Here is a 56152-nt window from a genome sequence, read left to right on the forward strand (position 1 = left end):
TTGAACGGCCCCAGCGTGCTCGAGAAGCTCATGCCGTAGAGCTTGATGCCGCCGTAGTACTTGATCTGGTAGGTCTCGGGGACGTACTGGTTGAACAGGGCGGTGGTGATGTCGACATTGGTGCCCGGCACGGTGCCGACATAGGCGAAGCCGGGGTTGAGCTGCACCGTCGGGTTGGCGTCGGCGTAGCGCAGGTGGAAGAAGCCCAGGGTGGTGCCGGGGGTGATCGCCCACTTCAGGCCGGTGCCCCACTGGCCCCAGTTGCTGGGATTGATGTCTTCCTTGCGGAACACGTAGATGTTGGGCGAGGCATTGAGCAGGAACTGCCCCAGGCCACCAAACTCGCAGAGCCCGCTGAGATCGACTGGCAGGCCGGGCACGAAGGTGCCGAGGTCGAGCAGGCCCGGGCAGCCGTCGAGGTAGGCCGGGTTGATCGAGCCGTGGGTGAAGGTGGCACCCGGGCCGATCAGGTCGGCCGGCGAGAGGAAGTCGCCGGTGGGGAAGACCTCGGTCGCCGCGAAGTCCAGCTTGTAATAGCCCAACAGGGTCAGGGTGTTGCTCAGCGACAGCTGCAAGCCGACCTGGTTGCCGGGCAGCAGCAGTTCCTTGATCTCGGCGCCGGGCACCGAGGAGCGGGTGGCGTCGGCGCGGCCCTGCGACAAGGCGATGCCGCGCATGAACAGGCTCTCGCCCCAGGCGATCACCTGCTGGCCGACGCGCAGATTCAGTGCCACCTCGTCGGTGAAGCTGTGGTCGAAGTAGGCGTAGGCATCCAGCAGCCGCGCGCGCATGCCGTCGTAGCGGCGCGTTTCGCTGGTGAACTGGTTGTTGGGGATGCCCATGGTGTTGACCGTGGCCGGCGAGTCGTTGTCGTTCTTCTGCCGGTACACCTGGTCGTAGAAGGCGTCGCCGCTGAAGATGGCGCCGTAGTTCTCGCGCTTGAACTGCAGCTCGCTGAACGCGGTGATGCGGTTGTGCACCAGCGAGTACTGCTTGAAGTTGCGGTTGCCGTCGTCGATGTTGATGGTGCTGGGCAGGCCGGTGTGGGTGAAGCCGGCGATCTGCACCGGCTGCCCCGGCGTCGGATTGAGGATCGGTGCGCCCGCCACCAGGGGATCGACCTGGCCGTTGATCAGCGACTGATCCGGGTTCTTCAGGCGCATCGCCGCCGCGTAGTTGAGCGAGGTCCGGTACTCGATATCCGTTCCCCACAGGTCCAGCGAGCCGGCCTGGGCCAGGCTGCTGGCTAGCAGTGCGGCGGCCGCCGCGATCCGCCGTAGTGTCCGCGACCCTGAATCACCCATCGTTTTCTCCTCGCACTTTCGTTGTTGTCGGGTAGTGACCCGACTTGTCGTGTTTTTTTGCAGTCCACACCCTAAGTGAGGCCGTCCCGCGACAACCTCACCCGAACTGATTAGTGGCTCAGCCAGTGGAGTGTCGCCACTGGCGGCAGGCTCTGAAGTCATGCACCGTATGGGCGAAAACCAAGAGGCGCGAGGCTACGGCAGGGCCATCGCGCCACCGGCGGAGGAGAACCTGCATGCAATACCTGAGTCCCATCGACGCGGCCTTCCTGCGCATGGAATCCAAGCGCACGCCCATGCACGTCGGCGCGCTGATGACCTTCCGGCTGCCGGACGAGGCGCCGCCCGATTTCGTGCGCGCCCTGATGCTGCGGATGCGCGAAAAGCCGTTCATGCCCGAGCCGTTCAACTGCAAGCTGGCGCGCGGCAAGCTGGCGCCGGCCTGGGTGGAGACCAAGGTCGACATGGACTACCACCTGCGTCACTCGGCGTTGCCATTCCCCGGCGGTGAGCGCGAGCTGGGCCAGCTGGTGGCGCGCCTGCACTCGCACCCGCTGGATTTTTCCCGGCCGCTTTGGGAATGCCACCTGATCGAGGGCCTGGATCCGGAGCTGGACCCGGGCAGTGGTGAACCGCGCGGACGCAGTCGGCGTTTCGCCTTGTACTTCAAGGCGCACCACTGTGCCATCGACGGCATGGGCGCCATGCGCATGGTGCAGAAGTGGCTATCCACCGACCCCGGCAACCGCGACACCCCGGGGCCCTGGATCCTCGCCGCCAAGCCGCCGCGCGAGGAGCGCGCGCGCACGCCCGCTGGCCTGCTGGAGCGCCTGCGTCAGCCGGCGGCGGCAGCGGCGGAGCAGGCGCAGGGCATCGGCGAGCTGGTGCGCACCCTCGGCAAGATGCTGCAAGGCGAGGACAGCAGCGCCCGCGTCGCGCTGCAGACGCCGCGCAGCCGCTTCAATGTGCCGGTCTCGCAGCAGCGCCGCCTCGGCACCCAGATCCTCGAACTGCCACGGATCAAGGCCATCGCCAGCGCCACCGGCACTACCGCCAACGACGTCATGCTGGCGGTGGTGGGTGGCACCATCCGCCGTTACCTACAGGAGCTGGGGGCACTGCCGGCCAAGTCGCTGCTGGCCTCGGTGCCGGTGGCGCTCAAGCGCAACGACGGCAAGATGGGCAATGCCGCCGCCGGCTTCGTGGTGCCTATGGGCACCGAACTCGACGATCCACGGCAGCGACTGGAGCGCATCCACCGGATCACCGTGCGTGGCAAGAACGAGGTCAACGGCATGCCCTACGCCGCGCAGATGCAGTTCGCGCTGCTGGGCATCGCGCCGCTGATGATGGGGCAGATGTCGGGCCTGCTGCCGAAGATGCCGCCGTTCTTCAATGTGGTGGTGTCGAACGTGGTGCTGTCGCGCGAGCGGCTGTACCTGATGGGGGCCGAGCTGGAGGCGATGTATCCGGTGTCCTTCCTGTTCGACGGCTATGCCCTGAACGTCACCCTGGTCGGCTATGCCGACCGCGTGGCGGTGGGCTTTCTCGGCTGCCGCGACGCCATCCCCAGCCTGCAGCGGCTGGCGGTGTACACCCGCGATGCCCTGGCGGAACTGGAGCAGGCGCTCGGTCTGGCCGACAGCGGCTACGGCGTGGCGGCGCCAGCGGCCGCCGATGCGCAGCCGGTGGTCCGCGCCAAAGCCAAGCCCAGGAGCAGGGACAAGACCAAGGTCAAGCCCAAGCCCAAGGTCAAGCCCAGGACGCTATCGGGCGAAGCCGTAAAGCCAGCCCGATCCGCGCCGGCGAAGCCGCGCGCGCGCGCCGCGCGGAAGGCCGTGAAATCCCGGCTAGCCGAGACGCAAAAGGGCTAGGCCGAGCAGGGCGGGCAAGGCCTGGACGTAGAGGATCTTCTTGCCGACGGTCGCCGCGCCGTAGACACCGGCGACGATCACGCAGGCGAGGAAGAAGGTCTTGATCGCCAAGCCCTCGGCGCCCAGCCACAGCCCCCAGATCAGGCCGGCGGCGAGAAAGCCGTTGTACAGCCCCTGGTTGGCGGCGAGCGTCTTGGACGCGGCGGAGAACTCGGCGGTGAGCCCGAAGGTCTTGCGTCCGTAAGGCGTGTCCCAGAGGAACATCTCCAGGATCAGGAAGTAGATGTGCAGCAGCGCGACCAGCGCGATGACGCCATTGGCGATCTGGCTCATGAAGCGACTCCCTGGAAGTGGTGCGCGGCAGTCTGCCACGCCGGCCGCCGCATCAGGACTGCGGGAAGTGCACCGGCTGCGGGCCGCGCAGCTTCGGCCGGACCACCACGGTACCGGCCAGCTTGTCGTGCCAGCCCTGCTTGCGGGCGTCGATGCCGACCCAGAGGATGCCGAGGAAGAACGGGATCATCGCCACGAAATAGCCCAGATAGCGCGCCAGCAGCTGGCGGGTGCTGGGCTTGCCGCCGGTCTGGGCGTCGACGATGCGCGCCGACAGCAGCATCTTGCCCGGTGTCGCCTGCCGGGCGATCCAGAACGCCAGCACCGCCAGCGCCGGTAGTACGTAGGAGATCAGCAGGTCGAGCACGCCGGTATCGCTGCTCGGGTCGGTCCAGTAGTCCCAGCCGTAGAACACCGTCAGCAGCGGCCAGATCAGCAGGCCGATCAGCAGGGTGTCGACCAGCGAGGCGCCGACCCTGGCCCAGAAGCCCACGTATTCCAGCTCGGTTGTGTCCACGTTCACTCCTGAAAAGAGGTGATTGCCGGCAGCGGATCGCCCGCGCCGGCGCCCGGCCGTCGGCTCAGCCGGGTGCGCCGACGGTGAGGATCTTCATCGCGTTGGTACCGCCCGAGCCATTGTTGTCGCCCTTGGTCAGCAGCACCCGGTCGCCGTCCTTGAGCAGGCCGCGCTGCTTGAGCGCGCTGATGGCTTCCTGCACCGTGCCCAGGCCGTCGGGAGAGCTGGGCCGGAACAGCACCGGGTAGACGCCGCGGCACAGGGCCATGCGCCGGCGGGTGCGGTCGTGCGGGGTCAGCGCGTAGATCGGAATGTAGCGCTCGACCCGGCTCATCATCAGCGGCGAGGAGCCGGACTCGGTCAGCGCCAGGATCGCCTGCGCGTGCATGCGCTGGGCGGTCCAGGCGGTGGCCATCGCCACCGCCTCGTCGATGCGCTTGAAGTGCGAGTCGCTGCGGCTGCCGCTGATGTCCGGCGCCGGATGCGCTTCGGCACCGAGCACCACCCGCGCCATCGCCTCCACCGCCTTCACCGGGTATTTGCCGCTGGCGGTTTCGGCGGACAGCATCACCGCATCGGTGCCGTCCATGACCGCGTTGGCGACGTCGAGCACCTCGGCGCGGGTGGGGATGGGGTTGGTGATCATCGACTCCATCATCTGGGTCGCGGTGATCACCATCTTGTTGCCCTCGCGGCCGGCGGCAATGATCTTCTTCTGCCAGCCCGGCAGTTCGGCATCGCCGATCTCCACGCCGAGATCGCCGCGCGCGACCATCACCGCATCGCTGGCCTGGACGATCTGTTCGAGATTGGTGAGCGCTTCGGCGCGCTCGATCTTCGCCACCAGCTGGGCGTGGCCGCCGGCTTCGTGCAGCAGGTTGCGGGCCTCGTGCATGTCGGCCGCCGAGCGCGGGAAGGAGACCGCGAGAAAGTCGCAGTCCCAGTTGGCGGCATGGCGGATGTTGGCCTTGTCCTCGTCGGTCAGCGCCGCTGCCGACAGGCCGCCGCCGAGTTTGTTGATGCCCTTGCGGTTGCTGAGCACGCCGCCCTGGGTCACCAGGCAGTCGATACGGGTGCCTGCGACCTGCTCCACCCGCATGGCGATGGCGCCGTCGTTGAGCAGCAGGATGTCGCCGGGGAACACGTCGTGCGGCAGCCGCCGGTAGGCGCAGCCGACCACGCTCTGGTTGCCGCCCTTGGGGTCGTGGGCGGTGTCGAGCGCGAAGGCGGCACCCTCGACCAGTTCGACCGGGCCATTGGCGAAGGACTCGATGCGGATCTTCGGCCCCTGCAGGTCGGCGAGGATGCCGATGTCGCGGCCCAGTTCGGCGGCCGCTTCGCGGACCGCGACGATGCGGCGGGCGTGATCCTCGGCGCTGCCATGGCTGAAGTTGATGCGCATGACGTCGGCACCGGCCGCCACCAGTGCGCGCAGTACGCCCGGGGCATCGGTGGCAGGGCCGAGGGTGGTGACGATCTTGGTGCGGCGGACGGTCTTGGGGCTGAAGGGCATTGGAACTCCTGTATGCCCCATAGATTAACGCTCCCGCATGACCGCTCCGTGCCGAGGGCGGATCAATGGCCGCTTATCGTCCGCCGAACAGGGGGCGCTCAGTGCCGGTCGTGCCCTTTGCCCTCGCCGTGCCGGCCGTGATCGCCGGGACCGCCGTGGTGGCGACTCCGGTAGGCGGGCACGTAGACCTGTTGATACCAGTCATCCTGGAGGAAGTACACCGGGCGGCCGCAGGCATCGTACTCGCGGCAGTGCCGTGCCCATTGGCGGGCCTGGCCCGGCGGGACCCGCAGGTAAATCGGCGCAGCGCTCACCCGGACCGGTTCAACCAGGATCGGCTTGGCATAGAGCAGGCGTGGCGGCGGGTAGTCGCCGATGTCGACGCGGCCGTAGAAGCCGGGATCGCCGAGGCTGATCGAGACCCCGATCTGGGCCAGGGCCAGTGTCGGCAGCGCCAGCAGGCTGGCGGCGAGCAGGTTTGTCTTGTTCATGAGGGCGGCTCGGTGGTGGCAAGGTGGTGGCGCCAGTGGCTCGGTTCCGGCCCGGCTCTGGCTTGCGGCAAGTTCGGCGATGCGGCTGAATTGCCGGTGAACCCGGAGCCCGCGCTGGCGGCCGGTCTTGAGCCGCTGCGCTGGAGCGCCGAGCCTGGGGACTGCTACCAGCTGGTGTCCGAACGGCGGCACACTATCGGTCTTCGCCACCTCCACCCGATCTGCCCATGACCTCCCGCTTCGGTACTCCGCTCACCGCCAACGCCACGCGTGTCCTGTTCCTCGGCTCTGGCGAACTCGGCAAGGAGGTGGTGATCGAGTTGCAGCGGCTGGGCGTGGAAGTCATCGCCTGCGACCGCTACGCCAACGCCCCGGCCATGCAGGTGGCGCATCGCAGCCATGTGTTCCCGATGCTGGACGGCGCCAAGCTGCGGCAGGTGGTGGAGCAGGAAAAGCCGCATTACATCGTCCCCGAGATCGAGGCCATCCACACCCCGACCCTGCTGGAACTGGAGGCCGAAGGCTGGACGGTGATCCCCACCGCCCGCGCGGCGCGACTGACGATGGACCGCGAGGGCATCCGCCGCCTCGCCGCCGAGACCCTCGGGCTGCCGACCTCGCCCTACCGTTTCGCCGACAACTACGCCGACTTCGAAGCGGCGGTGGCGGCGGTCGGCATCCCCTGCGTGGTCAAGCCGATCATGTCCAGCTCCGGCAAGGGCCAGAGCGTGGTGAAGACCGCTGCCGACATCCAGAAGGCCTGGGACTACGCCCAGGCCGGCGGCCGCGCCGGCGCCGGCAAGGTGATCGCCGAGGGCTTCATCGACTTCGACTACGAGATCACCCTGCTCACTGTGCGCCACAGCGACGGCCAGGGCGGCATCAAGACCAGCTTCTGCGCGCCCATCGGCCACCTTCAGATCGACGGCGATTACCGCGAGTCCTGGCAGCCGCACCCGATGTCGCCGGCCGCGCTCAAAGAGGCCGAGCGCATTGCCGAGGCCGTCACCAGCGATCTGGGCGGCCGGGGCCTGTTCGGCGTCGAGCTGTTCGTGAAGGGCGACCAGGTGATCTTCAGCGAGGTCAGCCCGCGCCCGCACGATACCGGTCTGGTCACCCTGATCTCGCAGGATCTCAGCGAATTCGCCCTGCACGCACGTGCCATCCTCGGTCTGCCGATCCCCAACATCCGCGCTCGTGGCGCGGCAGCCAGCACCGCCATCCTGCTCGAAGGCGATCGTCTGGCGCCGGAGTTCACCGGCATCGCCGAGGCGCTGGCCGAGCCCGACACCATGCTGCGCCTGTTCGGCAAGCCGGAAATCGCCGGCCGCCGCCGCATGGGTGTGGCGCTGGCGCTGGCCGAGACCCTCGAGGAAGCGCGCGCCAAGTCGCGGCGCTCGGCGGCGCAGGTGCGGGTCGCGGTCTGACTCTGACGGCCTCCGTCGTGACCTGCGCGTCGCCCGTCTGGCCGCGTCGGTTTGACCGCGCTGCTCCGACGGTGACGCGGTGGGCGCCTGGCCGGAAATCCCGGTTCAGCCAGCGAGGGTCGTGCGCCGCGACCCGCACCGTGCCCGGGCGCCACCCGCCACTCGCCGCGTCGCGCTGAACAGGGCGCGGAATCCCGAGGCCGGCCGAGTCGGGCGCTCCTCACCAAATCGGACGAAGCCTGCGCGCCGGCGGCTGCCTAAGCTCATCGGTAAGTCAGACTCACCAAGAGCCCCGTCCCATGTCCAGCAGCGAGCGTCCCAGCGTCCTCCAAGCCTTCACCGGCCTCTCCACCGACGAGATGGAGGTGCTGAATCAGGCCGACCACTTCGCCCAGAACGAGATGTACCCGCTGGCGCAGAAGATGGACGACGAGGAGTGGTGGCCGAAGGAGATCTTTCCCAAGATCGGCGCCACCGGTTACTTCGGCATCACCGCGCCCGAGCAGTACGGTGGTTCCGGGCTGGATGTGTTCACCAGCGGCCTGATCCTTCAGGCCTTCGGTCGCTGGAACCACGCACTGGCCCTGGCCTGGGTAGCGCACGAGAACCTCTGCCTGCACAACATCCTGCGCAACGCCAACGACGAGCAGAAGAAGAAGTACGTGCCGGGCCTGGTCAAGGGCACCGCCATCGGCGCGCTCGGCCTGACCGAGCCGGGTGCCGGCTCCGACGCCATCGGCTCGATGCGCACCACCGCGCGCCGCGAGGGCGACTACTACGTCCTCAACGGCAGCAAGATCTACATCACCAACGGCCCGGTTGCCGATGTGCTGCTGGTCTACGCCAAGACCGACAAGGATCGCGGCAACCAGGGCGTCTCGGCGTTCATCGTCGAGAAGGATTTCCCCGGCTTCAAGGTGGCGCAGAAGCTGGTGAAGATGGGCTTCCGTGGCAGCCAGACCGCCGAGCTGGTGTTCGAGGACTGCAAGGTGCCGGCGGCCAACCTGGTCGGCGGCGAGAACCGCGGCGTGAAGGTGGTGATGTCCGGGCTCGATCTCGAGCGCGCGATGATCTCGCCGATCTGCCTCGGCATCGCCGAGCGCGCCTTCGCGCTGGCGCTCGACTACTCCAAGCAGCGCAAGCAGTTCGGCCGCTCGATCAGCGACTTCCAGATGGTGCAGGCCAAGCTCGCCGAAATGTACACGCGTGTTGAGTCGATGCGCCTGTTCACCTACCAGGTGCTGCGCGCCGCCAACGTCATCGGCGAGGAAGACGGCGGCCGTGGCGAGATCCACAAGCTCACCGCCGCTGGTGTCCTGTATGTGGCCGAGACCATGAACCAGGTGCTCAATGACGCGGTGCAGGTGCACGGCGGCACCGGTTACATCTGGGAGAGCGAGATCAATCGCCTCTACCGCGCGATCAAGCTCCTGGAGATCGGCGCCGGCACCAGCGAGGTGCGCAAGATGATCATCAGCAAGGAATTGCTGACGGCTTAGTGAGACTGTCCCCTCTCCCCTTGTGGGAGAGGGTTAGGGAGAGGGGTGCGCGGCGCAGCCGCGTGCGGTGTCTTTCCCAAACTGAGATCCCCCCTCTCCCCTAACCCCTCCCCCACGAGGGGGGAGGGGAACTGGAACACACCATGTCCCCCGAAATCGCCGCACTGAACAATCCCGAAAACCTCTGGGCCGCCGAAACCGTCTACCGCCCCGATCTCTTCCAGGGCAAGGTCGCCCTGGTGTCCGGTGCCGGCAGCGGCATCGGCCGGGCAGTGGCGCTGCTGTTCGCGCGTCTGGGCGCCAAGCTGGTGATCTGCGGCCGCACGCCGGAAAAGCTGGAAGTCATCGCCGAGTTCGTGCGCAGCAAGGGTGGCGAGGTGCTGGTGGTGCCGACCAATGTCCGCGAGCCGGAACAGGTCGACGCGCTGTTCAAGAAGGCGCAGGCGCACTACGGCCGCATCGACTACACGGTGAACAACGCCGGCGGACAGTTTCCGCAGAACGCCATCGACTACGCGCCCAAGGGCTGGAACGCGGTCATCAACAACAACCTCAACGGCACCTGGCTGATGATGCAGCGCGCCGCCCAGCACTGGCGCGAGCACGGCGGGCCGGGCTCCATCGTCAACATTGTGGTGGTGATCGAGCGCGGCATGCCCGGGGTCGCGCATACCGTCGCGGCGCGTGCCGGCATCATCGGCGCGACGCGCACCGTGGCGGTCGAATGGGCGCCGCTGGGCGTGCGGGTGAACTGCGTCGCGCCGGGCCTGACCGCTACCGAAGGGCTCGACGTGTATCCGCCCGAGGCGCAGAAGGAATTCCCGCTGGCGAACCCGCTCAAGCGGCCGGGGACGCCGATGGAGATTGCCGAATCGGTGATCTATCTGAGCGCCGGCTCCGGCAGCTTCATCACCGGCGAGGTCGTCACCGTTGACGGTGGCGGCAAGCTCTGGGGCGAGCTGTGGACCGCCGGGCGGCCGGACTATTACCGGCACTAGCCCCTAGGTGTTTGGACGGGCCGCCTGCGCCACGCAGTCGCCGCAGAGATCGGGGAACAGCTCGCGGCTGACGCGCTCGATCAGGCGGTCCAGCGCGGCGTCGTCGGCGATGTCCACCAGCGGCTTCCAGCCGTAGCCGTTGAGCAGGGTCTGCAAGTGCCGGCAGAACAGCCGGTAGGGATCGCGGACGTTGAAGTCGTCCATCACGCCCTCGGCGTGCACCAGGTTGTGGGTGCCGATGGTCAGCGCCCAGACGCCCACCGAGACCTGCTCGGCGGTGAGGCCGCGCAGTTCCAGATCGCCGGCGTCCACGGCCTCGTTGATCAGGCCTACCACCAGCGCGCCGATCGGGTCGTTGGCCTCCAGCAGTTCGGCGCGGCGCTCGGCGGAGGCGGCGTTCCAGACCACTTCGGTGAACACGTACTGGCCGATCCGGAAGTGCTCGGGGTTGCGGCGCACGAACAGCATGTCGGCGACACCGAAGGCGAACATCCGCTCGCGCGAGGAGGCCTCCCAGCGCGCCACCCGCAAGAACAGCTCGACGTGCTCGCGCACCTGCTCGATGGTCAGCGCCAGTAGCAGGTCTTCCTTGGAGGCGAAGTGCAGGTAGAGGGTGCCAACCGCGTATTCGGCGCGCTCGGCGATGCGGCTCATCTGCAATTTCAGCAGGCCGTCCTCGCGGATCAGCTCGCGCGCGGCGGCCAGGAAGCGCTGTTCGCGCTCCTCAAGCTGCCGTTGCCTGCGTTCCTTGGTGCCCAAGTGGGTTCGGTCCGGTGGGTTGGAAAAGAATCTGGTTTCAATCTTGAATCAGGTTCGCGAATCGGTCAATAATGCACTCAGCCCCTTAATTTCGGCCGTTGCTGGCCGTCCCGTTGCCGAGAATCCCGATGCGTCCGGTCTCCCCGCATTTCCCGCCTGCAAGCCTGTTGTTGCTGGCGATGAGTCTCTCCGGTTGCGTGCTGGGACCGGACTACAAGAGCCCCGAAGCGCCCGCCAGCGGTCGCTACGGCGTCGACGCCCTGCCGGCGCAGACGGTGGCGACGCCGGTGATCGGTGGCGAGGCGCAGCGCTTCCTGGCCGGCAAGGACTTGCCCGACCGCTGGTGGACCCTGTTCGGCTCCGACAAGCTCAATGCCCTGGTCGACGAAGCCCTCGCCAACAGCCCGAGCGCAGCCTCGGCGAAGGCGGCGCTGGTTCAGGCGCAGGCGCTGGCGACGGCGCGCGGCGCCGATCTCTACCCGAGCGTTGGCATCGGTGTCGGCGGCACCCGTCAGAAGGTGGATACCAGCAGTTTCGGCAACCCCGGCGGCGGCGGCAGCATTTACAACCTGTTCAATGCCTCGGTGGATGTCTCCTACGGCGTGGACCTGTTCGGTGGTACCCGGCGCGGCATCGAGGCGGTGCTCGCGCAGTCCGAGCTGGCGCGCTTCCAGAGCGAGGCGGCGTACCAGACGCTGATCGCCAATGTCGTCACCACCGCCATCCAGGAAGCGCAGCTGCGCGCCCAGGTGGCGGCGCAGGAAGCCATCGTCGCCGACCAGGAAAAGTCGCTGAAGGTGAGCGATAGCCAGTTCGAGCTGGGCGCCATCGGCAAGAGCGAGCTGCTCAGCGCCCAGTCCCAGCTGGCCAGCCAGCGCGCGGCACTGGCACCGCTGCGCCTGCAACTCTCGCAGACCCGCAACCAGCTGGCGGTCTACCTCGGCAAGCTGCCGGGCGACTACACACCCAGCAACTTCGAGCTGTCGGAATTGAAGCTGCCGGAAGACTTGCCGGTGTCGCTGCCTTCGACCCTGGTACAGCGCCGCCCGGACGTGCTCGCCGCCGACGCCGCGCTGCGCAGCGCCTCGGCCAATGTCGGCATCGCCGCCGCCAACCGGCTGCCGAAGCTGGCCTTGTCGGCCAGCTATGGCAGCCAGGCCAGCAAGACCGAGAACCTGTTCAAGGGCGATGTCTGGAGTCTGGGCGCCAATCTGAGCGCGCCGCTGTTCGACTTCGGCGCGCTGAAGGCGCTCTACGGCGCCTCGCGGGCGGCGTATCAGCAATCCGAGGCCGACTACAAGCTGACGGTGCTCAACGCCTTCCGCAACGTGGCTGACGCGCTGCGCCAGATCGAGACCGATGCCGAGCGCCTGCAGGCGCAGCACGAGTCCGCCAGCGCTGCCGCCGAAGGCCTGAAGCTGGCGCAGCTGCAGTACCAACTCGGCGCCGGCAGCTATTTGCAGCTGCTCAATGCCCAGCAGCAGCACGCCCAGGCGCAGGCCGCCTACGTACAGGCGCTGGCGGCCCGCTACCAGGACACCGCCGCGCTGTTCCAGGCGCTGGGGGGTGGCTGGACCGCCCGCGAGACCAACACTCAGACCGCCGCCGGCGCGCCCTGATTTCCTTTGACGAATCCCATTTCTGAACCAAGGCGAAACGCCATGCACAACTTCAAGAACAACAACAGCGGCATCGCGGTCTGGGCGGTGCTGGTCGCCATCGTGGTGGCTCTGGTGCTGGTCATCGGCGGCTACAAGGCCTATAGCGTGAAGCGGATGATCGACGGCTTCGCCGCGATGGGCGAGCCGAAATCGACGGTATCGACCGCCAAGGTCGCCTATGAAGACTGGCAGCCGACGCTGAGCGCGGTCGGCTCGCTGCGCGCCGCGCGCGGTGTCGATCTCGCCGCCGAAGTCTCCGGTCTGGTCGAGACCGTGCAGGTGCGCTCCGGCGAAGACGTCAAGGAAGGCGAACTGCTGGTGCAGATGGTGATGGATTCCGACTACGCCCGCCTGCGCGCCCTGCAAGCCGACGCCGAGCTGGCGCGCAGCGTCGAGCAGCGTGCCCGCAAGCAGCTGGCAGCGCAGGCGATCAGCCAGGCGCAGGCCGATGCCGAGGCCGCCAAGCTGAAGGCGGCCGAAGCCGCCGTGGCCGAGCAGAACGCGCTGATCCGCAAGAAGGCGATCAAGGCGCCGTTCCCCGGCCGCCTGGGCATCACCACCGTCAACCCGGGCCAGTATCTGAATCCGGGCGACAAGCTGGTGACCCTGCAGCAGCTGGATCCGGTCCACGTCGATTTCACCGTGCCGCAGTCGGCGCTGGCGCAGCTGCGTAATGGCCTGACGGTCACCGCCACCACCGATAGCTTCCCCGGCGTCCAGTTCAACGGTACGGTCACCGCCATCAACCCGGTGGTCGATGCCAGCACCCGCAACGTCAAGGTGCAGGCGACGCTGAAGAACCCCGAGCGCAAGCTGCTGCCGGGGATGTTCACCAACGTCGTGGTCGCCACCGGGGCGCCGCAGCGCTACCTGACCCTGCCCGCCAACGCGGTCGCCTTCAACCCCTATGGCGAGACGGTGTTCGTCATCGTCAAGCGCGGCGAGGAGAGCACGGTTGCGGACAACAAGCCGGAAGACCTCTTGCAGTCGGAGGCGCTGAAGAAGGCCGACGCCGACCTGAAGGCGGCCGCCGAGGCCGCTGCCAAGCCGGCCGAGGAAGCCAAGCCGGCCGCGCCGGCCGCTCCCGCAGAGCCGGTGCTGGTGGCGCGCCAGGTATTCATCAAGACCGGCCCCAGCCGTGGTGACCAGGTGGCGGTGATCAGCGGCCTCAAGGAGGGCGACGAGGTGGTGACCAGCGGCCAGATCAAGCTCAAGAACGACACCGCCGTCGTCATCAACAACGAGCTGCAGCCGTCCAGCAATCCGGACCCGCGTCCGGTGGACGAATAAGGAACGCCGCGAGCGCCGCTCATGAACTTCACCGATATCTTCATCAAGAAGCCGGTCCTGGCCCTGGTGGTCAGCGCCATGATCCTGGTGCTGGGCCTGCGTGCCGTGGCCCAGCTGCCGGTACGCGAGTACCCGGAATCGCAGATCGCGGCGGTCACCGTCACCACCACCTACTTCGGCGCCGACGCCGACGTGATCGCCGGCTTCATCACCGCGCCGCTGGAAGCCGCCATCGCCCAGGCGCAGGGCATCGACTACATCTTCTCGACCTCGCTCAACGGCGCCAGCGTCATTACCGTCAACCTGCGGCTCAACTACGACGCCACCAAGGCGCTGTCGGAAATCAGCGCCCAGGTGAACTCGGTGCTGAACCAGCTGCCCGAGGGCGCGCAGCAGCCGAGCCTGAAGATCTCCACCGGCGAGAGCACCGCCTCGATGTATCTGGGCTTCACCAGCGACACCCTGGCGGCCAATCAGATCACCGATTACCTGTTGCGCGTGGTGCAGCCCAAGTTGCAGGGCATCGCCGGCGTGCAGAACGCGGAAATCTTCGGCGCCCGCCAGTTCGCACTGCGCGTCTGGATGGACCCGCAGCGGCTCGCCGCCTACGGCCTGACCGCCGCAGACGTCTACAGCGCGCTGGGCAGCAACAACTACATCTCGGCGATCGGCTCGACCAAGGGCGAGATGGTCACCGTTGACCTCACCGCGCGCACCGATCTGCACTCGCTGGAGGAGTTCCGCAAGCTGGTGGTGAAGTCCAGCGAGGGCGGCATCGTCCGCCTGGAAGACGTGGCCAACGTCACCCTCGGCGCCGAGCAGTACGACTTCAATGCCCGGTCCGACGGCCGTCGCGCGCTGTTCATCGGCGTCCGCGTTGCGCCCGATGCCAATGTGCTGACCGTGATCGGCAATGTCCGCGAGGCCTTCCCGGGCATCGTCGCGCAGCTGCCCAAGGGGCTCTCCGGAGAGATCGACTACGACGCCACCGACTACATCCGCAGCGCCATCAGCGAGGTGCAGACCACCCTGATCGAGGCGCTGCTGATCGTTTCGGCGGTGATCTTCCTGTTCCTCGGCTCGCCGCGCTCGGTGCTGATCCCGGCGGTGGCGATCCCGCTGTCGCTGGTCGGCGGCTTCATCTTCATGCTGGTGCTGGGCTACTCGATCAACCTGCTGACCCTGCTGGCATTGGTGCTGGCGATTGGTCTGGTGGTCGACGACGCGATCATCGTGGTCGAGAACGTCGACCGCCACATGAAGGACGGCATGACGCCGTTCAGGGCCGCCCTGCAGGGTGCGCGTGAGCTGGCCGGGCCGATCATCGCCATGACCGTGGTGCTGATCGCGGTCTACGTGCCGATCGGCTTCCAGGGCGGCCTCACCGGCACCCTGTTCTCGGAGTTCGCGTTCACGCTGGTCGGTGCCGTGGTGGTTTCTGCCATCGTCGCGCTGACGCTGTCGCCGATGATGGCGGCCTACTTCCTGAAGCCGGGCGAGCATGAAGGCAACCGCTTCATGCAGATGATCGACCGCAACTTCGAGTGGACGCGGAGCAAGTACGAAGGCTTGCTCGGCAGCGCGCTGGGCAGCTGGAAGTCGGTGGTCGCCTTCGGCTTCGTGATCATCCTGCTGATCGGCGGCATGCTGTCGCTGCCCTCCGCCATCGGCTTCAAGAAGGAGCTGGCGCCGCAGGAGGATCAGGGCTTCGTGATCGGCTTCGGCTACGCCATGCCGAACGCCACCGTCGAGCAGATGGGAGCCTACTCGCGCAAGATGTACGAGTACGTGAAGGCGACCCCGGAAGTCGAGCAGGCCTTCACCCTGGACGGCGTCAGCACCGCCAACACCACCCTCACCGGCATGATCCTCAAGCCCTGGGATCAGCGCACGCGCAGCAGCTTCGAGGTGCAGAAGGATCTGCAGGAGAAGTTCAACAGCATCTCCGGTGCCACCATCTATGCCTCGCAGCCGCCACCGCTGCCGACCAGCAGCGGCGGCGCCAACACCTCCGTGGTGTTCGTGATCGGCACCACCGACTCGTTCGTGAATCTCGACGAGGTGGCCAGCGACATGCTCGCGGAGGCGCAGAAGAGCGGCAAGTTCTACTACATCGACACCGACCTGAAGCTCAACAAGCCGCAGGTCTCGGTGCATGTCGACCGCGACAAGGCGGCGGCGCTGGGTCTGTCGATGCGCGACATCGGCTCCTCGCTGGGCGCGATGCTGGGCGGTGGCTACGTCAACTACTTCAGCATCGCCGGCCGCTCCTACAAGGTGATTCCGCAGGCGCAGCAGGTGAGTCGCCTGACCGGCGATCAGCTCAACAACTACTACATCCGCACCGCCAGCGGTGAAGTGGTGCCGGCTTCGACGGTGGTGACCCTGAAGACCGAGGCGATTCCGACCCGCATCAGCCGCTTCCAGCAGCTGAACTCGGCGACTTTCAGCGGCGTGCCCTCCGGCACGCTCGGCGACGCCCTCGACTATCTGAAGAAGCTGGCCGACCAGAAGATGCCGGCCGGCTACACCGTCGACTACGGCGGTGAGTCGCGGCAGTTCGTGCAGGAGACCTCGGCCTTCGCGCTGACCATGGGCCTGGCGCTGATCATCATCTTCCTGACCCTGGCCGCGCAGTTCGAGAGCTTCCGCGACCCGCTGATCGTGCTCACCTCGGTGCCGATGGCGATCTTCGGCGCGCTGGTCTGCATCTTCCTGGGCGTGATGGACTCCACCATCAACATCTACACCCAGGTGGGTCTGGTGACACTGGTCGGCCTGATCGCCAAGCACGGCATCCTCATCGTGCAGTTCGCCAACGACGAGCAGAAGGCCGGCAAGAGCAAGCTGGACGCGGTGATGGCTGCCGCCGGCGTGCGTCTGCGGCCGATCCTGATGACCACGGCGGCGATGGTGCTGGGCGTGATGCCGCTGGTGCTCGCCGAAGGCGCCGGCGCCGTCGGCCGCAACCAGATGGGCCTGGTGATCGCCTCGGGCATCTTCGTCGGCACGGTGTTCACCCTGTTCGTGGTGCCGGCGGTCTACCTGCTGATGGCCGCCGATCATCAGGCGGGGCGGGCGACCGACGAGGACGATGCCGGCACCAGCGCCGCGCACTGAAGCTGCCTTCGGCCTTTGCCATGAGCCCGGGGAGTGATCCCCGGGCTTCTTGGTTTCTGGAGCCGGCGCGGCAGCTTGCGCGAAAGGAGCCCCGCCGGACCTAGTCGTGCCGGTGGTTCGGGGTGAGGCGGGCCGACTCGCGGCAACCGCCGCCGGGTCCTGGGCCAGGACCCCGGTGGACGCTGCCGGGGGGGCGCGATCAGCCCAGCGAGATCACACTGTTGAGCAGCAGACGCACCAGCATGGTCTGCCGGGTCACGCCGGTCTTGCAGAAGATCGAGCGCAGGTGGGTGCGGGCGGTATTGCGCCGCACATTCATCTTCTCGGCGGCTTCGTCGAGGGTCAGGCCTTCGGTCAGCAGCAGCGCCAGTTGCGCTTCCATGCGGGTCAGGCCGAACAGGCGGCGCACCAGCTCCTGCGAAGGCTGCGCGGCATTGGATTCCGGGTCGCGCAGAAACACCACCACTGCCGGGCGCTGCTTGCTCTCGGAGAACTGGCCCATCGGCACCGCTTTCACCAGCACGCCCAGTTTGGCGCGGCCGGACGGGCGGGTGACCGCCATCGCCTCGACCATGCCGGGGCCTTCGTCGTTGATGCTGGCGCCGCTCAGGGCCTGACGCAGCAGGCGTTGCAGATCGCGGCTTTCCTGACTGTTGTCGAGGCAGAGGTTGTTGCCGGCGAGCCAGATGCCGTCCTTCTCGCCGAGGATGCGCCGCGCCTCGGGATTGGTTTCGATGATCGCGCCGTTCTGGTCGAAGCTGACCATGCCCAGCAGCAGGCGATTGACCGCGCCAGCGAACAGCGCGCGCTCGCATTCGAGGAAGTCGAGCTGGGCATGGATCTGGATCGAGCGCTTGAGGTGCGGCAGCAGGCGCTTGACCAGGCTCTTGTCGGCCTCCGAGAACGGCGCGGCATCGTGGCCGCGGGTGATGCGCAGGCGGCACTCGATGCCGTCCTTGGTGTAGATGTCGGCCCCGAGCAGATGGCGCACGTCCAGCGGCTTCAGGTATTCCTGGTACACCGTGCTCTGCAACCACTGCTTGCCGATCAGTTCCTCGGCGGTGACCACCTGGCCTTCCGACAGCCGTACGAAAGGATCGAGCGCAAAAAAGTGGGTCTCGTAGGACTCGACGCCCTGCTGGGTAACGGCGCCGGTATTGATCATCACGCCGGTGCTCTCCGACGAGGGCGGGCGCAGCATCAGGGTGACATGCGCGGACCGTAGCTGGTCGCGCAGCAATTGCAGCGCACCCTGCCAGGGCGGCGACTCCAGCGAGCCCTGATACAGCGCGCCCAGTAGACGGTCGTAGTCTTCGAGGCTCACGGCGGGCTCCGTTGCAAGGCTGACAGGGGCCATCTTCCGGGCCGCGACCTGGATGTTGGTGACTTTTGCTGGCGACGGCATAGCCTGACTCTCCTCCTGCTATTGCCTCTGGCTGGGCATACACGTCCTGGCGAACGCATCCGCCGGGATCAATTTTGAGAACGGCTTATCAATATGCTCTGAGCCCCCTCCGCGTCAAGAAAAACATCACCCCAATCACCCGTCCGGACGATTCTGAGCGCAGGTTCAGGGCGGAACATCGCCGGGCTAACAGCCGCAATCCGGTGGCTGGCGGGAGGAGACCCGTAATGCCCAGCGAACAAGTGATGAAGGCGGCCATGCAGGCCTATATCGACTGCTTCAACCGCGCCGATCCCGAGGCCATTGCCGCCCTCTATGCCGATGACGCCACGGTGGAAGATCCGGTCGGCAGTCCGCTGAAGAGCGGCAAGGCCGAGGTTGCTGCCTTCTACAAGATGGCGGTCGCCACCGGCGCCAAGCTCAAGCTGGCGGCGCCGATCCGCGCCTCGCACGGCAACTCGGCGGCGATGGCCTTCGACGTGCAGCTGAACATGCCCACCGGCGAGGCGATCATCCAGGTGATCGACGTGATGACCTTCAACGAAGACGGCAAATTCACCTCCATGCGCGCCTTCTGGGGCAAGAGCGACATGGTGCTGCTGAAGCCGCCGGCATGAACCTGCAGGAACTCTCGGACCAGGCCGAGCTGCTGCGCCTGGTGACGGTCTACGCCTACGCCATCGACGAACGCGAGTTCCACAAGCTGGACGCCGTGTTCACCCCGGACGCGCACATCGACTACACGGCGATGGGCGGCATCCAGGGCGACTACCCTACGGTCAAGGCCTGGCTGCCGCAGGCGCTGCAGCATTTTCCCGGCTACATGCACTTCATCGGCAACACCCTGTTCGAGGTGGACGGCGACGAGGCCAGCGGCAAGGTCGCCTGCTTCAATCCGATGGTGGTGCCGACGCCGGAAGGCGGTACCGAAACCATGTTCCTTGGGCTCTGGTACCTCGACCGCTACCGCCGCACCGCGCAGGGCTGGCGGATCAGCGAGCGCGTCGAGCGCAAGAGCTACGAGCACAACATGCCGGAGTGGATGCGGAAAGCGCTCAAGCGCTGAGCGATCCGGCGCCGGCCGCCTGGCGGTCCACTGGCATACAAGCAGGAGTCACGGCATGAGCATCGTCCCTCAAGCGGCAACGGGTCTCTATTACGGCTGGTGGCTGGTGCTGGCGGTGTTCGTCGGCGAGATGTTCGCCATCGGCAGCACCACCTACGCCTTCGGGCTGTTCGTGAAGCCGCTGGAGCAGGAGTTCGGTATCTCCCGTGGCGATGCCAACAAGGGGCTGGCGCTGTTCATCGTCGGCATGGGCCTGTCGGCGCCGCTGATCGGCCGTCTGCTCGACCGCCGCTCGGCGCGCGGCGTGATGTTGTTCGGCGCGGCCTGGATGGCGCTGGGTCTGGTCGCCGTCGCCCTCGCACCCACACTCGGCTGGATGGCCCTGGCCACGCTGCTGGTGCTGGCCTCGGGCGCGGCGATGATCGGCCCGCTCACCGCCAACACCCTGGCCTCACGCTGGTTCGAGCGGCGGCGCGGCCGCGCTCTCGGCGTGGTGGCGGTCGGCACCTCGGTGGGCGGCACCCTGCTGGTGCCGCTGATCGCCTACAACATCGAGACCTTTGGCTGGCGGCAGGCGCTGATGATCCAGGCCGGCCTGATCGTGCTGATCGTCGGGGCCCTGGCCCTGTGGGTAGTGCGCGACCGTCCGCAGGATCTCGGCCTGTTGCCGGACGGCGCCGCGCCTCGGCCGGAGGATGCCGCCACGCCAGCGGCCAGCCCGAGCGGTCCGGAGTGGACCCTGGGCCGGCTGCTGCGGCAGCGCGACTTCTGGTGCATCGGCCTGTCCGTCGGGCTCACCTTTGCGGTGACCCAGTCGGTGCTGGCTTCGCTGGTGCCCTACGCCACCGATGCCGGCATCGACGCCAAGAAGGCGGCGCTGCTGGTGTCCAGCCTCTCGGTCTGTTCCATTCTCGGCAAGCTGCTGTTCGGCGCTCTGGCCGAGCGCATCGACAAGCGCTGGCTGCTGCTCACGGTGGTGGCCTTCACCCTGCTGCAGTTGGTAACCCTGATCGCGCAGCCGGACTTTGCCTGGTTGCTGGTGATCTGCGGCCTCGCCGGCTTCGCTCTGGGCGGCGAGTTGCCGGTGTGGGCGGCGATCATCGCTGAGCGCTTCGGGCCGCGCTCCTTCGGCACGGTGATGGGGCTGATGAACCCGATCAACATGATCTGCAGCCTGACCGCGATCAGCTATGTCGGCATCGCCTATGACCGCAGCGGCGGATACAGCCAGCCGTTCACGGTGTTCCTCGGGGTCGCTGTCCTGGCGGCGGTGATGACCGTGCTGATCCGCCGTCCCTCGGCTCCGGCTGCCGGCCGCTGAGGGCGCGCTGGCCTCGTCTGGCCATCGTCGCTACCGGCGGCGGCGGAGCCCGCCGCCACAAAAAAGCCCGCAATCTGCGGGCTTTTTTGTGAAGCGCTGCCGGGCTCAGGCCGCTTGCTGCTCGGGCATGCCCGGCATGCCATTGGCGAGCCACACGCCCTCGACATTCTTGAGCAGCTCCTCGCGCTGGGCACGCGGGTTGTAGAACTGCTTGTACCAGGCGCGCTGCTTCAGGAAGGCGCCATCGCCCTGTACGAACAGGCCCTTGAGGCAGGGCTTCTTGTGCTTCCAGACCTCGAAGTCCTGGGCGAAGGCGGCCAGCGCCATCGCCTGGTACTGGCGGGCAATCTCGACATCCTGCTCGCTGTAGTTGGCCTGGCCGGTCGGGCTCTCCACCATCAGGCCGTGCCAGACGTAGGCGCTGCCGTCATCGACCGGGGTGTGGGCGATGTAGATGTAGGAATTGTGGGTGCCGAACATCTTTGTGATCAGCACACTCGGGCCGGTGTAGACCGCCTCGGTTTCCAGCAGCGGGCCGTCGGCGGTGGTCAGGGTGCGGTGGCCGCCGCCCATGCGCTGGGTGGCGACATGGCCCTGGAACTCGTTCTCGAAGTACTTGGTCAGCGAGCCGTGCACCGGGCCGAAGTGGGCGACGTCGGTGATGTTGTCGACGATCTCCTGAGTGTGGCAGCCGACGATGCCGAGATCGTCGAAGGCCAGCGGCACCCAGTTGGGCTGTCCCTGCACCGGAATCGTCGGCACCTCGTAGTCGGGTTCCAGACCTTCCGGGTCGTGCCAGACGAACACTGCGCCCATGCGCTCCTCCACCCGCCAGGACTTCACCCGCGCCTGCGGCGGGATCGGGCCCTTGGAGTAGGGGATGTGGTTGCACTTGCCGTCCGGACCAAAGCGCCAGGCGTGGTAGGGGCAGCGGATGGAGTCGCCTTCCACCGCGCCATCCTGCGCCACGTAGGAGGTGCTGTTCTTCGCCAGGTGCGTGCCCATGTGCGGGCAGTAGGCATCGAGCAGGTAGACCTTGCCGCTCTGCTTGCCGCGGTAGAGCGCGAAGTCCTGACCGAAGAAGCGCACGCCTTGCGGGGTGCTGGTGATCTTTGCCGATTCGCCGATCATGAACCAGCCGCGCGGGAAGGTGAATTCGCCGAGGCCGTAGTCTTTTGTCGTTGCCATGCCTTGCTCCCGCAATGCCTTAAGTTTTCGCGGCAGTCTTGGCAGCGGCGGGGGCTGCCGCATCACCCGTTTGAGTGAACATGGGATGACAGCCTTCAGCCGGTTGTCGGCGCGCTCGTCTGTCCGGGGGAGGCATGTCGGCGGGGGCTGGCCCAGGGTGCGGGCACAACTACAAGACCCTGCTCTGGAGGAGAGGATCATGACCCACGTCCGCCGCGCCCTGTGGGTGCTGTTGCCGCTGCTGTGGCTGCCCGCCTGCTCGCGGGAGAGCAGCACGCCGGTACTGCCGTCGGTTCCGGAACAAGCCGCCTGCGCGGCGCCCGTGCCGGCGGCCACGCCGCGCTTGCAGCGGCGCGGTCGCTGGCTGGTCGACCAGCACGACCGTGTGGTGCTGCTGCACGGCGTCAACGCGGTGTGGAAGCTCGACCCCTATGTGCCGCCGGACAGCCCGGAAGGCTTCATGGCTGCCGATGCCGCATGGCTCGCCGAGCACGGCTTCAACAGCGCCCGCATCGGCACGCTCTGGGTCGGTGTCTCGCCGGATGCACCCGGCCAGATCAAGGCCGACTACCTGGCTGCCTGGGATCGCATCGTGCAACTGCTGGCGGCGCGCAAGATCTGGATGCTGTTCGACTTCCACCAGGACATGCTGAACCACGAGTACCAGGGCGAGGGTGTTCCGGATTGGGCGGTGGAACGGGTCCGGGGCAGCTTCACCAGCTTGCTCGGGGCGCCGGTCTTCGGCTTTCCCTTCAACTACTTCACACCGCAGCTCTCGCAGGCCTACGACAATCTGTGGAGCGAGCAGGGCCCGGTGCGCGATGGCTTCCGCGATGCCTGGGTCGCGGTGGCCGACCGCTGGAAGAACCAGCCGTACTCGATGGGCTACAACCTGTTCAACGAGCCCTGGTCGGGACTCGAATTCGCGAGCTGTCTGATTCCCGGCCTGGGCTGTCCGACGCACGACAGCCAGGAGCTGCAGCCGTTCTACGAGTACGCGCTGGCCGGCATCCGCACGGTCGATGCGAACAACATGGTCTGGTTCGAGTCGGAGCCGCAGGGCAGCAGCATCGGCACGCCCAAGGGTTTCGGGCCGGTCGCCGGCGAGTCGCAGCTCGGCTACTCGTTCCACTACTACTGCCCGCTGGGGGCGCTGGCGCAGGCGGCGCAACTCGGCCTGCTGGACGCGGTCATTCCTGCCACCTGCGATCCGTTCGCCTCGTCCTCGATCACCAATGCCCACGACCAGGCCACGCGCATGGAAGCCGTCGCGCTGATGACCGAGTTCGGCGCCAGCGACGATCTGGACGTGCTCCGTCAATCCGTCGCGGCGGCTGATACCAAGCTCATCGGCTGGCAGTACTGGCAGTACAAGAACTTCGCCGATCCGACGACGACCTCGCAGGGCAGCAGCGCGCAGAGTCTGTTCACCGACGACACCGACCTGAGCACCGTCAAGCTCGACAAGCTGAAGATTCTCGAACGCGCCTATCCGCAGGCCACGGCCGGCACGCCGCTGGAGCTGAGCTTCGATCCCGACACCGGCGCGTTTCTGTACCGCTACCGGTCGGCGCCGGCCTCGGCGCCAACCGAGATCCATGTGCCCAAGCTGCACTACCCGAATGGCTATCGCATCGAGTTGAGCGGCGCCCGCGTAGTGTCGGACGCGGGTGCCAGTTCGCTGCGGTTGCAGAACCTGAGCTGCGACGGCGAGGTGGTCCTGCGCCTGAGTCCGCTGTAGCCGCGCATGGGTCGTCACTTCGGACGATGACGGCCCAGGCCCGATCAGCGAAAACGTCGTCCGATGAAATAAGCCTGACCGGTTCTATCCCGACACCGGTCAAATCTGGAGGAGTTTCCCGTGTCCCAAGCCGCCGCCAAACTTGCCACCGTGACGCCCGAGCTGCTGGTCCAGCGCGCCCGCGACCTGATCCCCAAACTCAAGGAACGCGCGGTCCAGACCGAGACCGCCCGCAAGGTTCCGGAGGAGACCATCGCCGAGATGCAGGCGGCCGGGCTGTTCGACGTGCTCAAGCCGAAGATGTACGGCGGCTACGAGATGGACCCGCAGGTGTTCTACGACGTGCAGATGGCGCTGGCCGAAGGCTGCATGTCCACCGCCTGGATCTACGGCGTGATCGGCGTCCACAACTGGCAGATCGCGCTGTTCGACCCGCGCGCCGCGCAGGACGTGTTCGGCAAGGATCCCTCCACCCTGATCGCCTCCACCTACATGCCCAAGGGCCAGGTGACGCCGGTCGAGGGCGGCTTCAAGTTCAGCGGTCGCTGGGGTTTCTCCAGCGGCATCGACCATTGCGACTGGGTGTTCCTGGGCGGCCTGATCTTCAACCCCGGCCAGCCGCCGGAGTACCGCACCTTCCTGTTGCCGAAGTCCGACTACGAGGTGATCGACACCTGGCATGTGATGGGCCTCAAGGGCACCGGCTCCAAGGACATCGTGGTCAAGGACGTGTTCGTGCCCGAGTACCGCACCCACAAGGCCAGCGATGGCTTCATGGGCACCAATCCCGGCCGCGATACCTTCACCGCCGATCTCTACAAGCTGCCGTTCGGCCAGATTTTCGTGCGCGCGGTGTCGACCGCCGCCATCGGCGGCTTGCAGGGCGCGCTCGACACCTTCCTGGACTTCGCCAAGGTGCGGGTCGGTGACATGGGCAACAAGACTTCCGAGCAGGCGCCGGCGCAGCTGGCCGCCGCCGAGACCGCCACCGCCATCGACGAGATGAAGCTGGTGCTCAACCGCAACTTCAGCGTCTTGCAGACCAAGATCCGCAACAAGCAGCCGCTCGATGACATCCAGCAGCGCCTGCTGTTCCGCCACCAGGCCTCGCAGACGGTGGAGCGCTGCGCCAAGCACGCCTACCAGTTGTTCTCGGTCTGCGGTGGTCGCGGCATCTTCACCGACTTCCCGCTCTACCGTTACATGACCGACATCATGGCGGCGCGCGGCCACTACGCGAACAACCCCGAGCAGTTCGGCCGCAACTTCGGCGGCTTCCTGCTTGGCCGCGAAAACACTGACTTCTTCATCTAACTCGGAACCGTTCCTCCCCCTGCTTGCGGGGGGAGGCTAGGAGGGGGGCATCCACCGCCCCCACCCAACCCTCCCCCGCCTGCGGGGGAGGGCCAGATATTGGCGAGGGCATCTCATGGACGGCAGCAAAGGCGGCGGCAACTGGGACCAGCAGTTCGATGTCATCGTGGTGGGTTCCGGCGCCGGCGGCATGACCGCCGCGCTGTGCGCCAAGGGCGAGGGCCTGTCGGCGGTGGTGCTGGAGAAGGAGTCCGTCTACGGCGGCACCACGGCGGTTTCCGGTGGCGGTATCTGGATCCCCTGCAATGACGACATCGCCAAGAACGGCGGCAGCGATTCCTACGCCGAGGCTCTGGGCTATGTGAAGCTGCTGACCGAAGGCGAGGTGCCGGTGCCGCGCATCGAGGCCTACCTGCAAAACGCGCCGGAGATGGTGCGCCATCTGGCCCGCAAGTTCGGCGTGGTCTTCCGTGGCGTCAAGCGCTACCCCGACTACTACCCGAACAAGCCGGGCGGCAAGGACGGCTACCGCTCGATGGAGCCGGTGGAGTTCAACGCCGCCCTGCTCGGCGGCGAGTTCGACCGCCTGCGCCCGGCCTTCGCCGGCACCCAGGTGATGGGCCGCATGGCGATGAACCAGGTCGAGGCCCACGTGCTGTTCACCAAGGGCAAGGGCTGGTTCGGCATCGTGTTGAAGATGATGCTGCGCTACTGGCTGGATCTCGGCTGGCGTCTGAAGACCAAGCGCGACCGCCGGCTGACGCTGGGCCAGGCCCTGGTCGCGCATCTGCGCCATGCCTTGCTCAAGCAGGGCGTGCCGGTCTGGCTGGAGTCGGGTATGGACAGCCTGATCGAGGAGAACGGCCGCGTGGTCGGCGTGGTGGTGAAGCAGGCCGGCAAGAGCCTGCGCCTGCGCGCCAAGCGCGGCGTGGTGCTGGCCTCGGGCGGCTTCGAGAACAACCAGCAGATGCGCGAGCAGTATCTGCCCAAGCCGACCCAGGCCAACTGGACCGGTGCCCCACGCATCAACAACGGCGACGGCATCCGCGCCGGGCTGACCTTGGGCGCCAAGCTCGGTTTCATGGATCTTGTTTGGGGCTCGCCTACCGTCCACGTCCCTGGTGCCAGCTCGCAGACCACGCTGTTCGTCGAGCGCTGTGCGCCCGGCTGCGTGATCGTCAATAAGAAGGGCCAGCGTTTCGTCAACGAAGCCGCCGCCTACCCGGACGTGGTCACCGCCATGTACCGGGACGACGCCCAGGGCAATGGCTGCGTGCCGGCCTGGTTCGTGTTCGACGCCAACTTCCGCAAGAAGTATCCGGCCGGCCTGTTCCTGCCCAGCCAGATCCAGCCCGACTCGGCGCTGCCCAAGGACTGGCTGGACAAGGTCTACTTCCGCGCCGACAGCCTCGAGGCGCTGGCGGCCAAGATCGGCGTCGATGCCACTGGCCTCAAGGAGACCGCGCGCAAGATCGGCGAGTACGCCAAGACCGGCAAGGATCCCGAGTTCGGCAAGGGCGACACCAGCATCGACCGCTACTACAGCGACCCGACCGTCGGTCCCAACTCCTGCCTGGGGCCGGTCGATACCGGCCCGTTCTACGCCATCGCGCTCTACCCGGGCGAGATCGGCACCAAGGGCGGTCTCTGGTGCGACGAGCGCGCGCGGGTGCTGCGCGAGGACGGCAGCGTCATCGCCGGCCTCTACGCCATCGGCAACTGCTCGGCAGCGGTGATGGGCAAGACCTACGCCGGTGCCGGCTCCACGCTCGGCCCGGCGATGACCTTCGGCTACATCGCCGCGCGCGATCTGGCGGCGACCACCGCCGCAGCCTGAGCGCGACGGCGCGGCCGTCGCGCCGCGCCGCCGGGCCTCGGCCTGGCGGCGCTGGCCTGGCGACCGGCCTGCGCCAGGCTATCCCGGCCCGGGGGCAGTACCCGCAGGCCTGCCGCGTCCTACTTAAACTAGGCGCATGAGCCCTCTGCGCATTGCCACCCGCGAATCCCCCCTGGCCCTCTGGCAGGCCGAGCACGTCCAGGCGCGGCTGCGTGCCGCGCACCCCGGCCTGGAGGTGAGCCTGGTGCCGATGACCACCACCGGCGATCAGCTGCTCTCCGGGCCGCTGTCGCAGTCCGGCGGCAAGGGCCTGTTCGTGAAGGAGCTGGAGGCGGCGCTGCTGGAAGGCCGCGCCGATCTCGCCGTGCATTCCATGAAGGATGTGCCGGCCCAGCAGCCGCCCGGTCTGGCGGTAGTCAGCTTTCTGGAAGGCGAGGACCCGCGCGATGCCTTCGTCTCCAACCACCACGCCAGTCTCGCCAGCCTGCCGCTGGGCGCGCGCCTGGGCACCGCCAGCCTGCGCCGCCAGGTGCAGGCGCGGCGATTGCGGCCGGACCTCCAGATCGAGGTACTGCGCGGCAATGTCGGCACCCGCCTGCGCAAGCTCGACGAGGGCCGTCACGACGCCATCCTGCTCGCCTGCGCCGGCTTGATGCGCCTGGGCCTGGAAGCGCGCATCCGCGAGCGCCTCGACCCCGAGCAGTTCGTGCCCGCCATCGGCCAGGGCATCGTCGGCATCGAGTGTCGCGCCGACGACGACCGCACCCGCGCGCTGCTGGCACCGCTGCACGACAGCGCCTCGGCGCTGCGCCTGGCCGCCGAGCGCAGTTTCAACGCCCGGCTGGGCGGCGCCTGCCAGGCGCCGATCGCCGGCCACGCCACACCCCTCGCCGACGGCCGCCTGCGTCTGGTCGGCCTGGTCGGCACGCCGGACGGCAGCCGCCTGCTGCGCGAAGAGATCGTCGGCGACCCGGCGCAGGCCAGCGCCTTGGGCGAGAGCCTCGCCGACCGCCTGCTGGCGGCGGGTGCGCGGGAAATCCTCCAGGATCTCGGCGGATGAGCACCGCCGGTCCGCTGGCCGGCCTGCGGGTGCTGGTGACCCGGCCCGCAGCCCAGGCGGCGGGCCTCCGTGAACGCCTGCTGGCGGCCGGTGCCGAGCCCCGGCTGCTGCCGCTGCTGCGCATCGCCCCGCCGGCCGACCCGGAAGCGGCGGCGCAGCAGCTGCGCGTGGCGCGCGACGCGGCGTTCTGGCTGTTCACGAGTGCGAATGCCGTGCAGGCCGCCGCCCGCCTGGGCCCGCAGGGCTGGCCGCCGACCCTGATCGCCATCGGTGGCGGCACCGCCGCCGCCCTGGCCAAGCTGGGCTATTCCGCGCTGGCGCCGGAGGGCGCCGACAGCGAAACCCTGCTGGCCTGGCCCCGGCTACAGGCCGTCGCGGGCGAGGAGCTGCTGATCGTCACCGGCGAGGGTGGACGTGGCCTGCTGGCCCAGACCCTTGCCGAACGCGGCGCCCGGGTCCGCGTTGCCCGCTGCTACCGCCGCGAGCCGGTCCCGCACGATCCGCAGACGGTGGCGGCGGCGCTGGCGGCAGTGGACATCGCCCTGCTCACCAGCGGCGAAGCCCTGGAGCAATTGCTGGCGCTGACCCCTGAAGCCGAGCGCCCGCGCCTGTGGTCGCTGCCGCTGGTTGTGCCCTCCGCGCGTGTGGTAGAACTCGCCCGCCGTCTCGGCTTCCGGGCGGCGCTGCGGGTGCCCGACGCCGTCTCCGACGCCGCCTATCTCGCGTGCCTGCTGCGCTGGCGCCAAGAATCGACTCTATGACCGACCTAGCCCCCACTCCGCTGACCGTTCCGCCGACCCGTGCCGGCCGTAGCCGTCGCTATTTCCTCGGCTTGTTGCTGCTGGCGCTGCTGGCCGGGCTCGGCGCCGGTGGCTGGAAGCTCTGGACCCAGCTGCGCAGCACCACCGAAACCCTGGAAGCCGAGGACGCGCTGATCCGCCGGCTCAGCTACCAGATGCGCGAGCTGGAGGCACAGACCGACAGCCTGGCGCGCCGTCAGGACGATGCCGACAGCAGCAGCCGCCGCAACGGTCTGCAGATCGCTGCCTTGCAGAATCAGCAGGAGGCCAGCCAGCTGGCGCTGGCGCGCATCGACGAGACCCTGCGCGGTGGCCGCGCGCGCTTCCAGCTGGCGGCGGTGGAGGAACTGCTGCTGCTGGCCAATGACCGCATCCGCCTGGCGCGCGACGCCGCCGGCGCGATCCAGGCGCTGGAACTGGCCGACGCCCGCCTGGCCGGGCTCAGCGACCCGCGCCTGACCGGCGTGCGCGAGGCACTGGCGCAGGAGCGCCTGGCCCTGCTCGCCGCGCCCCGGGTGGATCTCGCCGGTGCTGCCCTGAGCCTCGCCAGCCTGATCGACCGTGTCCCGCAGCTGCCGCTGCGCGCGCGCGCGCCGGACCACTTCGAGCCGCGCGCCGACAGCCGCGAGGATCAGTCGCACCTGCCCGCCGACGCCGAGTGGCCGGCGCGGGTCTGGGCCGGTATGAAATCGGCGCTGGCCTCGGTGTTCCGCATCCAGCGCGAGACCCGTCCGGTGGATCGCCTGTTGCCGCCCGCGCAGGAGGCGCTGGTCACGCAGCTGCTGCTGATCAAGCTGGAAGGCGCGCGGTTGGCGCTGCTGCGCGGCGAACCGGCTGCCTTCCGCGATCTGGTCGAAGGCGCCCGTGCCTGGCTGGCCGACTACTACAAGCCGGATGATCCGGTGGTGCTGGCGGTGGACTCGGAGCTGGAGCGCCTGCGCGGCCTCGAACTGGCGCCGCGTCTGCCGGAGCCGACCAAGAGCCTGGAGCGGCTGCGCGCGGTTTTGCGCAGCGCGCCCTGAGGCGGGCCGATCATGATCGTTTTCTATCTGATCTTGGTGCTGGCCCTGGTGGCCGGCGGCGTGGCTGCGCTGCAACTTGGCGCCGAGACCGGCTATGTGCTGCTCCGCTACGGGCCCTGGGTGGTGGAAACCTCCCTGCTCGGCCTGGTGGTCGCGGTCGCTGCGTTCTTCCTCGCCATCTACTACGGCCTGAAGCTGATCGGCTTCAGCGTCTCGCTGCCGCGCCGCTGGCGCAGTGCCCTGGAAAGCCGCCGCGCCGACGCTGCCCGCGAGAGCTTCGAGCGCGGCCTGCTGCGCCTGTTCGAGGGCCATTGGAAGCGCGCGGAGGTGGAGCTGGTGCGTCGTGCCGCCGATCATCACGCCGGCCATCTCAACTACCTGGCCGCCGCCCGTGCCGCCCAGCGGGTGGGCGCTGGCGAGCGTCGCGACCGCTACCTGGCACTGGTGCGCGAGCGTGCGCCGCAGCTGGAATTCGCCCTGCTGCTCACCCAGGCCGAGCTGCAACGCGAGCGCGGCGAGTTCGCCCTGGTCCGCGACACCGCCCTGCAACTGCGCCAGAAGGAGCCCACGCATCCCTACGCGCTGGAGCTGCTGGCCGAGAGCCACGACGAGCTGGCGGAATGGGCCTCGCTGCGCGCCCTGCTGGCCGAGCCCGGCGCCGCCAAGGCGATGGGCTCGGCGCGCTGGCTCGAGCTGTCCGCGCGTGCCGCCGAAGAGCTGCTGCGCGCCGCCGTCGCCGCCGCCCAGCTGGATGCGCTGAAGGCGGTCTGGGTGGCGACGCCGGCCGAGATCCAGGCTCTGGACGAGCCGGCGCGGGCTTACGCCGCCGGCCTGGCGCGGCTGAACGCCGATGCCGAGGCGCGCGGTTTCATCGAAGCGCGCTTGGAGCGCGGCTGGGACGAAATCCTGGTGCGGCTCTACGGCCCGCTGTACACCGAAGATCCCGTCGCCCAGCTGGCGGTGCTGGAACGCTGGCTGCAACTGCACGGCGAGCAGCCGGCGCTGCTGGAGACCGCCGGCCGGGTCTGCCTCAAGAACAAGCTCTGGGGCAAGGCGCGCAGCTATCTGGAAGCGGTGGTGCAAGTAGCGCCGACGCCCGCCGCCTATCTGGAGCTGGCCAAGCTCTGCGAACTCACCCAGGCCAGGGCCGAGGCCGAGCAGCACTACCGGCGCGGGCTGGAACTGGCCACCGGCCAGCCGGGCCTCTAGTGCTCCTCCCGCGACCGAGTGGTAGCACGTGAGCGCACTGGTGGCGGGTGACCGCGCTCTGATCGTCGGTTGCGGCGACATCGGCCTGCGCATTGCCGAGCGCCTGCGTCTGCACGAGGTGACGGTGATCGGTGCGGTGCGCCGGACCGAGGCGGCAGCGGTGCTGGCGCAGCGTGGCATCGAGCCCTGGCTGGTCGACCTCGATGCGCCCGCCGCCAGCCCGCCGCTCTGCGATGCCGTCTACTGGTGCGCGCCACCACCGGCCGATGGCGAGACCGACAGCCGTCTGCGTGGCCTGCTGCCGCGCCTGCCGCCGCTGCGCCAGGGCCTGCTCTACATCTCCACCAGCGCCGTCTATGGCGACTGCCAGGGCCGCTGGATCGACGAGGCCGAGCCGCTCAAGCCCGGCACCGCCCGTGGTCGCCGCCGCCTCGATGCCGAACTGGCCCTGCGTGCCTGGTCGGCGCGCACCGGCACTCGCAGCCTGGTGTTGCGGGTGCCCGGCATCTACGGCCCCGGCCGCCTGCCGGCGGAGCGGCTGCGACGCGGCGATCCGGTGCTGCACGAGTCCGAATCGCCCTATACCAACCGCGTCCATGCCGACGACCTTGCCGATGCCTGCCTGCTGGCGCTGGAGCGCGGCGAGGCGGGCGCCGCCTACAACGTCGGTGACGGCGCCCCCACCAGCATGAGCGACTACCTGCTGCGCTGCGCCCGCCTGCTGGGCCTGCCGGAGCCGGGACGCATCGCCCTGGCCGAGGCGCCGGCGCATTTTTCGCCGATGCTGCGCTCGTTCCTGGAGGAGTCGAAGCGGCTCAAGGTCGAACGCCTGCGCGCGCTGGGCTGGACGCCGCGCTACCCGAACCTGGACGCCGGCCTGCCCAGCTGCCTGTAGCGCCGGTCGCCGGACCGCCCCTGGGAGCCGCAGCCCTGTGCGGCTCGCTAGAATCCGTCGACAGGCGCGCAGCCGCCGCCCTCACCTCACTGCCATCGGAGCCAGCCTCATGAGCGTATTCAACGAATTCAAGACCTTTGCCATGCGTGGCAATGTCGTCGACCTCGCCGTCGGCGTGGTCATCGGTGGGGCCTTCGGCGCCATCGTCACCTCGCTGGTCGGCGATCTGTTCATGCCGGTGATCGGCATCCTCACCGGCGGCGTCGACTTCTCCAAGGCGGCCCTGGTGCTCAAGGAGGCCAGCGCCGACGGCAAGACGCCGGCGGTGCTGTTCGGCTACGGCAAGTTCATCCAGACCGTCATCAACTTCATCATCGTCGCCTGGGCGATCTTCCTGCTGGTGAAGGCAATGAACACGCTCAAGAAGAAGGAAGAAGCCGCGCCGCCACCGGCCCCGCCCGCGCCCAGCGCCGAGGAAAAGCTGCTTGCCGAGATCCGCGACCTGCTCAAGAAGCAGGCCTGAGCCTCCGGCCGCCGCAGGCGTCTGTCCTCGGACCCCGCCCGCGCACCGTTAAACTAGCCCTCTCAAACTCCACCGCCAGCCCCAGAGTCCATGAAACCCATCTTTCTCACCCAGTTCCTGATCGAAGAACAGCGCAAGAATGACCAGTGCGGCGCCGACCTGCGCCTGCTTCTGGAGGTGGTGGCCCGCGCCTGCAAGCGCATCTCGCTGGCGGTGGGCAAGGGCGCGCTGGGCGGTGTTCTCGGTGATGCCGGCACCGGCAACATCCAGGGCGAGGCGCAGAAGAAGCTCGACGTGCTTAGCAACGACATCCTGCTCGAAGCCAATGCCTGGGGCGGTCACCTCGCCGGCATGGCCAGCGAGGAGATGGACGAGCCCAGCATCATCCCCGGCGAATACCCCAAGGGCGGCTACCTGCTGCTGTTCGATCCGCTCGACGGCTCCAGCAACATCGACGTCAACATCTCGGTGGGCACCATCTTCTCGGTGCTGCGCGCGCCCGAGGGCATCGACCCCGCCGACTCCAAGGCTTACCTGCAGGCAGGCGCCACCCAGGTCGCCGCCGGTTACGCCGTGTATGGTCCCTCGACCATGCTGGTGCTGACCGTCGGTACCGGCGTGCACGCCTTCACGCTGGACCGCGAGCTGGGCAGCTTCGTGCTCACCCAGAGCAACCTGCGGATTCCGGAGGACACCAAGGAGTTCTCGATCAACGCCAGCAATGCCCGGCACTGGGAAGCGCCGGTGCAGCGCTATGTCGATGAATGCCTGAAGGGCAAGGAAGGCCCGCGTGGCAAGGACTTCAACATGCGCTGGGTGGCCTCGATGGTCGCCGACGTGCACCGCATCATCAGCCGCGGCGGCGTGTTCATGTACCCGCTGGACGCCAAGACCCAGGCCCAGGGCGGCAAGCTGCGCCTGCTCTACGAGGCCAACCCGATGGGCTACATCGTCGAGCAGGCGGGCGGCGCCGCCTCCACCGGCCGCGAGCGCATCCTCGACATCCAGCCGCACAAGCTGCACCAGCGGGTGCCGGTGATCATGGGCAGCAAGAACGAGGTTGAGCGGGTGGTGGCCTATCACCGCGAGGGCTGAAGGCGGCGCGCTACTCGTAGTGCGTCCACAGGCGGAGCACTTTGACGGTGTGCTCCGCGTCCAACACCTGATAGACCAGCCGATGCTGGATGTTGATGCGGCGCGAGTAGGCGCCGCTCAGGTCGCCGACCAATTTTTCGTAGGGCGGTGGGTTCTGGAACGGGTTGCGGGCGATAAGGCCGAGCAGCTCCTGGGTTTTCGCTTTCAGGCCGGAGGCGGCGACCTTCTTGGCATCCTTGCTGGCTTGTTTGGTGAAGACGAGCGTCCAGCTCACCAGTCCAATTCCTTGCTGCATTCGTCGACCGGCTCGGCCATGCCAGCCTGGATCGACTCGCGCATACCGGGCACGCCCAGCAGGTAGAGGGTTTCCTGCACCGCTGACCAGTCCGATTCCGACAGCAGCACCGCATTGTTGCGCTTGCCGGTGATATGGATGGGCTCGTGCGAGCTGGCCGCCTCGTCAATCAGGCGATACAGACTGGTCCGGGCTTGGCTGGCGGTGAGGGTGCTCATGGTGGCTTGCAGCAGCTTGAAGTTGTTGAAGCGTACGTGATTGCGTACTTAACCTCAAGGCAGACGGTTGCCCGGCACCCAGTTTCCTGGCCCGCAGTGCGCGGAGCTTCCAGCGGCCACGCTGTGCTTAGCCCGCCCTGCGTCTGGCTGGCGCTCAGTACCGCAGCATCGGCAGCGGACTGAGCGGATGGCTCAGCAGCCGCCGCAGCGAGAGCTGCACCAGCCGCCAGTGGAAGCCGGCATTGGGGAAGGTCGCCCGCAGCTCGCGCCGGTAGCTGCGCGGCAGGCCAAAGCCCAACAGGCCCAGTGAGACATCGCACCAGTCCGCCTTGCGCATCGCTTCCACCAGCGGGCTGCCGTGGTAATGGCGCAGCTTGTGGTGCTCGCGCACCATCGCGCCAACTTCCTCGGCCCAGTCGGCGCGGCCGGTCTCGGCCAGATAGTCGCGGGCGCGCTGTTCGGAGGGCGCCAGATAGTCGAAGGTGCGGTCGGTCCAGATGCCAAGATCGTGAAAGGCGATGGTGATGGCCAGCTTGTCCAGCGTCTCCGGCCGGTTGTCGTCGGCGAAGCGCGCGGCGCAGTTGAGCACCCGGTAGCAGTGGTTGCGGTAGGCCTGCCGGTCGGCGCCCAGTTGCGCGGCGTAGTGTTCCAGCAACTGATCGAGCAGGGCGACTTGGGTGAGGAGCATGAGCTTGCCTATGTGGTCTTGAATAAGGGAGGTGCTATTGGCCGCACCACTGCGACTCACAGGGTATGCCATCGCGGTCGCCGTCCATCTCGGTGTTGGGGCAGTTCTGCAAATAGAACTCGGCTTCCGCGCAGGAGCGCATCTCGGAGCAACGGGTCTTGCCCTCGCAGTGGTAGCGGCTGAGCCTTTCCGCCGGGATTGAAGCGAAAGCGTCCTGGGCGCGACTGGCGCTGCGTGCCTGATATCGCAGGGCAAGGCCTACGCCGATGGCGACCAGCAGGCCGACGACGGCGAGTTGCAGCAACGGCGATGTCTTGTGACCTCCGCCGCCCGACCTTGCGGGCATGGCCTGGCCCGGGAAAGCCACCTTCTCGGCTTGGTGCCGTCCTTGCGCGTTCTTGACCACTTCGTAGCTGACGATGTCGCCAACGGAGGGGCGGCGCCGGCGATCGGTAAAGGCGCTGATATGGACAAAGACCTTGTCGCTGCCGCCGTTCCAGGTGATGAAGCCGAAGCCGCGTGCCTCGTCCCAGGAGGTGATCCTGCCTTGAAATCGCATCCCTGCGTTCCCCCGTACGTTCCCTGTTCTGGCGCGTTCCCTACGCGCCGGCTTGTGTTGCCAGGCTAAGCAGCCGGGTGCGGCTTGTCTAACGCCGTCAGGCGGCGCGCCGGATTTTTCCCAACTACACGCTGCGCCGCCGCCATACCAACCAGCCGGCGAGGCCCAGGAACAGCGCATGCACCCACCACAGCCCCAGCGCCGGCGGCAGCGTGCCCTTGGCCATCCAGGCCTGGCCCAGGCTCAGCACATTGGAATAAGCGAGGTAGACCAGCACGCCGATCACCAGCTTGCCGTAGCGACCCTGGCGCGGGCCGACGTGGGCAAGCGGCACTGCCAGCAGCACCAGGATCAGCGCCGACAGCGGCGCGGCGATGCGCCAGTGCAGCTCGGCCCGGTCCTTGGGATCGGCGGAGGCGGCCAGCGCGCCGGTGGACATGATCGCGCGGCTGCTGCTGTTGAAGATGAAGTCCGGCGGCGTGATGCGGGTGGACAGCCGCGCGAAGTCGGCGATCTCGGTGCGGCCCTCGCCCGCCGTCACCCGCGCGCGCTGGCCCTGGCTCAGGCTGATCTGCCGCTCGCCGGTGTTACCGTCGATGGCCTGGGTGCCGCTCCTGGCGGTGAGCAGGGTGGTGCCGCCTTCCTCCTCGATGAAGGCCAGTACCTCGCCCAACTGGGTGCCGTCACCGCTGACACTGCTGGTGTAGAACACCGCCTTGCCGTCCGCCACCGGCTTGAAGCGGCCGGCCTCGAAGGGCGTGTACTGCACCAGCCGCTTGGCGTCCTTGAGCAGGTAGTCGGCCTGGCGCGCCGCCCAGGGGCTGATCTCGAAGGACAGGGCCGCAGTCAGCGCCGCCATCGCCAGGCCCAGGAACAGATAGGGCCGGTAGAAGCGCGACAGGCCGACGCCGCAGCCGGTGAGCGCGGCGATCTCGTTGTCCTTGTACAGCCGGCCCAGCGACAGCATCACGCCCAAAAGCAGCGCTACCGGCACCAGCAACACCAGGTAACGCAGGCTGGACAGGCCCACCACCTTGAACAGCAGATCCGGCGGCAGGTCGCCCTTGGCCGACAAGGCCAGGAAGAAGGTGAAGCGGGTGGAGAGCATGATCGCCAGCAGCACCACCGCCACCGCCAGCCAGGCGCCGAGGGCGTCGCGGATCAGGTAGCGGTCGAGGATCATCGGGGCTCTTCGGGGCTGAACGGGCAGGGCGGCATTATGGCCGCACGGGCGGCTTTTCCCGCGCGACGATGCCCAGATGCCGGATCGCCAGCTGGATTTCGCGCAGGAAGAACAGCAGCGCCAGGATGAACGAGGTCATTGCGGCGATGAAGATCACTGCCACCAGCGAGGCGAAGTTCATCTCGAATAGGGCGCCGATGAACAGCACCACGACCACCATGCAGATCATCAGCGCGCACAGCGCGCAGCAGCCGATGGCGAACTGCACCAGGCGCGCGCGCCGGGCGTGGATATGCAGGTTGGCGTTGACCGCGAGGTCGTAGTCGTCGCCGCTCACCGCCAGTTGCTCTTCCAGCTTGCGGGCGCGGTCGACGATGCGGCCCAGGCGATTGGTGAGCACCACCAGCATCGAGCCAATGCCGGCAATCAAAAACACCGGCGCCACCGCGAGCTGGATGACGTGGGCAATGCTGGTGACTTCGGCGTCGGTGGCCATGCGGCGTTGGGGGTGGCTGTGGAACTGCCGCGCATGATGCGCGCGCCGCTGGCGGCGGGCCAGTGGCGGCTCAGGCTTTTGGCGATGCCGCCCGCGAAGACAGCAGCAGCATGCCCGCCAGCACCAGCGTCGTCCCCGCGAGTTGCAGTCCGGTGATCGGCTCGGCCAGCAGCCAGTAGGCCAGAAACAGCGTCGAGACCGGCCCGATCATCCCCGCCAGCGAGGCCGGGCCGGCGCCGACGCGCGCCACCGCGATCATGGTCAGAAACACCGGCAGCACCGTGCACAGCCCGGCGTTGACGAGCGACAGCGACCACACCGCGCGGCTCTGTTCAAACAGCGTCGGCCAGGGTCGCAGCAGCGCGTACTGCGCGAGGCAGGCCAGCGAGGACACGCTCATCGCTAGCGCCACCAGACGCACGCTGCCGACGCGCTTGAGCAGCTCGCCCGAGGCCAGCAGGTACACCGCGTAGACCAGCGCCGCGCCCAGCACCAGGGCTGAGCCGAGCACGGTGCTGCGGCCGCCCAGGTGCAGGTCGTGCCAGAACACCAGCACCACGCCGCCATAAGCCACCACCAGCGACAGCCACTGCCGCGCCGTCACCGGCCGCTTGAGCCAGACAATGCCCAGCAGCAGCACGAAGCTGGGCGTGAGGAACAGCAGCAGGCGCTCCAGCCCGGCCGAAATGTATTGCAGGCCCAGGAAGTCGAGCATGCTGCTGGCGTAGTAGCCGAGCAGGCCCAGTCCTGCGATGCGCCCCATATCGTTCGCGGAAAGGCGCGGCCGGCGCCGCCAGGTGTAGATCGCCACCGCGAGGAAGACCGGCAGCGACAGCAGCATGCGCAACGCGATCAGCGTCACCGCGTCGATGCCTTCGCGGTACAGCAGCTTGGCGACCACCGCCTTGGCCGAGAAGAACACCGAGCCGGCGAGGGCGAGCAGCAGGCCGCTCAGGTAGGCGGTGCGGGGAGAGGTGGGCAAGGAGAACTCGTCGAATGGCCGCGTGCAGAGCGGCGAAGCAGGGCTGTCATTGTTCACTCCCCCATGTGGGGAGGGCTAGGAAGGGGAGTCAAAGAGTGGCCCGGCTCCACGAGGTCCAGAGGCAGTAAGTTTGGCTACGGGAGAACCTTCTTGGAAAGCTTTCGCGAACAAAGTACCGTCTCCGACTAAGGACTGCGATTTGGGTATTCGCTACCGCAACGAATCAGTGGTTCACTACTGAAGCTAATCGCGAAGGCCCAATTGCCACTTTCGTGTGGCTTGGTGAGGATGTTGTTCTAAAGTCTTAATTTGGCATTAAGAAGGCCGGGAAAAATTGTTGTTCAACAATAAGGGGACGGAAATGGACTTCATCGACCAGTTACGCGTACTGGCAAGCAGGATCGCCAACACCAAGGCGATGATTCAGACGGAGGAGGCGACGAAGAATGCGATGGTCATGCCATTCATTCAGGCCCTTGGCTACAACGTTTTTGACCCGCTGGAAGTGACGCCAGAGTTGGTGGCTGATGTCGGAACGAAGAAAGGCGAGAAGGTTGATTACGCGATTCTGCGTGACGGGAAGCCGATCATGCTGTTCGAGTGCAAGAAGTGCGGGGGCGACCTTGGGGTAAATCATGCTGGTCAGCTCTTCCGATATTTTCATGTCACCGAAGCCAGATTCGGCGTTCTAACAAACGGGCTTATTTATCGGTTCTTCACGGATCTTGAGCAGCCCAACAAGATGGACGAGAAACCGTTCTTCGAGTTCAGCATCCTTGATTTCAAGGAGCGGGACGTAGAGGAACTGAAGAAGTTTGCCAAGTCAGCGTTTGACCTCGATACGATCCTAACGACAGCGAACGATCTGAAGTACACGCGAGCCATCCAAGGGAAGCTGGCCGAGCTGGTAGCAAATCCCTCTGAGGAATTTGTGCGTCTCCTTTCGGCGGATCTCCTCGGTGCAAGGCGTTTTACCCCGGCTATTCGAGATCAGTTCACCGCCATCTCCAAACTGGCGTTCGAGCAGTTCATTGGTGAGCGAATCAATGAAAGACTGAAGGGGGCGATGACTCCCGAGTCAGTTACGGTTTCCGAAAAGCCTGCTGCTGCGCCCCAAGACGAGCCTGCAAGTCCGACCGAGCCAGTCATCGTTACGTCGAACGAGGAGCTTGAAGGTTTCCACACCGTTCGGGCGATCATCAGGAGCCTTGTGCCAACAAAGCGTGTTGTCATGCGAGATGCGCAGAGCTACTGCGCAATTCTTCTGGACGACAACAACCGAAAGCCGATCTGTCGGCTGCGCTTCAACAACACCCAGAAGCTGAGGCTCGGACTCTTCAACGCGCAGAAGGAAGAGGAACAAGTTTCTCTTGAGTCGGTGGACGACATCTACAACTACGCCGATCAGATTCGGGCAACGGTTGCTTCCTATGTCGGGAACGTTGACGCCTAATTCGACATCGAGAAAAAACGGGAAAGATGGCGAAGTAATTTTCGCCGCTGTGCCTAGGCTGTGCCGATGCATTACTCCGACCCTGAGGTTTCCGTGAATACGGCATCCAAGAAATTGCGTGTTAGCCACGGCGCCGCCGAACAAGGCGCTCCCCGCGACGCCTTCGCCGCGCGTGCGCTTTGGCGTTAGCCATTAAAAGCATCTCACCCCGATGAGCGAGATTGATCTTTTTGAATTGCGCGAGCCTAAGAATCTCTTTGCGGAGATACAAGAAGCAATGGCCGAATATTGTCGGGAACCAAGCAGCCGGCTATTGCTCTTCCTACTATTTTCTTTAAACCACTTGCGTGAGTGGATAGCAGGTGCAGGGTACGAAGCTTTGAAGGCCAAGCGTCAGTCTGGTCAAGTTCTGCTTCCAGCAGAGATGTTTTACTTCGAGCTGTGGACTCTAGAAGAGTTTCAAACCATCAATGCACTTTGCAATCGCAGTAAGCACGCCAGCATCCGAAGTGGCGGCGCTACTTCTGTCTCTTCCGGGGCGACCTGCAACAGTTGGTGCTGTGATTCACTCGACCAGACCTACTACCGAATCGATGGTATCGATTCGCGTGAAATATTCTTCCCCGTTATACAGAAATACCATGCTTGGTTTGCCAGCAATGGCTAACCAGGCCAGCCGTATTTGCTACCGCTTCGCGGCATCAAATCCGCGGCTGAGCTAGGTCGTTGAGGTTGTAGAAAAACGACCGCCTAACCCGCCTCCATCTCAATCAACAAATCCCCAGGCCGCACGACGTCGCCGGCGTGCACATGCACGGCTTTGACCACCGCGTCCTGCGCGGCGGCGACCAGGGTTTCCATCTTCATCGCTTCCAGCGCTAGCAGGGTCTCGCCCTTGGCGACGCGCTGGCCGGCCTGCACCGCGAGGCGCGCCACCGTGCCGGGCATCGGTGCGCCGACTTCCAGAGCGTTGCCTTCCGCCGCCTTGCGCCGCTCGTAGGCCTGCTTCACGCCGGCATGGGCAACGCGCTGGGCGCGTGGCTGGCCGTTGAGTTCAAAGAACAGCTTGCTGGCGCCCTCGTCGAGCAGCTCGGTGCGGCCCTGCAGACGGATCACCAGGGTTTTGCCGGTGTCGATGTCGACGCTGATCTCCTCGTTGTCCGGCAGGCCGTAGAAGAACACCGGCGTCGGTAGCGCGCTGACATCGCCATAAAGCTTCTGGTGCTCGACGTAGTCCTTGTAGACCTTGGGGTACATCAGGTGGCTGGCGAGGTCGGCGTCGGAGAGCTTCACGCCCAGCGCCTGCTCGGTCTTCTGCCGCTCGGCGGCGAGATCGACGGCGGCGAGACTGGCGCCCGGGCGTTCGCTCAGTACCGGTTTATCGCGCAGCACCTTGGCTTGCAGCGCCGCCGGCCAGGGCTCGGGCGGCAGCCCCAGTTCGCCTCTGAACAACTGCACCACCGATTCGGGAAAATCCACGGCGTAATCGGGGTCCACCAGCTGCTCGATGCTCAGGCCCTTGGCGACCATGAACAGCGCCATGTCGCCGACCACCTTGGAGCTGGGCGTGACCTTGACGATGTCGCCGAAGGCGCGGTTGACGTCGGCATAGGCCTTAGAGACTTCGGCCCAGCGCGATTCGAGACCCATGCTGCGCGCCTGCTCGCGCAGATTGGTGTACTGCCCGCCCGGCATCTCGTGGCGATAGACGTCGGCCGTACCGCTGCGGATGTCGGATTCGAAGGGCGCGTAGTAGCGGCGCACGCCCTCCCAGTAGTCGGAGAGCGTCTGCATCGCGCCGAGGTCGATCTTGGGGTCGCGCGCATGGCCCACCAGCGCCGCCGCGATGCTGCCGAGATTGGGCTGCGAGGTGAGGCCGGAGAGCGCGTCGAGTGCGCCGTCGACCGCGTCGACGCCGGCCTCGACGGCCGCCAGCACGCTCGCCGCCGCGATGCCGCTGGTGTCGTGGGTGTGGAAGTGGATGGGGATGCCGACTTCAGCTTTAAGCGCGCGTACCAGTTCGCCGGCCGCGCGCGGCTTAGCCACGCCGGCCATGTCCTTGATGCCAAGTACGTGCGCGCCGGCCTGCTCCAGCGCCTTGGCGATCTTCACGTAGTAGGCGAGGTTGAACTTGGGCCGCCCGGCGTCGAACAGGTCGCCCGAATAGCACACCGTGCCCTCGCAAACCGCGCCGGACTCGATCACCGCGTCCATGGCGACGCGCATGTTGTCGACGGCATTGAGCGAGTCGAACACGCGGAAGATGTCGATGCCCTCCTTCGCCGCCTGCTGCACGAAGTAGCGCACGACGTTGTCGGCGTAGTTGGTGTAGCCGACCGCGTTGGCCGAGCGCAGCAGCATCTGGAAGGGGATGTTGGGAACGTCCTTGCGCAGTTTGCGCAGGCGGTCCCAGGGGTCTTCCTTCAAGAAGCGCAGGGCGACGTCGAAGGTGGCGCCGCCCCAGCATTCCAGCGACAGCAGGCCGGGCAGCAGGCGCGCGTAATGCGGCGCGATGGGCAAGAGGTCCGCCGTGCGCATGCGGGTGGCGAACAGCGACTGGTGGGCGTCGCGCATGCTGGTGTCGGTGAGCAGCACGCGATCCTGTGCCTTGAGCCAGTCGGCGAAGCCCTTCGCGCCCAGTTCCTTGAGCTTGTCGCGCAGCCCCGGCGGCGGCGCGTGGGCGAGGTCCGTCGCTGGCAGCAGCGCGGGCGCGAAGCTTCCGGTCGGCTTGGCGCGGCCCTTCATGTCCGGGTTGCCGTTGACGATCACCTCGCCGATGAAGTTGAGGATCTTGGTGGCGCGATCCTGCCTGGCGGTGAACTTGAACAGCTCCGGCGTGGTGTCGATGAAGCGCGTGGTCGCCTCGCCGCGGGTGAACAGCGGATGGGCGATGACGTTTTCCAGGAACTGCAGATTGGTCGAGACGCCACGGATGCGGAACTCGCGCAGCGCGCGGTCCATGCGCCGCACCGCGACCTCGCGCTCTGGCGCCCAGGCGGTGACCTTCACCAGCAGCGAGTCGTAGTGCGGGGTGACCACCGCATTGGAATACACCGTGCCGCCATCGAGGCGGATGCCGAAGCCCGCCGGCGAGCGGTAGGCGGTCACACGGCCGTGATCGGGCGTGAAGCCGTTCTCCGGGTCTTCGGTGGTGACGCGGCATTGCAGAGCGTGGCCGGAGAGCCGCAGGTCTTGCTGCTTCGGCAGCCCCGGCTCGCCGATCTGCGCGCCCTCGGTGACGCGGATCTGCGCGGCCACCAGATCGACGCCGGTGACCATCTCGGTGACCGTGTGCTCGACCTGGATGCGCGGGTTGACCTCGATGAAATAGAACAGGCCGGTGTCGGCATCCATCAAAAACTCGACGGTGCCCGCGTGCGAGTAGCCGACGCTGGCGCAGAGCCGCACCGCCGAGGCGCACAGCGACTCGCGGGTGGCGGCATCGAGATACGGGGCGGGCGCGCGCTCGACCACCTTCTGGTTGCGGCGTTGCACGGTGCAGTCGCGCTCGAACAGGTGCACGAGCTGGCCGTGGGTGTCGCCAAGAATCTGCACCTCCACATGCCGCGCCCGTCGCACCAGCTTCTCGACATAGACCGCGTCGTTGCCGAACGCCGCCTTGGCCTCGCGCCGCGCAGATTCCATCTGTGGCAGCAGCTCGGCCTCGGATTCGATCACCCGCATGCCGCGACCGCCGCCGCCCCAGCTCGCCTTCATCATCACCGGATAGCCCACCGCCGCCACCAGCGGCTTGCAGGCCTCCGGGTCGGCGGGCAGCTCGCCGGTGGCCGGCAGGGTCGGCACGTTCGCGGCCACCGCCGCCGCCTTCGCCGCCACCTTGTCGCCCAGCGTGCGCAGCACCTGGGGACTGGGGCCGATGAAGCGGATGCCGGCCGCCGCGCAGGCTTCGGCGAAGTCCGGATTTTCGGACAGAAAGCCATAGCCCGGATGGATGGCGTCCACCCCGGCCGCGACCGCGACGCGGATGATGTCCGCAATGTCGAGATAGGCGGCGATGGGCTTCTTGCCCTTGCCGACCAGATAGCTCTCGTCCGCCTTGAAGCGGTGCAGGGCGAAGCGGTCCTCGTGGGCGTAGATGGCGACGGTGCGGATGCCCATCTCCGCCGCCGCGCGCATCACCCGGATCGAAATCTCGCCGCGATTGGCTACCAGCAACTTCTTGATGCTGCCGCTCATGAGCTTACCCCGCAGTGTGGCCGCTGTTTCCACCGTGACTGGCAGCGCACCGGCCCTGACTACAGGCGGTAACAACGACCGTGCCAGCGCCGTCCTGGCGCAGGGTGGAGTGAGTCGCATGGTGGCACGGGTGCGCCGCCGCGACGTCCTCCAAGGGGTGTAGAACGGCTCAGGCCGGTCGGCTCAGGTGATTGGCCAGACCCAGGCGCTCGATGAAGGCGTTGGCCAGCGCCGTGCTGTGGCGCTCACGCTGGCGCAGATTGGCTTCCTGCACGCGATGACGTTCCTCACCCAGCCTGAGCCCGCCCTGACTGGCGAACAGTTCCAGCTCGCCACGGTAGTCCTCGCCTTTGTGGCCGGGCGCCGGCCACCAGCGCACGGTGACCGTGAGGTCGTCCGGGTAGCGGCGGATGAACAGGGTTTGCGGCATGCGGGCTCCGCGTCGCCGCCGGGGATTCGACGGAGGCGCGGGGCACTGTGACCTGCGGAACCGGCTGCCGGTCGGCCGCGGCGATCCAGGGGCCCGCAGGGCTGACGAGAGGCACCGGCCCTGGGCCGCTCGGCGACTCAGCGCGCGCTGATCCAGACCGGAGCCAGATATGCCGCCGACAGTCCGTCGGCCCCATCCACGCGCACGAAATACCAGTGGCTGCCCTCGGTCACCGGCACTTCAAACCGTCCGTGAGCGCTGTCGGTGCTCGCCAGCTCCTGGCCACCGGCCCCGAACAGCCGCAGCGTGCCGTTGTAGGCGCTGCCGTCCTTCTGGCGGACCTGGGTCTGCAAGACCACGCGGCTGCCCAGGTCGCAGCTCAGTTGCGAGCCCATCGGGTGCCCCTCGGCCTGAAAGTCCACGCGCAGGTGCTGGCCCGGCGCCAGCGCATAGGTGCGGCGCGCCTGCCAGGCGGCCTTGATCGCCGCCTCGCCGAGGTCGCTGGCGAGGGTGACGGTCTTCGGGTGCTCCTCGGCGCCGTAGGTCCCCCAGTGGTTGTCCTCGGAGCCGATCGGCGCCAGCCGCCAGCCCTTGTCCAGCGCCTTGGCGTAGTAGGGCAGGTAGCGGTCGTTGCGGTGGTCGGTGTTGTACAGCTCGATGCCGAACATGCGCTCCACCGCCTCCGGGATCAGCGTGAAATCGTTCCAGTCGCACTCCGCGCTTTCCTTGTCGAAGCATTTGTCATGCGGATGGTTGAAGTGCGCCAGCGCGTCGCTGCCGCCGCCCATAGCCACCTCGCCGCTCAGGCTGCCGCCGTTGAGCGCCGGGGTGTCGGCGTCGCGGGTGAACCAGCTCCAGAAGGTATCCATGGTGAACAGATAGCCGCCATCGAACTTGGCGTTGCTGAAGTTCTTCGAGAAGTAGACGTTGATGTGGCCGAAGCGGTCCGAGGTCCACTCGAAACCACGGATGGCGAGGAAGCTGTCGTCGCTCGCCGCCTGCGCCTGCTCGGCGGTGTTCTGCCACTTCAGCAGCTCGTCGGCGCTGGGGGTGAGGCAGGTGAGCAGGCCTTGCAGCGAGGCAAAGCACTGGTCCCCTACCGACAGGAACAGGCCGTTATTGAGGGTGTCGGAATGCTCGCTGCTGCCGACGAAGCTGTAGCCCAGCGACTTGGCCTTGGCGAAGTAGTCGCCCGGCACGTCGGTGATGACGCCGTCGGAGTAGCTGGAATGCATGTGCATCAGCCCCTCGTAGGGCTTCAGGCTCGCCAGCGGCTCGCCTTCATACGGCGCGCAGGCCTTGGCGACCGGCGGCGGCTCGGTGGTGGGCGGGCTGCGCTGCTCGCCGTCGCAGGAGACCAGGCTCAGCAGGCTGGCGAGTAGCAGGAGGTGGCGGGCGGCGGGCACGGTCGTTCGTCCAGGAAGAGCGGGCCGCGCAGGCTAGGGGTTGGAGATGACAGGCTGAGGAAATGTCCTCCGCGATTCACCGCGAGTGGCCGTTCGCGCCAGCCCGCCTGCAACTAGGCCGCTGCGTCGCGGGCGGCCTGCCAGCTGCGGTAGTGGTCGGCGAGTGTTTCGCGCAGCGGCCGGTAGCGGACGCCCAGTTCCTCGATGCCGCGCCGGTTGTCGACCTTGAAGCGAATGCCGACGTGGTTGTCCTGGTACTTGCGCGACAGTCCGAACAGCGGTCCGAGCAGACGCAGCAGCCAGCCCGGGATGATGACGCGCGGCAGCAGCCAGGGCCGCCGGTGCTGCTCGCGCAGCAGACGCGCGAGGTCCAGGAAGTGGGCCATCTCCCGCTCGGCGATGATGTAGCGGCCGTGGGCGGCGGGCGTGCGTGCTGCGGCCAGATGCGCGGCAGCGACCTCGCGCACGTCCACCGTCGCGACGCTGAGGTCGGGCACGCCGAAGAACAGCTTGCCGCCGAGGATCTCGTCGAGCAGAAACAGGCTGCCGGAGTCCGAGGCCATCGACAGGCTGGGGCCCAGCACCAGGCCGGGGTTGATGCACACCAGGTCCCAGCGCGACTGCGCGGCGCACATCGCCCAGGCCAGCTTCTCGGCCTGCACCTTCGAGTAGTGGTAGGGGTTGTAGTCCACCGTGCTGCTTTCGTTGAAGTAGCGCTCCGACAGCACCTGGCCCTCCATCGCCAGCACATCGCTGTAGTCGCCGAAGATCGCGCCGACCGTCGAGGTCATCACCACCCGCCGTACCGAGGGGCAGCGATTGACGCTGTCGAGCACATTGCGGGTGCCGTTCAGTGCCGGCTCCAACATCTGCGTGCGGCCATCGCGGATCTTCTCCGGCATCAGAAACGGCGAGGCGACGTGATGCACCACCTCGCAGCCGGCCATCGCGGCGTCGAAGCTGCCGGGCTTGAGCAGATCGGCCTCGAACAGCCGCAGCTGCTGCGGGTACTGGGCTTGCAGCGCCAGCAGCGGTGCCAGCTTGTCCTGCCGCCGCAGGTCGCGGACGCTGGCGTGCACCTGCTCGCCGGCCGCCAGCAGATGGGCAATCACATGGCTGGCGATGAAGCCGCTGCCGCCGGTGACCAACGAGGTTGTCATGCCTGCTCCTGGATGGTGATTTTCATGAGCAGGATCGTATCTGCGGCACCCTGCGTTGCCGCTAAGAAAATCATCCTTGTGCGCAAGACTTGGCCTGCAAGACCAGGCCGTGCCTGGATGGCGCGTCGCCCCATCAACGGTCTTCGGTGCCGGAGCTTGCAGGACGCGAGACAGGCGGCCCGTCGTCGCCCTGTCGTCACAGGGTTCCAGGCCGCACAATAGTCCGCATGACCTGGACCCTACATGCCCAACTCGCGGCCGACACGCTGAGCGTCGGCGATTTCCCCTTGAGCCGGCTGCTGCTGATGAACGAGTCGCGCTACCCCTGGTGCATCCTGGTGCCGCGTCGCAGCGGCGCCAAGGAGCTGCACCGGCTCGACGACGCCGATCAGCTGCAACTGCTGCGCGAATCCACCGCGCTGGCGCGGGCGATGGAAGCGGCCTTTGCGCCGCACAAGATGAACGTCGCCGCGCTCGGCAACATGGTTCCGCAACTGCACCTGCACCACATCGCCCGCTATCGCGGCGACCCGGCCTGGCCGGCGCCGGTCTGGGGCAAGTTCCCCGCGCAGGCCTACGAGCCGGCGGCAGCCGCTGAACGCATCGCCCGGTTGCGGCAGTTGCTGCCGGGACTGCTCTACGAGTCTGCCGACGCCGGCTAACCGGCGGGGACGTGGCTGGTGGTGACCTCGGCGATCAGCCGGCCGTCGCTGCCGACCACGGTGGTGCGGACCACGCTCAGGCGCTTGCCCTTCTTCACGTAGATCGCCGTGGCCTCGAAGTGGCCGCTGGTCTGGTTGCCGAGCAGGCTGGCGTTGAGATTGATCGCCAGCGGAAAGCCGGACTGCCCGGTCTGGATCTCGCTGCCGCCGAAGGCCAGCACGGTGGCGCAGACATCGGCAAACCACAGCGTGGCGCCGGCATGCACGGTGCCGTAGGGGTTGAGGATGCCGGCCTGCACCGGCATGCGGCCCACCACCTTGTCGGGGCTTTGTTCCACGACCTCGAATTCGATCCTGCCTTCCACCTTCATCGGTCCGGCTCCTGCTGGGTGATTGGATTCAATCGGCACCGAGGACGGCGTCCAGCGCCCGCAGCAGCAGCTGCACGTCCTCGGCGCTGGTGTAGTGCACGAACGACAGCCGCACCACGCCGCGCGCCGGGTCCAACCCCATGGCTTGCAGCAGGCGCAGTGCATAGAAGTGGCCGCTGGCCGCCATCACGCCGCGCGCCGCCAGGGCGCGTACCACGGCGCCCGGCTCCTGCCTGAGCGGCAGGAAGGACACCGTGGCGGCGCGCTCGCCGGCATTGGCGGGGCCGATCAGGCGGATGTCCTTGCGCTGTGCGAGGTAGTCGAGCAGCGGCGGCAGCAGCGCCAGTTCGGTGCCGCGCAGCAGTTGCCGCACCCGGCCCGCACGCCCGGCCGGCGCAGCGCCCGGGTGATGGTGGGCATCGAGTGCGTCGAAGTACTCGGCGATGCCGCGCGCCGCCGCGATCTGCGCGTGGTCGGGGCCGGCCGGCAGCAGGCGCTTGCGCAGCACGCCCTCGTTGAAGAAATGGCCCTCGTTGGGCAGACGCTGCACCAGGGTCGGGCTCAGCGCCATCAGGCCCAGGTGCGGGCCGAAGGTCTTGTACAGCGAGAACAGATAGATGTCGGCGCCCAGCGCGGCGAGGTCGGGAAAGCCGTGTGGCGCGTAGGAAACGCCATCGACCACGCTGAGCACGCCGGCGGCGCGCAGGCGCGCGGTGATCGCCGCCACCGGGTTGATCGCGCCGACGATGTTGGAGCACTGGGTGAAGGCCACCAGCCGGGTGCGCTCGTTGACCAGCGGCCAGAGCGCCTCGGGATGCAGCGCGCCGCTGTCGGGCTCGACCTGCCACTCGCGCACCCGCACGCCGCGTGTTGCGAGACGCCGCCAGGCGCCGCTGTTGGCCTCGTGGTCCTGGTTTGTCACGACGATCTCGTCGCCAGCCTGCAACCACTGGCCGAAGGCCTGCGCCAGCACGTAGCTGTTCTGCGAGGTCGACGGGCCCAGGTGCAGCCAGTCGCCGGGCACGCCGAGATATTCGGCCAGGCGCGTGTAGCTGGCGTCCATCCACTCGCCGGCCTCGGTGGAGGCGGCGGTGGGGTAGTAGGGTTGCAGCTTGAGCCGCCGGTAGTACTCGTCCAGGCGCGCGATCACCGGCGCGCAGGCGTAGGAGCCACCGGCGTTCTCGAAGAAGGCCTGGCCTTGCAGGCTGGGCTCGGCGAACGCCGGAAACCGGGCGCGGACGAAGGCGAGATCGAGCGGGGTGGTCAAGGCAGGCTCCGGCGGTGAGTCACGCCTGCACTGTAGCGAGACTCCCGGCCGTTTGGCGCGCCCGGCCGCCGCCGCAGATCCGCCTCAGCGCGCCAGCCGCAGTACCAGCCGGTCGTTGACGAACAGCGGCCCGATCAGCAGGAACAGCAGATCGCCGAAGAAGGACGGCTTGTGGCCTTCCAGCTTGTGGCCGTAGAGCTGCGCCACCCAGGCCAGCAGCCAGGCCGTGGCGCTGATGCCCAGTACCGACCAGCCGGCCGCCTGCATGGCGAGGATGCCGGCGACGGTGGCGGCAAACCACAGCGCCATCAGCACGGCGCCCTTCAGCGACAGGCGCAGGTAGAAGACGAAGATCGGTAGCGCCAGCACAGTGCTGGCATTGACGTAGGGCGCGATCGTCTCCGGCAGGCCCAGCCAGCGACCCAACGGCACCAGCCAGAGCATCGCCAGCGAGGTGAAGGTGATCAGCGGCACGCAGAGGTAGTGGATCCACTCGTTCACCGGGTTGCGGTGATGGGCGCGGTACTCGTCGAGGTAGCTTTGCAGGCTGCGCATGGCGCACTCCGGTCGGTTAAGGTGCCGCCATTGTTGCCAGCCGCGCCGCCCGACTCTGTCAACTTGCCGACATTCTTCCGCCGCCCATGAGTACACCCGAACTGCACCAGGCCATCGCCGCCAGCGAATGGTTCCGCGAGTTGCCGGCGGAGCTGGTGGGCCAGTTGGCGGCGCTGGCGCAGCAGCGGCATCTCGCCGACGGCGCCCTGCTGTTCGCCAAGGGCGATGCCGCCGATGGTCTTTACGGCCTGCTCTCCGGCCGGGTCCGGATCAGCGCCACCACCCGCGATGGCCGCGACCTGCTGGTGAACCTGTTCGAGCCCGGCGACTGGTTTGGCGAGATCTCGATGTTCGACGGTCTGCCGCGCACCCACGATGCCCGCGCGGTGGGCGCCAGCGAGCTGTTGCTGATTCCCCGCGCCCGCTTCCACGCCCTGCTGGCGGCGCAGCCGGTGCTGTACCCGCACTTCATGCGCATGCTCTGCCGCAAGCTGCGGCGCAGCTTCGCCTGGATCGAGTACATCGCCTTTCTGCCGATGTCGGCACGCCTGGCCGCGCGCCTGCTGGAACTGGCGCAGGACTACGGTGAAACCCAGGCCGACGGCAGCGTGCTGATCGCCCTGCACCTGCCGCAGGAGGAGCTGGGCCGCATGCTCAGCGTCTCGCGGCAGACGGTGAGCAAGGAGCTGAACGCCCTGGAGGCACGCGGCTGGATCCGCCTCGACTACGGCCGGGTGCTGATCCGCCAGCCGGAAGCCTTGGAGGCCCTGGTGCGCGGCGCCGCCTAGGCGCAACGCCCATCCCGCCTGGAGTTCCCTCCCCCGCGAGCGGGGGAGGGTTAGGGAGGGGGCGTTCTCCACAGCAGCCGACTCCCCCATCCCGGCCTTCCCCCGCTGCGCAGGGGAAGGAGACCCGCCAGAGTGCGCAGCACCGCTTCCGCGAACGGAAGCTCAGACCCCGAACAGTGTGCGCAGATGCCCGTTGAGGAACTTGCCCTGCGGGTCCAGCGCCGCGCGCACCTCGGTGAATTCCTTCCAGCGCGGATACAGCGTCGACAGCTGGCGCGCGCCGAGGTTGTGCAGCTTGCCCCAGTGCGGGCGGCCGCCGTACTTCCAGAAGATCGGCTCCACCGCCGCGAAGTAGTTGTGGTGGTCCATCGTGTAGTACTGGTGGATCGAGATCGCGCAGCGCGGCCCACCCTCGAACATGCTCAGCGGGATCGCCTCCTCGTGCACGTAGCGGTACTCGATGGGGAACCAGGTCGGCAGTTGCTTGTCGTGGATCAGCTTCAAGATCTCGCGCAGACAGGCCGGGCCGTGCTCGGCCGGCACCGAGTACTCCATCTCGTTGAAGCGGACATTGCGGACGTTGGCGAAAATCTCGTAGGAGTCGCCGACGCGGTCCTCGAAGCTGGCGGTCTTGGCGATCAGGTTGAGGATCGCGCTGCGCGCCGCCGGCCAGTCGCTGCCGTACTTGTCGAGCTTCTCGATGGCCTTCACATAGGCGTTGCCGCCTTCCTCGGCCGGGTCCAGCGGCGGCGTCAGCGCATCGGTGGTCTCGTTGAGGGCGATGGCCGCCGCGTATTCGGAATGGGTGATGACCTGCATCTCCCAGTGCTGGTTGTCGCGGGTGAGTTGCGGCACCTGCTCCAGCAGCTCCTCGGTCTTGGCGATCCACATCTTCTCGCGCAGGCGGAAGGCCTTGCGGTTTTGCAGCCGCACCCGGCTGATGACGCCCAGCGCGCCCAGCGAGACCTGCGCGGCGCGGAAGATTTCCGGGTTCTTCTCGGCATCGCAGTCCAGTACCTCGCCCTTGGCGGTGACCAGGCGCAGGCCGATCACCTGGCCCGAGTAGGAGCCGAAGTTGATGCCGGTGCCGTGGGTGGCGGTGGAGATCGCGCCGGCCAGGGTCTGGTAGTCGATGTCGGCCATGTTTGGCAGCGCCAGGCCGGCGGCCTTGAGCGGCGCGCCCATCTGCGTCATCGGCGTGCCCGCCGCCCAATCCGACTGCAACTTGCTGGCGTCATGGCCGAGCATGCCGTGCAGATGCGCCAGCGACACCAGGGTGCCATCGGTGGGCACCAGACCGCTGAAGGAATGCGAGGAGCCGACCGGCCGCACCGCCGAGGGCGCGTTGCGGATGATCTGCGCGAGTTCGTCCTCGCTCTTCGGCGCCAGCCGCGCGAGCGGGATGCAGGACTGCCCACCGGACCAGTTGCGCCAGGGGATGATGCGCGGCGCGGCGGCGCGGGCGAGGGCGGAAAAGCCACCGCCGGCGCCGGCGAGGCCGGCCACGGCGAGCTGCTGGATGAGCTGACGACGGGTGAGTTTCATGGCGTGGTTCTCGTAGAGGCGATCAGTTGAGCTTGGCGCCGGACATGAACTCGATCAGCGCCTGGAATTCCTCTTCCGAGCACTGGATGCACATGCCCATCGGCGGCATGCCCTGGTAGCCGTTGATGGTGTGGTCGAGCAGGGTGTCCTTGCCCTGCGCGATGCGCGGTGCCCAGGCCTCGGCGTTGCCGGATAGCGGCGCGCCGGAGGCGGGGCTGGTGTGGCAGCTCTTGCAACTGGTGTCGTAGATCTGCGCCAGCGCCGGGTCGGCCGGGGCAATCGCCGAGGCGCTGCTGGCGGCGGCGGTGGCGGCCGCCACCTTCTCGCTCTTGTCGCTGCCGCAGGCGGCGAGGCCCAGGCTGAAAGCCAGCGCCAGGGCGCCGATCAGGGTTCCGGTGGTGTTCTGCATGTGGGATCTCTCTAAGGCGGTACAGCTGTGGACGGAGTGAGGAAAGTGACGCATGGAAGGGGTTCAGGGCAGGCTGCCGCCCTCGGCGGCCAGCCGCTTCAGCAGGGCCTGCACCTTGCTGCGCTGGCTGCGGCTGTAGGGGCTGGCGCCGATCAGCTCCAGCAGCCAGAGGCCCTCGGTGGCCAGGTACACCAGCGCGGTGCGCTCAAACGGCAGGCCCTCGCTCAGCGCCGGCATCCGCTCCTTGAAGTACGTGCGGACCGGCTCCAGCAGTTGCGGATCGCCCGGCACCACCGCCAGCAGCGCGCTGCTGAACGGGTCCTGGTCCGGGCGCTCGGCGGTGGAGGCCTGCACATAGGCGCGCAGGCCACGGCCGGGTTGATCGGGCAGCCGCTGCTGCGCCTGTTCCCAGTTCTGCTGGGTGTGCTCGATGGCGCGCGTCACCAGCGCCTGCAGCAGGCTCTCCTTGGTGGGGAAGTGGTACATCACCCCGCCCTTGCTCACCTGCGCGGCGCGCGCCACCGCATCCAGCGTCAGCCGCGCCGCGCCCTGCTCGGTAACCACCGCGATGGCGGCGTCGAGCATGGCCTCACGGGAACTGGGGCGGCCTCGGGTGGCGGGTTTGGCGGGCATTGCGGGCAGAGGGGTGACGGAGCCGGAGGGCTGGAAGGGCCGGAGCCGGCCTGAGTCCAGTAGCAATTAGTGTACCGGCTGGTCGGCTAACAAAGTGGCGCCGGCCGGCGCCGCTGTCGCGGGCGCCTCCAAGGGGGCGAAATGCCGGCATGCACGAGATCACCGGCATCGACCACCTCTATATCGCCGTCCGCGAGCTGGACCGCGCCTGCGCCTTCTGCGACCGCGCGATGGCGGCGCTGGGGTTCCGCCGCAACGAGTTCCAGATCGGCGGTGAGCGGCACGTGCAGTACTACAACCGCCACTTCGGCTACGTGCTGAGACCGGCGCGCGGCGGGCCGGCGCACGATCCCTACGCGCCGGGCCTGCACCATCTCTGCCTACGCCTCGATACGGTGCAGGCGCTGCACGAGGCGGTCGCCGCCTTTGTCCTCGACGCGCTTGATTAGGCGCTCTACGCCCTGAGGCAGGAGCGGGACGAGCGTCTGATCCATAACAGCGACGCGGCTCGCAGTCCGTATCGATCCGTCCGTGGAAACGTGGTAGTGCCCCAGCTCTGCAGAACTGCTCAGGGTTGCAGGGGGGCGAGCGCGCGACGCAGGGCGCTCCAACCACTGGGGCGGTCTGCCTCTCGGTACTCGCGAAGCAGTGCAATCTGCTGACGTACCGCGCCGGCGACTTGTTCGCGCAACGCCCAGGTCGCCTCCGAATCACCGTGGCGACCGGCGAACTGCCCAGTCGGAATGCGCTCGCCGAATCCGAAGTAATAGCGCTGGGGTCGTGGGATCAGTGTCGGGCCCAGTCCAGCAACCAGCGGTGGCACGAAGTCACCATCGCGAGTGGCCTTCAGCAGGCCGGTGCGGCGGGCCAGCTCCAACCGCCAGCCCGGTTTCAGCAGGTCGTTGGCATCGAGCAGAATCCGATAGCTCTCGTCCGGCCCAACCGAGCCGAACGGGATGATGTCGTATCCGTGCTCGATGGCAAGGCGCGCAAACCCGGTGCGCTTTTTCCAGATGAGCTGGTAGGCCTCCCCTCGGCGACGCATGACCTCGCGGGCGCCGCCAGGGAAAACGAGGATGGACTGGCCGCTCCGCATCAAGGCGGAGCAGATCTCCGGGGTGCCCAGCACCATGCCGCGCTTGGCGAGGAAATCGCCCCAATACGGAACCTGGAAATGCCCTCTATCGCCCAAGCCGCGCAGCAGTACGCCCTGGGTCCGGTACAACTCCTCGATCATCAGCGGTGCGTCGGTGAGGCCGAATAGTGTGTGATTGCCGACAAACAGCGCGGGCTTGCTCAGGTTGAGTTTCTCGACGCCGAGATACATCGGCCGAAACCATCGCCGGGCGACGCCGAGGCCGCGAGCGAGTTCCTTTGCCGAGATGGGTTCGTAGTGCAGTGCACCTTCAACGGTCGTTGCATCCATCACAGCACTGCTCCCGATGTTTTCATGTGGGTGCCTCAGAACTGGTAGCGGGCGAAGAACTGCAGATAGTCGCGATCACGAAGAAGATTGGTCGCGCCACCGCCGGTAAACCAGGAATAGCCGACGCCAACCGAGGTCTTGTCCTTGTAGCGAGCTTCGATCAGCAGATCGGCCTGCTTCCGGCCCCGCACGAAATTGCCGGCCGGTCCCGGCGATGTGCCGTTGACGTCCTGAGACCAGGTCAGGGAAGGACGCAAACTGACGCCTGGCAACACGCTCTCGTAGCTGAACAGGCTGATGACGCGGTAGCCCCAGGAGAAGCGATCCGGGAACGCAGACAGGTCCTGTTGATGCGGGTTGAAGCGGATGCCGTCCGCTCCAAAGTTGCACGCCGGGTTGAGCGAACAGGCCTGCCGGGAGCCGTCAGCGCCCGAGCCATCGGCACCCGCGCTCGCGTGGTAATCCGTGCCGGGCGCCTCGAACTGAAGCAGGTCCAGCCCAGGCAGGTCCGGCACCCAGGTAGCGCCCCACTCCGTGACGAGGATGATCTGGTCGGCTCCAATAGGATTGTCCGTAGCGCCGAAAACCCGGGTCGTCCCGAAATTAAAGTTGTAGCTGGCTATGCGCTCGTAGCCGCGGATGTAGCAGTCGATGCCTGGGTGGTAGTCGCTGTCGGACATGCCCGCGCTGCAAGGCGGGTTTTCACCCACGTCCATGTCGCGGTAGGCCGTTACGAAGCTCGGGAATGCCCGGGCGGATCCGGGAACATGGCCGATGCCAACATTGATCAGATCTGGGTACGGGTTTGTGCCGCTAGCGTCGAGAAAATCGCTTGATCCGTAGTTAGTCGAATTTCCATCGGGGCCTAAGCCAAATCCCAGATTCCCAAGCTGCGCAGAGCCCAGGCACCCCAAGGACGCTTGGTGGCAGCGTGTCAGGGTTGGACCAAACGCGGCGAAGGCGAGATCTTGTGTATCGATCTGGAACGGCTGATTCGGCCGGTAGGCGACCTCGCCCTGAATCGAGTAATCACCAACCGTCGTGTTGAAGCTCAGCCCGATCAGGTGAACGTTTTCGGGGTACTCCAACTGGAATCTGGCGCTGTCCAGCGGTGCCGCGCTGTCGGTAGCGTACTGCGCCTCCGGCTGCTGGGGATTGGTCAGTGCGTGCACGAACGGGATGTCGGGACAGGCCGCCAGGAAGCTGAGCAGGTCGTTGGCGTCGATGCCCTGGTCATTGCCCTCTCGACGCGCACAACTGGCCTGCGTCGCATAGAAGCTCGCGATCGGCAAGCGCGAGTGATAGTTGACGTAGTAAAGCCCGACTTCGACACCGCCCCCGAAGTTTTCGAAGTACGACTTCAATGCAACGCCAAACTGCCCACCCGCGCCGGGCTTGGCATCGCGGACGCGGCGGATGGTCGAGGTGGTGTTGCTCAGGCCAGTTAGCGGTGAGTCCAAGGGCGTGGCCACTCGGTCGGGATCTTCTGCGGCTCCTCCCGCGCTGGTGCTGACGGTATTGATGGCGTTGTTGGTGCCAACGTCGAGATCCGAGAAATAGCTCCCTGGCGCCGGAGCCTCGATCCCGCGCCACTCCAGTTGGTAGAACGTTTCCAGCGTGGTATCCGGCAGCGGGTTGAAGCTGAGGAACGCCATGTTCACCGGCATGAACACTTCCTCGTTGGTCCGCCCAACCCGATAGAAGTTGTTGGCGTTGACCGGGTTGGCCTGATTCAGACTGTTCAGCGCCAGAGTCGTGCTCTCGCCCCAGGAAACCAGTTGGCGGCCCACCTTGACCGTCAGATCTTGGTCATTCCACAGTGGTAGCTTGCCGAACATCACCGCGTCGAGCAGTTGCAGGTCGCTTCCAATCTGCTGGCGAACGACGGGGTCTGTTCGCTTGCTGCGAACGACGGCACCCGGCCCATAGACGATTCGACCGCCATTGGGGCCGGGTTGTCCCCAGGGGCGGCTGGAGATCAAGCCGGTGAGTAGAGCCGCCGGGTCGTTCAGCAGTACGAGCGGATCAACGGGCACTATCGGTGCTGCGGGGGTCTCGCGGCCGACCTGCAGGTAGTTGTCTGAAGTGATCCGGTTGGGGTGGTACTCCTTCAGGTCTTCGTTGACGAAGTCGTGGAAGTACAAGGCCCGTCCAAAGAACCCGACCT

The 56152-nt window shown here is 67.2% G+C and carries 52 protein-coding genes (2 of these 52 running past the window's edge); 25 read left to right on the forward strand and 27 right to left on the reverse strand.

From position 1 onward, the window contains the following. A protein-coding gene (locus tag ED208_RS14980; RefSeq protein ID WP_158608580.1) for a DUF1302 domain-containing protein crosses the window boundary here: on the reverse strand, positions 1 to 1304 show its 5' portion. The gene continues 589 nt to the left of window position 1, outside the view; only the first 1304 of its 1893 coding nucleotides appear in the window; it begins with the start codon at positions 1302 to 1304; its stop codon lies off the left edge, out of view. A gap of 236 nt (positions 1305 to 1540) precedes the next feature. Here ED208_RS14980 and ED208_RS14985 point away from each other — a divergent pair, with 236 nt between their 5' ends. Further along, complete coding sequence (locus ED208_RS14985) at positions 1541 to 3178, forward strand: WS/DGAT/MGAT family O-acyltransferase (RefSeq protein WP_123212727.1); 1638 nt, start codon at positions 1541 to 1543, stop codon at positions 3176 to 3178. Here ED208_RS14985 and ED208_RS14990 read toward each other — a convergent pair. The 4 genes from ED208_RS14990 to ED208_RS15005 all read right to left on the reverse strand — a co-directional run bounded on the left by ED208_RS14990 (position 3155) and on the right by ED208_RS15005 (position 6032). Further along, positions 3155 to 3511, reverse strand: a complete 357-nt coding sequence (locus ED208_RS14990) for a DUF1304 domain-containing protein (protein WP_123212728.1) — start codon at positions 3509 to 3511, stop codon at positions 3155 to 3157. The genes ED208_RS14985 and ED208_RS14990 overlap by 24 nt on opposite strands. A 52-nt stretch (positions 3512 to 3563) precedes the next feature. Then, positions 3564 to 4028, reverse strand: a complete 465-nt coding sequence (locus ED208_RS14995) for an RDD family protein (RefSeq protein WP_123212797.1) — start codon at positions 4026 to 4028, stop codon at positions 3564 to 3566. 64 nt (positions 4029 to 4092) lie between these two features. Then, entirely contained in the window at positions 4093 to 5541 is a 1449-nt protein-coding gene (gene pyk, locus ED208_RS15000; protein ID WP_123212729.1) for a pyruvate kinase, read from the reverse strand. Between the two features lie 98 nt (positions 5542 to 5639). Further along, positions 5640 to 6032, reverse strand: coding sequence for a hypothetical protein (locus ED208_RS15005; protein ID WP_123212730.1), 393 nt, complete (start codon positions 6030 to 6032; stop codon positions 5640 to 5642). 227 nt (positions 6033 to 6259) lie between these two features. On the opposite strand from ED208_RS15005, the gene purT reads away from it, so the two are divergent. From purT to ED208_RS15020, 3 genes are all read left to right on the forward strand, one after another. Beyond that, positions 6260 to 7459 carry a formate-dependent phosphoribosylglycinamide formyltransferase gene (purT, locus tag ED208_RS15010; RefSeq protein WP_123212731.1) on the forward strand — a complete coding sequence of 400 codons (1200 nt, stop codon included), beginning with the start codon at positions 6260 to 6262 and terminating at the stop codon, positions 7457 to 7459. A 299-nt stretch (positions 7460 to 7758) separates the two neighbouring features. Further along, positions 7759 to 8958 (forward strand): acyl-CoA dehydrogenase family protein, encoded by a 1200-nt coding sequence (locus tag ED208_RS15015; protein WP_123212732.1) that lies wholly within the window; start codon positions 7759 to 7761, stop codon positions 8956 to 8958. A 143-nt stretch (positions 8959 to 9101) separates the two neighbouring features. Then, positions 9102 to 9956, forward strand: a complete 855-nt coding sequence (locus tag ED208_RS15020; protein WP_123212733.1) for an SDR family NAD(P)-dependent oxidoreductase — start codon at positions 9102 to 9104, stop codon at positions 9954 to 9956. A gap of 3 nt (positions 9957 to 9959) precedes the next feature. Here ED208_RS15020 and ED208_RS15025 read toward each other — a convergent pair whose 3' ends face one another. Further along, a complete protein-coding gene (locus ED208_RS15025; protein ID WP_123212734.1) occupies positions 9960 to 10715 on the reverse strand; it encodes a TetR/AcrR family transcriptional regulator in 756 nt (251 codons plus the stop codon). A gap of 128 nt (positions 10716 to 10843) precedes the next feature. On the opposite strand from ED208_RS15025, the gene ED208_RS15030 reads away from it, so the two are divergent. Genes ED208_RS15030 through ED208_RS15040 form a run of 3 tightly spaced genes read left to right on the forward strand, consistent with a single transcriptional unit; the run spans position 10844 to position 16786 of the window. Beyond that, the gene (locus ED208_RS15030) at positions 10844 to 12334 is read left to right on the forward strand and encodes an efflux transporter outer membrane subunit (protein ID WP_123212735.1); all 1491 of its coding nucleotides are present in this window, start codon (positions 10844 to 10846) and stop codon (positions 12332 to 12334) included. Positions 12335 to 12376: 42 nt separating this feature from the next. Continuing rightward, positions 12377 to 13666: an efflux RND transporter periplasmic adaptor subunit gene (locus tag ED208_RS15035; protein ID WP_199720639.1), complete on the forward strand. Its 1290-nt coding sequence runs from the start codon at positions 12377 to 12379 to the stop codon at positions 13664 to 13666. A gap of 21 nt (positions 13667 to 13687) precedes the next feature. Next, positions 13688 to 16786 carry an efflux RND transporter permease subunit gene (locus ED208_RS15040; RefSeq protein WP_123212736.1) on the forward strand — a complete coding sequence of 1033 codons (3099 nt, stop codon included), beginning with the start codon at positions 13688 to 13690 and terminating at the stop codon, positions 16784 to 16786. A 199-nt stretch (positions 16787 to 16985) separates the two neighbouring features. Here ED208_RS15040 and ED208_RS15045 read toward each other — a convergent pair whose 3' ends face one another. Continuing rightward, positions 16986 to 18110, reverse strand: coding sequence for a helix-turn-helix transcriptional regulator (locus tag ED208_RS15045; RefSeq protein ID WP_233575091.1), 1125 nt, complete (start codon positions 18108 to 18110; stop codon positions 16986 to 16988). Between the two features lie 308 nt (positions 18111 to 18418). Here ED208_RS15045 and ED208_RS15050 point away from each other — a divergent pair, with 308 nt between their 5' ends. The 3 genes from ED208_RS15050 to ED208_RS15060 are packed head-to-tail and all read left to right on the forward strand — an operon-like array spanning position 18419 to position 20578. Then, positions 18419 to 18808, forward strand: coding sequence for a steroid Delta-isomerase (locus ED208_RS15050; protein WP_123212738.1), 390 nt, complete (start codon positions 18419 to 18421; stop codon positions 18806 to 18808). Beyond that, the gene (locus ED208_RS15055) at positions 18805 to 19257 is read left to right on the forward strand and encodes a nuclear transport factor 2 family protein (RefSeq protein WP_123212739.1); all 453 of its coding nucleotides are present in this window, start codon (positions 18805 to 18807) and stop codon (positions 19255 to 19257) included. Before ED208_RS15050 ends, ED208_RS15055 begins: the two co-directional genes overlap by 4 nt. A 55-nt stretch (positions 19258 to 19312) precedes the next feature. Continuing rightward, positions 19313 to 20578, forward strand: a complete 1266-nt coding sequence (locus ED208_RS15060; protein ID WP_123212740.1) for an MFS transporter — start codon at positions 19313 to 19315, stop codon at positions 20576 to 20578. A gap of 105 nt (positions 20579 to 20683) precedes the next feature. Here the strand turns inward: ED208_RS15060 and ED208_RS15065 are convergent, their stop codons facing one another. Beyond that, positions 20684 to 21766: a 3-ketosteroid-9-alpha-monooxygenase, oxygenase component gene (locus tag ED208_RS15065; protein WP_123212741.1), complete on the reverse strand. Its 1083-nt coding sequence runs from the start codon at positions 21764 to 21766 to the stop codon at positions 20684 to 20686. 199 nt (positions 21767 to 21965) lie between these two features. On the opposite strand from ED208_RS15065, the gene ED208_RS15070 reads away from it, so the two are divergent. The 10 genes from ED208_RS15070 (at position 21966) to ED208_RS15115 (ending at position 33262) form a co-directional block, all read left to right on the forward strand. Beyond that, entirely contained in the window at positions 21966 to 23507 is a 1542-nt protein-coding gene (locus ED208_RS15070) for a cellulase family glycosylhydrolase (RefSeq protein ID WP_123212742.1), read from the forward strand. 120 nt (positions 23508 to 23627) lie between these two features. Next, positions 23628 to 24821 (forward strand): flavin-dependent monooxygenase, encoded by a 1194-nt coding sequence (locus tag ED208_RS15075; RefSeq protein WP_233575092.1) that lies wholly within the window; start codon positions 23628 to 23630, stop codon positions 24819 to 24821. Between the two features lie 115 nt (positions 24822 to 24936). Continuing rightward, positions 24937 to 26658 carry an FAD-dependent oxidoreductase gene (locus ED208_RS15080; RefSeq protein WP_123212743.1) on the forward strand — a complete coding sequence of 574 codons (1722 nt, stop codon included), beginning with the start codon at positions 24937 to 24939 and terminating at the stop codon, positions 26656 to 26658. Between the two features lie 136 nt (positions 26659 to 26794). Continuing rightward, positions 26795 to 27718, forward strand: coding sequence for a hydroxymethylbilane synthase (gene hemC / locus ED208_RS15085; RefSeq protein ID WP_123212744.1), 924 nt, complete (start codon positions 26795 to 26797; stop codon positions 27716 to 27718). Further along, complete coding sequence (locus ED208_RS15090; RefSeq protein WP_123212745.1) at positions 27715 to 28479, forward strand: uroporphyrinogen-III synthase; 765 nt, start codon at positions 27715 to 27717, stop codon at positions 28477 to 28479. The genes hemC and ED208_RS15090 overlap by 4 nt, the downstream gene beginning before the upstream one ends. Further along, complete coding sequence (locus ED208_RS15095; RefSeq protein ID WP_123212746.1) at positions 28476 to 29540, forward strand: uroporphyrinogen-III C-methyltransferase; 1065 nt, start codon at positions 28476 to 28478, stop codon at positions 29538 to 29540. The genes ED208_RS15090 and ED208_RS15095 overlap by 4 nt, the downstream gene beginning before the upstream one ends. A gap of 12 nt (positions 29541 to 29552) precedes the next feature. Then, positions 29553 to 30749, forward strand: coding sequence for a heme biosynthesis HemY N-terminal domain-containing protein (locus tag ED208_RS15100; RefSeq protein WP_123212747.1), 1197 nt, complete (start codon positions 29553 to 29555; stop codon positions 30747 to 30749). Positions 30750 to 30777: 28 nt separating this feature from the next. After that, on the forward strand, positions 30778 to 31644 hold the full coding sequence (locus tag ED208_RS15105) for an SDR family oxidoreductase (RefSeq protein ID WP_233575093.1): 867 nt from the start codon (positions 30778 to 30780) through the stop codon (positions 31642 to 31644). 109 nt (positions 31645 to 31753) lie between these two features. Beyond that, entirely contained in the window at positions 31754 to 32167 is a 414-nt protein-coding gene (mscL, locus tag ED208_RS15110; protein WP_123212748.1) for a large-conductance mechanosensitive channel protein MscL, read from the forward strand. A 90-nt stretch (positions 32168 to 32257) separates the two neighbouring features. After that, positions 32258 to 33262, forward strand: coding sequence for a class 1 fructose-bisphosphatase (locus ED208_RS15115; RefSeq protein ID WP_123212749.1), 1005 nt, complete (start codon positions 32258 to 32260; stop codon positions 33260 to 33262). A 10-nt stretch (positions 33263 to 33272) separates the two neighbouring features. On the opposite strand, the gene ED208_RS15120 is transcribed toward ED208_RS15115, so the two are convergent. The 7 genes from ED208_RS15120 to ED208_RS15150 form a co-directional block, all read right to left on the reverse strand. After that, positions 33273 to 33536, reverse strand: coding sequence for a Txe/YoeB family addiction module toxin (locus ED208_RS15120; RefSeq protein WP_123212750.1), 264 nt, complete (start codon positions 33534 to 33536; stop codon positions 33273 to 33275). Beyond that, a complete protein-coding gene (locus ED208_RS15125; protein WP_123212751.1) occupies positions 33533 to 33775 on the reverse strand; it encodes a type II toxin-antitoxin system Phd/YefM family antitoxin in 243 nt (80 codons plus the stop codon). The genes ED208_RS15120 and ED208_RS15125 overlap by 4 nt, the downstream gene beginning before the upstream one ends. 154 nt (positions 33776 to 33929) lie before the next feature. Next, complete coding sequence (locus ED208_RS15130; protein WP_123212752.1) at positions 33930 to 34463, reverse strand: HD domain-containing protein; 534 nt, start codon at positions 34461 to 34463, stop codon at positions 33930 to 33932. A gap of 34 nt (positions 34464 to 34497) precedes the next feature. Further along, the gene (locus tag ED208_RS15135; RefSeq protein WP_158608581.1) at positions 34498 to 35022 is read right to left on the reverse strand and encodes a cold shock domain-containing protein; all 525 of its coding nucleotides are present in this window, start codon (positions 35020 to 35022) and stop codon (positions 34498 to 34500) included. 124 nt (positions 35023 to 35146) lie between these two features. Continuing rightward, on the reverse strand, positions 35147 to 36205 hold the full coding sequence (lptF, locus tag ED208_RS15140) for an LPS export ABC transporter permease LptF (RefSeq protein WP_123212754.1): 1059 nt from the start codon (positions 36203 to 36205) through the stop codon (positions 35147 to 35149). A 34-nt stretch (positions 36206 to 36239) separates the two neighbouring features. After that, positions 36240 to 36701, reverse strand: a complete 462-nt coding sequence (locus ED208_RS15145) for a DUF2721 domain-containing protein (RefSeq protein WP_123212755.1) — start codon at positions 36699 to 36701, stop codon at positions 36240 to 36242. Positions 36702 to 36771: 70 nt separating this feature from the next. After that, positions 36772 to 37683 carry a DMT family transporter gene (locus ED208_RS15150; protein WP_123212756.1) on the reverse strand — a complete coding sequence of 304 codons (912 nt, stop codon included), beginning with the start codon at positions 37681 to 37683 and terminating at the stop codon, positions 36772 to 36774. 361 nt (positions 37684 to 38044) lie between these two features. On the opposite strand from ED208_RS15150, the gene ED208_RS15155 reads away from it, so the two are divergent. Both ED208_RS15155 and ED208_RS17170 read left to right on the forward strand, forming a co-directional pair. Beyond that, the gene (locus ED208_RS15155; protein ID WP_123212757.1) at positions 38045 to 39136 is read left to right on the forward strand and encodes a type I restriction endonuclease; all 1092 of its coding nucleotides are present in this window, start codon (positions 38045 to 38047) and stop codon (positions 39134 to 39136) included. A 211-nt stretch (positions 39137 to 39347) separates the two neighbouring features. Further along, positions 39348 to 39803, forward strand: a complete 456-nt coding sequence (locus ED208_RS17170; RefSeq protein WP_148044772.1) for a hypothetical protein — start codon at positions 39348 to 39350, stop codon at positions 39801 to 39803. Between the two features lie 83 nt (positions 39804 to 39886). On the opposite strand, the gene ED208_RS15160 is transcribed toward ED208_RS17170, so the two are convergent. The 4 genes from ED208_RS15160 to ED208_RS15175 all read right to left on the reverse strand — a co-directional run bounded on the left by ED208_RS15160 (position 39887) and on the right by ED208_RS15175 (position 46329). Next, positions 39887 to 43333, reverse strand: coding sequence for a pyruvate carboxylase (locus ED208_RS15160; protein WP_123212758.1), 3447 nt, complete (start codon positions 43331 to 43333; stop codon positions 39887 to 39889). Positions 43334 to 43502: 169 nt separating this feature from the next. Then, entirely contained in the window at positions 43503 to 43763 is a 261-nt protein-coding gene (locus ED208_RS15165; protein WP_123212759.1) for a hypothetical protein, read from the reverse strand. A gap of 137 nt (positions 43764 to 43900) precedes the next feature. Next, complete coding sequence (locus ED208_RS15170; protein ID WP_123212760.1) at positions 43901 to 45169, reverse strand: CehA/McbA family metallohydrolase domain-containing protein; 1269 nt, start codon at positions 45167 to 45169, stop codon at positions 43901 to 43903. Between the two features lie 113 nt (positions 45170 to 45282). Then, positions 45283 to 46329: an NAD-dependent epimerase/dehydratase family protein gene (locus ED208_RS15175; protein ID WP_123212761.1), complete on the reverse strand. Its 1047-nt coding sequence runs from the start codon at positions 46327 to 46329 to the stop codon at positions 45283 to 45285. 227 nt (positions 46330 to 46556) lie between these two features. Between ED208_RS15175 and ED208_RS15180 the strand changes: the two genes are divergently transcribed. After that, positions 46557 to 46991 carry an HIT domain-containing protein gene (locus ED208_RS15180; RefSeq protein ID WP_123212762.1) on the forward strand — a complete coding sequence of 145 codons (435 nt, stop codon included), beginning with the start codon at positions 46557 to 46559 and terminating at the stop codon, positions 46989 to 46991. Here ED208_RS15180 and ED208_RS15185 read toward each other — a convergent pair. From ED208_RS15185 to ED208_RS15195, 3 genes are all read right to left on the reverse strand, one after another. Next, complete coding sequence (locus tag ED208_RS15185) at positions 46988 to 47362, reverse strand: PaaI family thioesterase (RefSeq protein WP_123212763.1); 375 nt, start codon at positions 47360 to 47362, stop codon at positions 46988 to 46990. The genes ED208_RS15180 and ED208_RS15185 overlap by 4 nt on opposite strands. Before the next feature lie 28 nt (positions 47363 to 47390). Further along, a complete protein-coding gene (locus ED208_RS15190) occupies positions 47391 to 48629 on the reverse strand; it encodes an aminotransferase class V-fold PLP-dependent enzyme (protein WP_123212764.1) in 1239 nt (412 codons plus the stop codon). A gap of 84 nt (positions 48630 to 48713) precedes the next feature. Continuing rightward, positions 48714 to 49184, reverse strand: coding sequence for an Mpo1 family 2-hydroxy fatty acid dioxygenase (locus tag ED208_RS15195; protein ID WP_123212765.1), 471 nt, complete (start codon positions 49182 to 49184; stop codon positions 48714 to 48716). A gap of 86 nt (positions 49185 to 49270) precedes the next feature. On the opposite strand from ED208_RS15195, the gene ED208_RS15200 reads away from it, so the two are divergent. Then, on the forward strand, positions 49271 to 49972 hold the full coding sequence (locus tag ED208_RS15200; RefSeq protein WP_123212766.1) for a Crp/Fnr family transcriptional regulator: 702 nt from the start codon (positions 49271 to 49273) through the stop codon (positions 49970 to 49972). Positions 49973 to 50134: 162 nt separating this feature from the next. On the opposite strand, the gene ED208_RS15205 is transcribed toward ED208_RS15200, so the two are convergent. The 3 genes from ED208_RS15205 to ED208_RS15215 all read right to left on the reverse strand — a co-directional run bounded on the left by ED208_RS15205 (position 50135) and on the right by ED208_RS15215 (position 52559). After that, a complete protein-coding gene (locus ED208_RS15205) occupies positions 50135 to 51517 on the reverse strand; it encodes a D-arabinono-1,4-lactone oxidase (RefSeq protein WP_123212767.1) in 1383 nt (460 codons plus the stop codon). A gap of 22 nt (positions 51518 to 51539) precedes the next feature. Beyond that, entirely contained in the window at positions 51540 to 51926 is a 387-nt protein-coding gene (locus ED208_RS15210) for a c-type cytochrome (RefSeq protein ID WP_123212768.1), read from the reverse strand. A gap of 63 nt (positions 51927 to 51989) precedes the next feature. Beyond that, positions 51990 to 52559, reverse strand: coding sequence for a TetR/AcrR family transcriptional regulator (locus tag ED208_RS15215; RefSeq protein WP_233575094.1), 570 nt, complete (start codon positions 52557 to 52559; stop codon positions 51990 to 51992). 149 nt (positions 52560 to 52708) lie between these two features. On the opposite strand from ED208_RS15215, the gene ED208_RS15220 reads away from it, so the two are divergent. Then, positions 52709 to 53008, forward strand: a complete 300-nt coding sequence (locus tag ED208_RS15220; protein WP_123212770.1) for a VOC family protein — start codon at positions 52709 to 52711, stop codon at positions 53006 to 53008. A 119-nt stretch (positions 53009 to 53127) separates the two neighbouring features. Here ED208_RS15220 and ED208_RS15225 read toward each other — a convergent pair whose 3' ends face one another. Continuing rightward, complete coding sequence (locus ED208_RS15225) at positions 53128 to 53985, reverse strand: lysophospholipid acyltransferase family protein (protein ID WP_123212771.1); 858 nt, start codon at positions 53983 to 53985, stop codon at positions 53128 to 53130. A gap of 35 nt (positions 53986 to 54020) precedes the next feature. After that, positions 54021 to 56152, reverse strand: the 3' portion of a protein-coding gene (locus ED208_RS15230; protein WP_123212772.1) for a DUF1302 domain-containing protein. Its footprint extends 391 nt past the window's final position; only the last 2132 of its 2523 coding nucleotides appear in the window; its start codon lies beyond the right edge, outside the window; its stop codon occupies positions 54021 to 54023.

It is taken from the genome of Stagnimonas aquatica (assembly GCF_003730135.1).
In the GTDB taxonomy this organism is placed as follows: Bacteria; Pseudomonadota; Gammaproteobacteria; order Nevskiales; family Nevskiaceae; genus Stagnimonas; species Stagnimonas aquatica.

What these genes read in the sequence shown, in the direction of transcription:
- ED208_RS14985 (WP_123212727.1), top strand. Translation starts at nt 1,541, where the DNA reads ATGCAATACCTGAGTCCCATCGACGCGGCCTTCCTGCGCATGGAATCC.
- ED208_RS14990 (WP_123212728.1), bottom strand. Translation starts at nt 3,511, where the DNA reads ATGAGCCAGATCGCCAATGGCGTCATCGCGCTGGTCGCGCTGCTGCAC.
- pyk (WP_123212729.1), bottom strand. Translation starts at nt 5,541, where the DNA reads ATGCCCTTCAGCCCCAAGACCGTCCGCCGCACCAAGATCGTCACCACC.
- ED208_RS15005 (WP_123212730.1), bottom strand. Translation starts at nt 6,032, where the DNA reads ATGAACAAGACAAACCTGCTCGCCGCCAGCCTGCTGGCGCTGCCGACA.
- purT (WP_123212731.1), top strand. Translation starts at nt 6,260, where the DNA reads ATGACCTCCCGCTTCGGTACTCCGCTCACCGCCAACGCCACGCGTGTC.
- ED208_RS15015 (WP_123212732.1), top strand. Translation starts at nt 7,759, where the DNA reads ATGTCCAGCAGCGAGCGTCCCAGCGTCCTCCAAGCCTTCACCGGCCTC.
- ED208_RS15020 (WP_123212733.1), top strand. Translation starts at nt 9,102, where the DNA reads ATGTCCCCCGAAATCGCCGCACTGAACAATCCCGAAAACCTCTGGGCC.
- ED208_RS15030 (WP_123212735.1), top strand. Translation starts at nt 10,844, where the DNA reads ATGCGTCCGGTCTCCCCGCATTTCCCGCCTGCAAGCCTGTTGTTGCTG.
- ED208_RS15035 (WP_199720639.1), top strand. Translation starts at nt 12,377, where the DNA reads ATGCACAACTTCAAGAACAACAACAGCGGCATCGCGGTCTGGGCGGTG.
- ED208_RS15040 (WP_123212736.1), top strand. Translation starts at nt 13,688, where the DNA reads ATGAACTTCACCGATATCTTCATCAAGAAGCCGGTCCTGGCCCTGGTG.
- ED208_RS15050 (WP_123212738.1), top strand. Translation starts at nt 18,419, where the DNA reads ATGCCCAGCGAACAAGTGATGAAGGCGGCCATGCAGGCCTATATCGAC.
- ED208_RS15055 (WP_123212739.1), top strand. Translation starts at nt 18,805, where the DNA reads ATGAACCTGCAGGAACTCTCGGACCAGGCCGAGCTGCTGCGCCTGGTG.
- ED208_RS15060 (WP_123212740.1), top strand. Translation starts at nt 19,313, where the DNA reads ATGAGCATCGTCCCTCAAGCGGCAACGGGTCTCTATTACGGCTGGTGG.
- ED208_RS15065 (WP_123212741.1), bottom strand. Translation starts at nt 21,766, where the DNA reads ATGGCAACGACAAAAGACTACGGCCTCGGCGAATTCACCTTCCCGCGC.
- ED208_RS15070 (WP_123212742.1), top strand. Translation starts at nt 21,966, where the DNA reads ATGACCCACGTCCGCCGCGCCCTGTGGGTGCTGTTGCCGCTGCTGTGG.
- ED208_RS15080 (WP_123212743.1), top strand. Translation starts at nt 24,937, where the DNA reads ATGGACGGCAGCAAAGGCGGCGGCAACTGGGACCAGCAGTTCGATGTC.
- hemC (WP_123212744.1), top strand. Translation starts at nt 26,795, where the DNA reads ATGAGCCCTCTGCGCATTGCCACCCGCGAATCCCCCCTGGCCCTCTGG.
- ED208_RS15090 (WP_123212745.1), top strand. Translation starts at nt 27,715, where the DNA reads ATGAGCACCGCCGGTCCGCTGGCCGGCCTGCGGGTGCTGGTGACCCGG.
- ED208_RS15095 (WP_123212746.1), top strand. Translation starts at nt 28,476, where the DNA reads ATGACCGACCTAGCCCCCACTCCGCTGACCGTTCCGCCGACCCGTGCC.
- ED208_RS15100 (WP_123212747.1), top strand. Translation starts at nt 29,553, where the DNA reads ATGATCGTTTTCTATCTGATCTTGGTGCTGGCCCTGGTGGCCGGCGGC.
- mscL (WP_123212748.1), top strand. Translation starts at nt 31,754, where the DNA reads ATGAGCGTATTCAACGAATTCAAGACCTTTGCCATGCGTGGCAATGTC.
- ED208_RS15115 (WP_123212749.1), top strand. Translation starts at nt 32,258, where the DNA reads ATGAAACCCATCTTTCTCACCCAGTTCCTGATCGAAGAACAGCGCAAG.
- ED208_RS15125 (WP_123212751.1), bottom strand. Translation starts at nt 33,775, where the DNA reads ATGAGCACCCTCACCGCCAGCCAAGCCCGGACCAGTCTGTATCGCCTG.
- ED208_RS15130 (WP_123212752.1), bottom strand. Translation starts at nt 34,463, where the DNA reads ATGCTCCTCACCCAAGTCGCCCTGCTCGATCAGTTGCTGGAACACTAC.
- ED208_RS15135 (WP_158608581.1), bottom strand. Translation starts at nt 35,022, where the DNA reads ATGCGATTTCAAGGCAGGATCACCTCCTGGGACGAGGCACGCGGCTTC.
- lptF (WP_123212754.1), bottom strand. Translation starts at nt 36,205, where the DNA reads ATGATCCTCGACCGCTACCTGATCCGCGACGCCCTCGGCGCCTGGCTG.
- ED208_RS15145 (WP_123212755.1), bottom strand. Translation starts at nt 36,701, where the DNA reads ATGGCCACCGACGCCGAAGTCACCAGCATTGCCCACGTCATCCAGCTC.
- ED208_RS15155 (WP_123212757.1), top strand. Translation starts at nt 38,045, where the DNA reads ATGGACTTCATCGACCAGTTACGCGTACTGGCAAGCAGGATCGCCAAC.
- ED208_RS17170 (WP_148044772.1), top strand. Translation starts at nt 39,348, where the DNA reads ATGAGCGAGATTGATCTTTTTGAATTGCGCGAGCCTAAGAATCTCTTT.
- ED208_RS15160 (WP_123212758.1), bottom strand. Translation starts at nt 43,333, where the DNA reads ATGAGCGGCAGCATCAAGAAGTTGCTGGTAGCCAATCGCGGCGAGATT.
- ED208_RS15165 (WP_123212759.1), bottom strand. Translation starts at nt 43,763, where the DNA reads ATGCCGCAAACCCTGTTCATCCGCCGCTACCCGGACGACCTCACGGTC.
- ED208_RS15175 (WP_123212761.1), bottom strand. Translation starts at nt 46,329, where the DNA reads ATGACAACCTCGTTGGTCACCGGCGGCAGCGGCTTCATCGCCAGCCAT.
- ED208_RS15180 (WP_123212762.1), top strand. Translation starts at nt 46,557, where the DNA reads ATGACCTGGACCCTACATGCCCAACTCGCGGCCGACACGCTGAGCGTC.
- ED208_RS15185 (WP_123212763.1), bottom strand. Translation starts at nt 47,362, where the DNA reads ATGAAGGTGGAAGGCAGGATCGAATTCGAGGTCGTGGAACAAAGCCCC.
- ED208_RS15195 (WP_123212765.1), bottom strand. Translation starts at nt 49,184, where the DNA reads ATGCGCAGCCTGCAAAGCTACCTCGACGAGTACCGCGCCCATCACCGC.
- ED208_RS15200 (WP_123212766.1), top strand. Translation starts at nt 49,271, where the DNA reads ATGAGTACACCCGAACTGCACCAGGCCATCGCCGCCAGCGAATGGTTC.
- ED208_RS15205 (WP_123212767.1), bottom strand. Translation starts at nt 51,517, where the DNA reads ATGAAACTCACCCGTCGTCAGCTCATCCAGCAGCTCGCCGTGGCCGGC.
- ED208_RS15210 (WP_123212768.1), bottom strand. Translation starts at nt 51,926, where the DNA reads ATGCAGAACACCACCGGAACCCTGATCGGCGCCCTGGCGCTGGCTTTC.
- ED208_RS15215 (WP_233575094.1), bottom strand. Translation starts at nt 52,559, where the DNA reads ATGCCCGCCAAACCCGCCACCCGAGGCCGCCCCAGTTCCCGTGAGGCC.
- ED208_RS15220 (WP_123212770.1), top strand. Translation starts at nt 52,709, where the DNA reads ATGCACGAGATCACCGGCATCGACCACCTCTATATCGCCGTCCGCGAG.
- ED208_RS15225 (WP_123212771.1), bottom strand. Translation starts at nt 53,985, where the DNA reads ATGGATGCAACGACCGTTGAAGGTGCACTGCACTACGAACCCATCTCG.